Here is a 40,670-nt window from a genome sequence, read left to right on the forward strand (position 1 = left end):
GAGAAAGCTGCCTAATAAGCCTAAATGGATTGCGGTAAGTACTGACGCTATCATATTGCCATGAATAAATTTGCAGTCTTGTTGTTGGCTATTTGCCCACCAGCCAATGGCCATTGAGACAAAGCCAATAAGCTGAAAGTAAAATAGGGGCTCGGCAATAAACTGAAAATCAAATGCGGAAAAATCTAACACAGGCAAGCACAATCCAAGAAAATTAAGGATGCGTATTGTCGTTTTTTTCAGCAATAACACAATGGCTAAAATCGCATAATAGCCTCGCTCATGTGATTAGATATAAAACTGTGAACTGGAGAGTGTTTTTTGAACAGCTAGAGTTGACTAAGTTGTATTTTTGTTGAGCTTAAGATCGATTAATGTACTGTTTGGGTTTGATATTAGTTATCCATTTTACGCTAATTTAAAGCCACAACTAAACCTGAACCAAGTCAGAATAAAAACCAGCACACGCAAATCAATTTATCACCAATTTAGCCACAGTGGATTTGCGGAATATCTTGCCAACAGCTGGTGTATTGCGGGGTTAATAGCTCACGGCGCATATGCCATTTACCTCCAATACCTTGGGCGGCGACAAATATTGCATCATTACCGTAGCGTTGATTTAACTTATCAAAAACCTGCATCAAGGCAGGATCTTTTACTGGGGCAAACAAGTCTGTTTGCAAATGTTTGACCGGTGATAAATCTAACAATCCAATCCCGATTTTATAGTAGCGAGTATTGGGGTTATAAAGCTTACGGGCAATTTCTGCTGCGTAACTGATGATTTCACGGTTGTCATTAGTTGGATATGCACAGCGGTAATGATATTTAAAGCCATTAGGCTGTTCATCATAAGGGGAGTTACTGGCAAAGATCAGTATGGTGCTAGCCACAGAGCCTTGCTTTCTGGCTTTGGCTGCCGCGATACCAGCATGCTTACTGAGCGCCTGTAATAATGAGTCTATATCGCTAATACGTTCACCGACACTACGAGTTGAAAAGATCTGCTGTTTATCTGCTCTGGCGCTATCCCAGCCTTTACAAGCCTCGCCATTGAGCTCTCTGACTGTACGCTCGATTTCAATACTAAATTGGCTACGAGCAATGCCTGGTTGTAATTTAGCCAGATCCAGTGCGGTGGTGATCCCCATGGCATGTAATTTGTTACCGATCCGCGAACCGATCCCCCACACATCGGTGACTTTCATTGTCGCTAAAATGGCATTTCTTTGCTCAATGGATTGGATATAACATACCCCGTTATAGCCCTGGAGCTTTTTAGCGGCATGATTGGCCACTTTGGCAAGGGTTAAGGTGGCAGCAATACCGACACACACAGGTAAACGGGTTTCTTTCCATACCGCGCGGCGGATCATAGCAGCATGGCTTAATAAACACGGGATCGCAGGGTAACAATGTTTAAATGACAGAAATGACTCATCAATAGAGTAAATATGTTGCTCAGGTGCAAAGCGGCCAATCACTTCCATCATAGAGTGAGACAAAGAGGCATAAAGCTCATAATTGGAGGAAAGCGCAATCACGCCTGCTTTTTCACAAAAATCGCGCACTTCAAAGTAAGGACCAAATTTACCCACTCCTAATGCTTTTGCCTGGCGGTTAGCCGCCACAATGCAACCATCGTTATTGGACAGCACCACGATAGGACGGCCACGCCACTCTGGGCGAAACACTTGCTCGGCGCTGCAATAAAAAGAGTTGGCATCAACGAGTGCATACATAATTTAACTGTCCGTTAGTCGTTAGTTTAATCAGCTAACATTAGTTATTAACTAATATAGGGCTTTGGCGATGACAACGGATTGAACGGATCACCACGCCTTCAACACTGAAGTTGTCATACTCTTGTATCGTGACACTCTGGTGAAGATCATTTGCCGATAATAATAATCGCCGCTTGATATCAATGAGCTTACAGACAAAGTTGCCGTTATAGTTTGCCACTATCACATCATGGTTTTCGACACTGACATGGCGATCCACAATGAGAATATCCTTATCAAAAATGCCGATTTTCTCCATAGAGTCGCCGCTAGCTTGGCCAATAAAAGTGGCACTGGGATGTTCAATCAATAGCTCATCTAAACTTAATGGCAGTTGCCGATATTCAGCAGCAGGACTTTCAAAACCAGTAATACCGGCACAAGCAAAAATAGGAATAACCTTCATAACAATCGACACCCAACAGTACTGTGTGTTTATACAGTATTATAGCTGTCCCCGTAAAATTGGCAATAAATTCCGTAAGGTTGTCGAATAAGCGTGCGAATTGTTGGTTATTTAATCTGTTATGGGGCATTGAGGGAATGCTTTGCTGAGTGAGCTGAACTAAACAGCATTGCTAAGTACTAAATTATGAGCAAGGTAAGCGTGAGTGTTTAAGATTGAGTGGCGACTATTATCGAGCTGCTGTCGAACCATTAGCCGAAAATAACCTAATAAGCATTCTTTAAGGAAAAACGTTAAAAGTTAATTGTTTGTTCAGCTTACGTTTAGCTTACGTAGGTAAAATAGAGGCAAGTTTAAAGCTTATTATCAGTATCAGAATTCAGTATCAGAATTCAGTATCAGAATTTTATAAAGCGCTAATACTGACGATGAGTTCAAGTGCAAAGTGCTTAATCAGCCAGAAATCAGTTGTTCATCAACGGGAGTAAACATAATGAAAAAAGTATTTATCATTTCAATGTTAGCAATATTATCTTTTGGCGCGATCGCTAGCCCATCGACTCAAAAGCCCGTTGTCATTCAAATTCAGGATTCATTCACGCAAATCAATAGTGCTTTAAGCTGCTCAATTGTATATGCCCACACTCCGATGACTTCACAGGCCGATTATTATAAAGGAGTAGTCTACGAACGCTATTCAGATCTTGTTGAACAACTCGTGTTATCAGGCCAGTCAGAAGAGGGCGCAAGACAAACAGCGATTGAAAAAATTGTCATGCAAACACAAACCATTGAACAACAAATCAATGATACTAAAAGCGGTGGAAAAACAGAGTTAAAACAACTGCTGCAACAAACGGCTAAAAAGAATGATTGTGTCCACTACGCAAATAATTAAGATGTACGGTCACAATTAAGATGTACGGGCATAGTTAATATTCATAAAGCGATTAATATTTACCACGAATAAAGCAGACATTTTACCGTGGCAAGAACTTCTAGTTCTGAACAGAGTAGTGGTCTGCTAAACTGCCTTTGTCATTTCTAATCAATTAAAATTTTTTATGCAAAGTAAGCCACTTCGTCAAGCCAAAACAATCGAGAATGTTTTCAACAGTGCCTATTGGCACCTTGGTCAGCAAGATTTTACTATCAATGAAATTCGCACCAAGCTTGAGCGTAAAACCGATAACCAGCAATGGATTGACACTGTTCTCGCTAGACTCATTGAAAGTGGCTATTTGAAAAATGATTTTGATTTTGCCGTTCGCTATTGCGAACTGGCCTTTAGTCATGAGACGGCTAAAGGCGCTATCAAACGTAAATTACAATTAAGAGGCGTATCAGTTGCTGAAATTGATACCGCAATTGAACAAGTCATGCATGAGCAAAATGTCGATTCATTTGAGATGGCGACAGCGCGATTGCAAAACAAATTTGAACACTTTCATGGCACTAATAAAGAAAAAGTTTATTCACAGATGACCACCAAAGGGTTTTCTCGCGCTGAAATTGATTACGCACTATCACAACACCCTCAAGTTGACACCCTGCGCAGTAAATTAGCCATAAAAGCAGACAAGGCTGACCTGAAGTCTGAAATTATCAAGTTGTATAATAAAGGCAAAGGCAAAACGCTGATCTTGCAAGAATTAAAACAGCGGCTTCTTGATGTCAGTGATTTCGAAGAGCTGATATACCAACTAAGCCTAACAGAAGAGTTAGACTTTTATCTCAGTTGTAAAAGTCAGCTGGCTAAAAAGCGTTATGACTTATCCGACTATAAAGAAAAGTCCAAAGCCTATGCTTACTTATCTCGAAAAGGCTTTGATAGTGATGAAATAAAAGAGGCCATGACTTTAGATGATGATGCATAGCTTCTGTCTATTTAAACTATTTGGAGTTTTAAAGCTACTTACTAGCTTGTCGTTGTGCTAATTCAATCTGTTGCCAAATACTCTCTGCTGCAGAGGAAAGGCTAGCATAACTTTTTATATCCCCCTTTCTTTGTGCCTGCATGGCTTGTTCTTGCGTTAAATCATATTGCTTGCGTAAGTTTTTAATGGGATCTCGTTTGAATATGCCAAACATAGGTGAATCCTGTTAGAAAGAAGATGCATAGTTATACGCCTCAACGAGGAAATAGTTTATAAAAGTGCAATTTTAATGGTCGTAAGTTTATATATTGGCTGTTAAATTAAATTGCTGTTGGTCATGCTTGCTAACAGTGTTTGAGCCCCTAGGTTCGCTTTTTATTCGGCACATCAAAAAGTCGTGAAAAAAATTCAACCTAAGAATCATTGCAGTAAAGAGATTTTTTAATAAGTTTACGTTTTTAAGTTGTTAAGGTTAAATTTTTTGATATGAATATAATGAGTAAATTAAAACAAGAATGGTTTTTAGTCGCTATGGTTGCAGCGATTGCATTGGCTATGGTGTCAGCTGATGTGGGCAAGTCTGGCGGGATATTACAGCTTGATCAAGTAACGGCTATTGGTATTGCCATGGTGTTTTTTTTACATGGGCTTAACCTGTCACCTAAGGCAATAAAAGCGGGCGTTACTAACTGGCGACTACACCTTTATATTCAATCGGCCACTTTTATTGCTTACCCGATCCTGTGGCTACTTTTTGGGGATTCACTTTTAGCCTTTATGCCTGCAGCGCTAGCGTTTGGTTTTTGCTATTTATTCGTATTGCCAAGTACCATATCTTCTTCAGTAGCAATGACAAGCGTAGCCAAAGGCAACATACCTGCGGCAATTTTCAATGCATCGCTTTCAAGTATTATAGGCGTTTTTATAACGCCATTATTTATTCAGCTGTTTATGAATCTCGATGGCGCTGAATTAAACCTGATGGATTCGGTGTTTTCTATCGCCAAACTATTATTAATTCCAATGATTGTTGGCCAGCTTTTAAGGCCGTTATTACTGCGCTTTATAGAGAAACATAAATCCGTGATAAACAAAGTAGACAAAATCGTCATCATCTTGATTGTTTACAATGCCTTTTGTGATTCGGTTATTAATGGTATTTGGAGTGAATTTTCAGCTTGGTTACTGCTGTATTGTATTGCCATTTGTACCCTAGTGCTGTTGTTGATGGTGCATGGGATCCAATGGGGCGCTAAGCGATGTCAATTTAATAAGGAAGATGAAATCGCCGCGGTGTTTTGCGGCACTAAAAAAACCTTGGCAGCTGGAGTACCGATGGCGCAGGTTATTTTTGGATCTGATCCCGCATTGGGAATGATTTTGTTACCCATCATGCTGTATCACCCAATACAGATTTTTTATTGTGCACTGTTAGCTAATCGCTATGCAAAGCGATTAGCAAAATAATGTAACTGATTAAATTCAATGCATAAGGATGGGTAATGACAATTTTAAAACTAATTAGCTGCACTGTAGATGATGATAATGTTGCCGCTTTTACAGCAAGCCAATGTGCTTGGCAGCAATTAGAAAATTGTAGCGGATTTTTAGCACAAGCGGGTGGCTGGCGCGCTGATTTAAATAAACTACCTTTGCAAAATTATGCTGCACCGTTGCATGATAAAAACATAAATACCGCCGTGGTTTTCGGGTTTTGGCAGTCAGTTGAAGATGTTACTGCCTTCATGCAAACTACGCACGATCAAATATTTACCACTAATCATCAGGGTAAAACCTACCAAACCTGCCAGGTTAAGTATTTTGAAATGTTGCCAACATCGTCAAACTTAGTTGTGGCTCACCTCAACTCAGAGATTATCAGCATTAGTCATTATGTGGCTGATTTAGCGCAAATGGCGCAACTGCAGCAACTTTACTTTGACAACTACTCATCAAAGGGGTTGATTGATTGCCAGCTTTTAAGGCTTAGTTGCTCACTTAAGTCACAAGCTAGTGCCCAAGAAGATACAAACGTAGAAGCAAAAGTTGAGTTCATGCTGGTTTGCTGGTGGAGCAATCAACAAAAAGTTGTTTTAATGCAAAATAAAATCCAGCCAAAGCAAGAACAACAAGGGCAGTTAACAGCGTTATCTGAACAGGTTATTAAGCTAGAGGCGAAATGGAATGTGCAAGCAAGAGCTATTGAAATAGCTAAGGATATAGCAGACTGATATTCAACAGCCTGCCTAATTTTAATAAAAAGTCACCGGTAAATAAAAAGTCTATTTGTATTCAATAATACGAGCGATATAGCTAAATTTACCAGAGTCATTGCGATAGTTTCGGTACAAATCAACTGAGAATGCCTTTGGTTTATCTTGATCAATTTTTACGGCAATTTTATCACTTAACTTATCTATATTAGATTCATTATAAACATAGAATTTGTTCACTTTTTCAAGCCCAAGCTGTTTAGCTTTGTGGCTTGTGGTATAAATTTCGCTATAAACGTCTTTGACAAATCCTTGATAGGTAACGCGTTCAAAATTAGCATTTTTATCAACAGTGATAAGAATATCAGTTTGCTCATCTAATGTTATTAACTGCTCCATTGCTGAGTCTAATTTATGATGGGCTGCTTCGTTCAATGTCTCTGCAGAAACACCTGCAGATAGTGAAATAAGTAATGCTGCAACCAATGTCTTTTTCATTCTATTACCCTAAATTTTTAATTCGTAAAATATGTTTAAAATCACCTAAAATTAGGCCGATAACTACTGTTTTAAGTTTTTACGATGATTTGTTTAAATACATCATAATCAATCATTAACGCTGTGCTGAATGCCATATGAAGGATTGAATCCTACATATATAGGCTGTGTTTAATGAGCTGGTTGATATTTAGACCATAGGAATTAAACGTTAATGATGTTGGAGCTGAAATAACCATGAATGTTGACTTAATTTTAAAGCTTTGAAAGCAAGCATGATGAAGCTAAGGTTTTACTATTTAACCTATAAAAACAATGCTATCGTGTCAAAATGAGGTGATATTAGATATTGGAGTAGTAGTTAAATGGATTCAAAAATTAAGCTCGTTGCTTTTAGCGTGTTGTGTTTGAACCTTGGCGGTTGTGATCTCATCGACGGTATTTTACATCCCGGAGACGATGATGAAGACTCAAAAATAGATAAAAACTTTAGCAGTAATGCTCAACAACTAGGTTTATCAGAGACCACGGTTAAACGTTTATGTAATGCTACCGACAACATAAGCATTCATTGTGTCAGCAATTACAATGACGAAAGTGCCCTTGAACTAAGAGTAGAATACACGTTTAATGATGTGTTATTAAAAAATAGTTATGCCAAAAGTACCAATGCTAGCCGAGTAATTTTTCATTTGCCTGCTGATGGTGCGATAGCAAAAATCGAGTTTGAAAATAGTCGAATTTATGATTTTGATAGTGGTTATAGCTACACATGGTCTGAGCCTGAAGATTATAAAATCGCAAACTTAGCAGACTCAAGTGAAGATTCAGTACTTGCCTTAGACAATGCCACAAGTATAGAAGAAGTTTCAGATTCAGAGCTATCGATTTTGTCTAATGCCGCATTCTCTAATGATGAGTATTCACTAACGGAAGCACAAGATATCGTAATCAAATCTAAAACGATGTTGTTTCCAACTTTAAATGTTGATGTAACGAGCACAGGTATTGTAGAACCTATAGATGCTTCTTTTGCCATGTTTACCGCTGGCCACACTGCAATTTTATCAAGTTACTCTTCTGCGTTATCGACCGCAATTGAACAAAGCTGGAATTAAACGAGTTATTTGAAGCGATTATTGGCAATTGTATTAGGACCTTATGCGTTTAGATAAATTTGTATTAAGAAGTACTGCACTGACTAAAACTCAGGTGATAACCGCAATTGAAGCAGGGCAAGTTTGTGTCAATCATGGGGTTATCAAGGATGTAAAACACCAAGTCCATGAGAATAACCTCATACAGTTAAATAGTCAGACGTTAACTCCAAGGCCATTTCGATATCTACTTTTGCATAAATCGGCAGACAAGATTTGTTCAAATGTCGATGGACATTATCCTTCATTGTTTAACGATATTGATATCGATAATAAAGACGAATTACATATTGTTGGCAGGCTTGATGCAGATACAACGGGCTTAGTGCTCATTACTGATGATGGCAGATGGTCTTTTAATATTACTCGCCCTGAAATGAGCTGCGCGAAACTATACCGGGTACATTTAGCTAAATCGCTATCAACTCAAGCGATTAAACAGTTAGAGCAGGGGATTTTACTGGACGGTGAAACCAAACCGACATTGCCAGCTAAAATCACAACAGTAAACGAAAGCCAGGTGCTACTAAGTATTACTGAAGGTCGCTACCATCAAGTTAAACGTATGTTTTTTGCTGTGGGCAATAAAGTAACCCAGCTTCATCGTGAGCAAATAGGTGAGATAAAATTAAATACTTCCAGTAATCAATGGCGTTACCTTACTGAAGCTGAGGTCAATTCGTTCAATAGCTGATGGATGTTTCATCACCTTGGCTTGTCAATGATAAAACATCACTAAATTGAGTCTTTAAATGACAATTGCGATAGTGAATAACACTTCGTTAAGCTATTATCCGCTGTATATTTAGGTTTAACACTCTATGCTTTACCAAAACGTAAAACATAACCTCAAAAGCCACTTCAAACTTGCCATTACTTATAAGCTGTAAATTATGACTATTGATATCACGACCATTGTTGATCCAGAAATCACCTGTTCAAGTTGCCAAGCATGCTGCTGCAAACTTGAAGTGATGATTATTTCTGACACCGGTGTACCAGAGCAATACATCAGTGAAGACAGCTGGGGTAGCCAAACCATGAAACGATTAGATGATGGATGGTGCGCTGCAGTAGATAGAGAAACGTTAATGTGTACTATTTATGAAAATAGACCGTGGATTTGCCGTGAGTTTGAAATGGGGTCTTATGAGTGTGAACAAGAAAGAACCCATATTGTTAAGCTAGACAAATAACTTAATTATAGCTTACGAGGCGGCCACAGCCTCAATGAGTGGGGTTGATTATATAAAAAGACAATACTTTTCAATGAGTAACCCGAAGTTCTTCTATATTTCTAACTTGCCTTAAAAATGATATAACCCTTAACAACAATCACAGATTTTATTGTTACAGCTGCTAGATTTTTACAAGTGTTAAAGTCAGTTCTTAAAATAAACCTCTATCAATCAGGTGCTCATTAAAAGCTAACAAAAGCTTTAATTATGCTTAAAAGCTGCTAAATTTAATTATACCCACAATAAACTAAGGGGTTTATTATGTCATCTGTAAAAACACATGGATTGAGTATTGGTATAGAACGGGTTAACGACGATGTGTACTTATCATTAAAGGCGACTGGCACTTTAACTCATAACGACTATTTAGTCATAACGCCATTACTCGATGCGGCGTTAGCTGAGGTAAAACACCCGAAAGTAAACGTGTTTATTGATGGAACTGAACTTGATGGCTGGGAACTTCGAGCAGCCTGGGATGATTTAAAACTTGGCCTGCAACATAATAATGAATTTAAAAAAGTGGCTATTTGGGGTAATAAAAATTGGCAAAATTATAGTGCTAAAGTTGCAGCTTGGTTTTTGAGTGGTGAGGTACAGTTTTTTGAAGAAAAAGCAAAGGCGTTAGCATGGTTAGAAAAATAAATGTTTAATAACATGCAGTTATTAATAATGATTATTTAAAATTCGTTAATTAATTTAAAGAATACTCGGGTATGTTTGCTGCCTGTAAAATACAAAAAATACAAAAAATACAAAAAATATAGAAATTAGTTTATCTACCTGTTTTGTTTAAGTGGTCTATACTCATAGTAAGAAATGGACATTCGATGGGTGGGATCTGAGTGAAAAAGCACATTAACTCAATTTTAGTAGTAGATGACCAGCCAATAGTTAGACGAATTTTCACAAGAAGTCTAGAACAACTAGGGACTTATGAAATTATCGAGGCGGCTGATGGATTAGAAGCATTTAATTTAATCAAACAAAAACATTTTGATTTGATATTTTGTGACTTAAATATGCCCGTAAAAGACGGATTATATTTACTTCAACGACTCATAGAAATTCAATATACCAGTGCTATTGTATTATTCAGCGGAGAAGGTGAAACTTTACTTAATTCTGCTAAAGTATTAGCCACTTATTATCATCTTAATATTCTTGGTGTAGTTCGTAAACCCATCACCGCAACAATGCTGAGTGAGTTTTTGGTTAAAGCCACTAATGCTGATAGCATGCCTCAAACACAAGTCATAGCAACCCTCACATCTAAACAATTAGAGTATCACTTAAATAAAGGTAATGTTCGCGCTTACTTACAACCACAATATAATCTTGACACCATGCAAATTTGTGGCTTTGAAGCATTAGCTAGAATAGTTGATGGTGATAAAGTGATTTCGCCTTCTCAATTTATACATGCAGCAGAAGAAAATAAATTTATTCTAAGTATTACCAAAGCTGTTGTTGAAGATGCCATAAAAAACTTTGCTAAATTGGATGTAAAATATCGTTCGTTGAGTTTATCAATTAACATCTCAGGTAAAGTGCTTGATGAAGAGGACTTACCTTTTTGGTTAGAAGAAGTAACCAGTAAAAATAAAATATCTTGCAATTCGATTACTTGCGAGCTAACTGAAACTGCAATCCCTTCAAACCCATCAGTGATGATTGTAGCTTTACTGAGATTACGCATGATGAAATTTAAACTATCAATCGATGACTTTGGTACAGGCTTTGCCTCACTAGAACAATTACATATGTTACCTTTTCATGAACTGAAAATAGACAGATGCTTTGTTGAAAATATTGTTACAAATACTAAGTCTCAAGCTTTGTTTACACGAAGTATTTTACTTGCCAATGATCTTAAAATGACAGCGATTGCAGAAGGTGTTGAATCAAAAGAAACTGTAGATGTAATTAAGAAACTGGGGTGCAATATTGCTCAAGGATTCTATTTCTGTAAACCTTTTCCAGCCAATAAAATAATAACGGTTATTAATAAGGAGGGGCTTGATTACGGGGTAAAATTTCAAAGGGAATTAACATGTGAACGGACTTAAAAGGGTTGGTTCCATTTTTATAATATATGGGGTTTTGTTACTTGCTGCTATTGTTGTTTTAGCTGGCCATATGATAACACTCACTTTTTTCGCTACATGTTGGCTGCTAATCCTTTATCTACATTTAAGTAAATTGAATAAGCATGAGCTAGCTATTATCGAAACTCCAACTACCCATTGTAGGAAAGAAGTCATTCCTGAAAAACTGAATAACGACCTAATAGAGAAAATATTTTATGTTTTTAATAAAAATGTTTTATCACAATTAAGTAAAGACGGTTATATTCTAATAGACAAAGACGGTGTTATTTTGAATGTTAGTGAACGAGTGGAAAGGATTTTGGTCTGTTGTAAAGACGACATAATAACAAGCCATTTATCACTATTTTTGTTTTTTACGGAACCTACTCATCAAAAATCAACTGACACTATGATTGAGCGGATTAAAAAATTAGTGAGTAAACCTGAAAAGTTATATTTTTTAAATAAAGTTGGATTATATATCCCTATAGAAATTTCAATTAGTAAACTACCACATGAAAATGAAACATTGTACCTCGCACTAATAAGAGATATCACCGCGGAACAAGAACAATTACAACGCGAAATAGATTTGTATGTAAAACTATTTAATAAAGAAATGATTTACAAATCAGCTTTTAATCAAGCTGCAATTGGTATCGCAAGAGTAAATGTTGATTCATACATTGTTGAAGTTAACCCAATGCTATGCAAAATTTTTGGTTACAGCGAGAAAGAGTTTTGTAAGTTATCAATAAAAGACTTGACTGTTGATACTGATATAGAAAAATCAGAGATGCTAATTAGGCAACTGCTTCGTAAAGAAATTTATTTTTTTAACCTAGATAAACAGTATGTTAGGAAAGATAAAAGTGAGTTTTGGGCTAACATATCAGTATCATTAGTGTGTGATAATGTCACAAACCAACCTATTTATATGATCGCTGTAATTGAAGATATATCAGATAGAAAAAATATAGAAACAGCGCTAATAAATATAAGTAAAGAAAGAGAAGAGCTATTAGCCGGACTCACTATCGCATCAGAGGCAGGAGGTGTAAATAATTGGTCGTTAGATTTAGTTACGAATAAATTAAAGTGGGATGAAGGTACGCGACTGCTATATGGGATCAATTTAGACCAACAGCTTGTTTACCAAGATTGGCTTAATGCTGTTCACCCAGAAGACGTTGAAGAAATTAAACATCATATCTTAGCTGCTATTCATAACATCTGCTCTTTTAAAATTGAGTTTAGAGTTTTTAACCTTGAAACCAATGAGTTAGTTTGGGTTCGGTGCGCGGCGAATGTATCTTGTAATAAAAATAATAAACCCACAATGATGTTTGGCATCAATATTGATATTACCCATGAAAAATTAATTCAAATCGAGTTAGAAAAAGAAACCCAAGCGGCAAAACATGCTAACGAAGCCAAATCTAGATTTCTAGCAACTATGAGTCATGAGATCAGAACACCAATGAATGGTGTAATCGGTATGATTGATTTACTCAGACAAACTCACTTAGATACAGAACAAAAGCGTATGACGGCAACCATAAAGGATTCTTCGTTTTCGTTATTAGATATTATTAATGACATTTTAGATTTTTCAAAAATTGAATCGGGACAAATTGAACTAGAACTGACATCAGTAAGCATTCTTTCTTTAATAGAAAGAGCTGTAGATGCACTCTGTATCAATGCAAATAATAAAAATATACAGCTATATATTTGTCCTGATTTAAAAATCCCAGATAAAGTTAAAATTGATGCCGTACGCTTCAGACAGATAATTCTTAACTTGGTAGGCAATGCGATAAAATTTTCAAGCTTAGAAAGAAAAGGTGTTGTGATTATAAAAACAAGATTTGATTGGATTAGTGTTACTTTGGTTGTTGATGTCATAGATAACGGTATTGGGATCTCAGAGTTACAACAAAAAAAATTATTTACACCTTTTATTCAAGCTGACACATCGACTACAAGAAAATTTGGTGGCACAGGTTTAGGGTTAAGTATTTGTAAATCATTTAGTGAATTAATGAGTGGTGAAATTAAATTAACAAGTCAATTAGGAAAGGGCAGTTGTTTTAGACTGTCAATCCCTATAACTAAAAATAAAAATACGAAATATGAATTTGAACATTTAGATTTTAGTGAATACCGTTTTTATATTATTCATGAATCAAAAGAACTTTCGAAGTGTTGTCAGGACATTATAGCCCAATTAAACCCTTTACATGTCAGCCAAGTTGGAATTGATAAGCTAGAGAATTTGTGCGCCATAAAAGATGAACAAGTTGTAGTGATTACATCTGCAGTCGATAAAACTAATATTTTAGAATCAACAAGCTTAAAAACAATAATTTTAAATCCACATCAGATAAAAAATAATGGCTACATTGATCCACTGACCTATGTCGTCAAGTGTGAGCCGTTAAAACCCAGCGACTTAATCCATGGTTTAGCTATTTTATGTGAACTTGAAAGCCCAACACTAGATCTAAACAAAGAAATAGAGAAAAACCATAGGGAAGAGGTAGCGCTTAAAGTAGATAAAAAGCGAAATCGTAATCTGATTTTACTCGCAGAAGATGAGCCAACGAATAGATTAGTATTAAGTAATCAATTGGAAAGTCTAGGATATGAACATGAAATAGCAGTAGATGGAAATGCAGCATATAAATTATGGATAACAGGCAGGTTCAACTTAATACTTACTGATTGTCATATGCCTAATATGGATGGATTTGCGCTAACAAAAAAAATCCGTAAAGAAGAAAGTCGCAAAGGGCTAAGCCCAACGACGATTATTGCAGTAACTGCCAATGGGCTTGTCGGTGAATTTGAAAATTGTATTAGGGCAGGGATGAATGATTATATTGCTAAGCCTGTTGAATTAAAAATGCTCAAAATTGCCCTAAGTAAATATATGAGTCGGGACAAAAACACACAAGCTATAGGGGAGGTTGTAGATTGTACTGAGCGCCATAAGGCTAATGATAGTATTGATTTTAAGCACTTAATTAAAATTATCGGTACCAATGATAAAACAATAACTGACGAAATTTTATTAATGTATTGGAATAGTGTTACCCAAGACACTAAAAAATTGATTGAAGCAGTAGAGGAAGGGCAATCTGATTTGATAAGAACCAGAGCGCACGCATTGAAAGGGATATCGTTTTCGACAGGTGCTGCTGTTATTGGGGAAACGTTTAAATGGATTGAGCAAAACGCATCAAAAATTGACGATATCAAACAAAAACTGCATACAATTGAGAGTGAAACACTAAGAATAAAGGACTTATTAGTTAAACGTGGAATTTTACAAATCAAAGATTCGTAAGCAAATAATGGGATTGTAGTAGTAAAATATTGATTTTAATGCCGATAAATAACGTTATCGGCATCATGATAATGCTAGAATAAGTACATGTTTTAATTAGATATAAAATATATGGATTACACTCTACCACCAGTATTACCGCTTTTTGACTCTGCTGACTTCTTACTTGAAGGTAATAGTGTCGTTAATCAATACATCACTCAAATTTCTCTTGATAATGTAACTGATGCCGGTTTAATTATTGAACATTGCTCTGATTGGTTATATGAGCAACGGCATAGTGAAAATAACTATAAAGCCTACCGAAGTGAATTAACCACATTTCTACATTGGTGTTTTGATGTGGCTGTAATATCGCCAATAATGGTAACTAGAAAAGATATCGCCAGGTATATTGCATACTGCGAAACACCACCCAACGAATTTATTGGTTATTTTAATGTGCCACAATTTAAGCTAGAAAAAAGCATAAATGAAAGAATACCAAATCCACAATGGCGGCCATTTGTAGGTAAAAAAATACTTGGAAAACCACAACCATATAGTTTGAGTGATAACGCACTAAAAACCAAAATAGCAATAGTATCATCTATGTATAGCTATTTAATTAGTGAAGAATACACAGAGAAAAATCCTGCACAATTATGGCTCAAATACAGTCGTTTTGCTGTTAAGAAAAAATACATAAAAGATGACGATGATAATCATCATGCTTTTACTGAACTACAATGGTCATACGTGGTTTCTACAGTTTCTGAGTTAGCAATATCGCAGCCAGAAAAACATCAACGTAGCTTGTTTTTAATTAATTTACTCTATAGTTGCTATCTTAGAATTTCTGAAATCAGCGCTAGAGCTGGATACTCGCCATTAATGAGTCAATTTAAAAAGAATCCGCATACTGGTATTTGGTATTTTTATGTACCATTTTCTAAAAGTGGCAAAGCAAGAAATATTGCTATTTCGAAATCACTACTAACAGGTCTTAAATCCTATAGAGAATATCTAGGCCTGTCAGCATTACCAAGTGCCAATGAAACGCATCCGATTTTTGTTAGACATAAAGCCGCTGGTCATGGTCGAGATTCTGGAATGCTAAATGCTAACCTAGGGATAAGACAAATTCGTGAAGAAATTAATACCTTAATAAATCTCGCAGCAGATAAAGCGTTTGAAGATGGTTTTGATTATGACAGTCAACTCATGAGGAAACTAACCGCACACAATATTCGTCATACCGGTATAACTCATGACATCAATTTAAACCAAAGACCATTATCACATGTTCAAGCTGATGCAGGCCATGAAAGTATTGATACCACGTCACAATATTTACATACTAGCCAGGCAGAACGTGATCAAAGTGCACAAAATAAACCATTTAATCATTTAGCTAATTAATGTCATCAAATATGCATATTTAACAGGCAACGCTATGTGAAATCTGAAGATATAATCAAGGTAATAGGCTCAGAATTTAAAATAAGGTCATATTTAAAAGCTATGTTAGTTGTCTAATGTAGCTTTAAAAGCATATAAAAATACCCACACACAACTGCGCACAATGTATATTATGTTAAATAGCTTATGCCTTTAAGGATTCGAAAGTTCGTATGTGTGAGCCCTGCCACTTAGATCGAGATTTTACGGCGCAATGAGATTTTTATTTGCCCTTGTGATGTCTGCGACTTAGATCGGGATCTTACGGCGCCATGAGATTTTTCATACCCTTATACCAATAACTATGCGCTACTTGGGATAACTACAGTTAAATTGAGTCCAGTTTGTAGAGTTTACTCTGTATGCTTTAGTTGCAGATTAATGCTTTGATTTACTCCGTAGGTATACATAATTATTATTCTGACATTCTCATTGGTGTAATTTGTAAACTCGAATACCTATACTTAATAATTATCGCTTACTCTAAATTGATGAAAAATATGAGATTATCATTAATTGGTTAACATTAGCCAAGCTAATCAAATGAATAAACGCTCGTTAATTAGGCGTCGCTACGTGAAATCTGAGCCTATGGCTATGGCTAAGGCTAAGGCAATGGGCCTATATAATTTAAACTGAGATGCATAAATTTACCGTTAATGACTTAACACTACTGATTTTCTATAGTTAGTTTCCAGGTACAGCAAAACTGTTAATTACACTAAACAGATAATTTGTTAGCTAATTTTTCAAGTTAAATCAATTGTATGCATTACTAATGTGAAAGTCTAAAAGAACTACAATTTTTACTTTGAAATTAATGTTTAAAATTATCAAACCAAATGCATTACACAAGAATTTAGCCTCAATAATTAATGGGTAATATTACAATTTTTTGTGTGGGTCTTAGCTATGAATTATTCAATCCGTTCTCGCTGTATAACACTGAAATTATTTGATTTTTATTGCTATATGGGGTCTTATAGGCTTTGTTAATAGTGATAATAAACACTAAAAATTATTTATTTTTGTTTAATAAATGGATAGAAAATGCACTGAGTAAAGTGGTATCCGTCAATAGACTACAAGTGGATAGAAGAACCTTAAACCTTGAAATCATTTAATGCCGATAACGTTTTAAATGCTATTAAAAACTTTAATCTATTGATTTAGTTATTTATTTAAGTCATAAAAGATAGTCTTTAATATTTAAAATATTTTCTAGGAATAGTATTAAAATGCAGTCATTTGGAATCCATTTACTAACCAACTACTTCGCAGTGTGATGCGAATTAATCGTAGAAATAATGTGTTCTAACTATAAACAAGCTCATTGAAAGGTGGTTTACCCATTGCTAAAAACGATTATATTTATGAGTTTTATTTGTAATATCGACGTTTATTGCTCATCATATTTTATAGTATCAATACTTTTTATCGGTCTAACTCCCCTCACCATTTCAGATTATAATTAGCAAAGTGCCCTAGTCCATACAACTGAATAAAAGAAAAAATATGTCCCATTTAAATTTTGTATGGCTCTTTTAGAGCAAGAAGTTGCTAGTCCCCTAACCCATTCCTGGACAGAAATGAGCTAGAGTTAAGGCTCTGAAAATGAGTGGTGTGATTAGAAAATGTATAGTGTTCGGTCATGCAGTAGCCCCTCCATCTAATAAGCGAACCATGTGCTGGCGGGCGATTTACTCAACAAATGGCATGACATCTTTGGTAAACCTTAATTCAGAGGCTTGTTAGATTTTTTAGCTACTACGAATCTGACATTCCCTTGTTTCTCGTGAGTATTAGAACCAAGATTTGATAATAATTCATCACAAAAATCAGGGTATTCCTCGCCAAGAAAGTGGCTTAATTTATTCATTCTATTGAGCCTTGCTGACCAGCCCTCGATAATTTCCGATGCCGCAGCTCCAGAAAAATTCAATTCAGGATCAGTTACATCATTATCGAAATATACAATCTCAAAGCCAGCATCCTTCAACAGACCTTGCATTTTGGAACCAAAGTCAAAATCATATAAACCAGACCTATATGACTCTAATTCAAAACTTTTTACTCTAGCGTAATACTTGCTATCTCTAGCAAGGTTGCCTGAGATAAAGCAGGATACATCCAATAATGCAATCCAGCCTACATCGCTCATTACAGAGTTTAAAACTTTTAAGTAATCTAATGGGTTACTAAGATAAGATAAAGAAAAGCTCCCCCAAATACCGCTAATATCACCAAAGGATAAATAATCAGCACTCTGAAAGTCGCTAAGAACAAAGTCTTCGTTACAAGTCCTCCTAGAATCACAGAACTCAATAAATTCCTTATTAATGTCTATGCCTATAACATTGTTTACTCGGAGCGAAAAGACACGAGATACATCACCTACGGAGCAGCCAAGGTCAACTACAGTGTCACTTTGACTTAACGGTATAAACCTAAGGTAATTCTCCCAACTTCTCAATTTCTGTTGTTTTTCATATTCAGCAAAAAGGGGCAATTGATACTCCGCATAATTTTATCAAAGCTATTTATTAATAAGCACCCTATCAAAACAATGCTGAAATAACGAGCATGTCTTAACGAAAGTAATCAGTGAGTGCCATTAATGGATTAGTAAAAATAGGCCATCTGGCTTGTTATTTATCAGAGCTGCTTAGCGAGTGCAACTAACTTTGGGGCAACTATGTCTTTGAATGTCGGGGTGGGAACCCTAAGGAATAGGGCTCCTTTCAACTAACAATCAATGCTTTCAGAAAGTAACAGTGCATCTTCTAATTCAACACCAAGATAGCGGATCGTGTTATCTACCTTTGTATGCCCGAGTAAAAGCTGCACTGCTCTGATATTCTTAGTTTTTGCATAGACTAATGTCGCTTTGGTTCGCCTCATTGAGTGCGTACCATACAAATTTGAGTCTAATCCAAGATTTGACGCCCATTTTCTGACAAGGCATCGATAGTATGAATAGCTAATAGGTTGCTGCTTTCGTCTTTGGCTTGGGAAAAGAAAATCGTTAGGATTTAGCGAAGCAATCAACATCCATTTCATTAGACTTTGTTGAGTTCTTGTCGTTATTTCAAATTGGACTTCAATGTCTGTTTTTCGCTGAATATGCTTAACACGGTTAAATATTCTATCTTGCGAAGATACATCGCAAACTCTGAGTGGCAGCAAGTCACTAGATCTAAGTTTACTATCAATAGCTAAATTAAGTAGCGCAAGTTGCATCAAACTATTTTCAATCTCTAGTCTGGTTCTGATACGCCATATCTCTTCAAGCCGAAAAGGCTTTTTGACGCCACTACGTTTCGCTTTACTAAAACACATCATGATGACCTCCTTTTATTTTGGTCATCACGATTGTAGTTAGAAAGAAATGGACATTTCCGAGTTACTAATTAATGTAATCTTGAAAAATTTACGATAAGTTTTCTATTCTAAGAGTGCGTTCAACTGCAAATCAGTGGCCAGATTCACTATGCCACTACACACTCCTTAAAGAAATACATGTTTTATGTAACACATTTTATGTATTAGCTTAAAACCTCATTAATGTAATGACTTAACAGAATGTAGTGGCCAATGAAAAATGGCCACGATTTTAGAAACTATTTAGCTTATTTATGGACAAAAGCGAGATAGGGTTATTGTACTAGTCGATAGCAATACGTATTAGATCTTGTAGTGGGAGTGAAGGAGTCTAACTGATGCCTTCACTCTATTGACCATATTATGAGTTACCCGCAGTGGTTAACCTTTTAGCTTGTGACCAAGTTAACTATGCCACTTCATACATTATTGTCCAGCATGCGTAGCTACCTTACCAAACGTTTCAAGTTCTAAGAATTTTGATTTAAATAAATGTTCAGGTAATTTCTGTTTCAGTAAAGCATGAAAATTATCATCATGGGTAGAAATGATGATTTGCTTACCTAAATTTGTACTAATACTCCTTAATAAATCTATAACACCAAGCACATTGATACTATCCATCGACTGAACTGGATCATCGATAAATATGCAGTCAACTGGCTTTCCTGCATTTGTGGTATTGAGTGCTTTGGCCAAGAAAATACTTAAACTTAAAACATTAATTTGTGCAGAACTAAAACTTAACATCGGTGAAACTGCATTATTTCCATCTTCATCAGTGATGTACACTTGGAGTTTTGGTTTTCCATCTTCAGGAAAGCTACAGTTAAAATCGATTCGTTTAAAGTCTGGATGTGGATCAATTTTTCTATAAATAGTATTAATCAAATCGGCATGAAAATATTGATTAACTTGCGCTTCAAGAGCTTCATTTATTCCTCTTAAATCAGTTAAAAATGCCTTTTTAATTCCCTCACATTTACCGATTTCTAATTCTAATTTTTGTTGTTCTTTAGTTGATTTAACAACGTTAATATATTTTAATACTTGCTCAGCTAGTGTTGTTAATGATGTAAACCTTGATATTAGATCTGTATCTTTCTGTTTTAATTGGTCTAAATACGAAATTCTACCATCAAATTTTCGCTTTAAATCTATCCAGTTACTATCCACCAATAAACGCTCTTCTCCAAGCTGTTGTACGGCAGTATAAAATTCACGAATAGATTCATTTAATCGCACCAACTCATCGTTTAATTCAGATATTTTTAAAATGAGCGCTTCTATTTTACTGATGGGATGTTCAAAAAAACTTGCAGTGTATTGTGCCGTTAGTGTATTTATAGCATCATTATTTTCCTTAACTTCCTGCTCTTTCCCATTAAATAAATCCTCTGCTTTTTTGAAGTGATAAGCAATAATTTCATTTAATTTTTGCTCATTAAGTTTGAGCTCTATTATTTCATGAGACACTTCCAGCTCAGTTAACAACAATAAATCATTAGTTAAAAGAGCGTCTGTATTTTCTGATTCACTAACTAGCACACTCAAGTCGAGTTTAAGCTTCTGAGCGTCTTCATTCAACTGTCGATATTCTACTTTCGTTTCAGCAATCTGTGTTGCAAGTGAAGTGCCATTAACTTTAATTTTTGCTATCTCATCATTGATATATGCTTGAAAAAGTTCAGGTGCTTTATGGTACGTTAACTCCTTCAACCTCTCAACTTCAACTTTCTCTTTTTCAATCTGTTCAAGAATTTGATCTGTTGATTTCTGTTTTTCTAATGATTCTTGTAAATTTTCTCTCAAAAAAATTAATCGAGCTTCTTGTGCTACCAAGAAATCTTCTTTTAATTTTTTTAGCTTATTAACTTCTTCCTTTAGGAGGGACTGGCAGTTTTCAACCTCTTTTAAAAGCCTCTGCTGAGAATCACTTAAACTTGAATTTGAATTAATTGCATCGGCAAGAACTGTAAATGATTCATGCTCATGCTGACACAAAGGGCAATGCTTTTCTTGGCTCTGGTTTATTAATTGAGACCCGATTTTGATAAGGTTTGCAATCGAATCTTTTTGTAGATTTACAGCGTCCAGTGACTGATTAAGATCTCTTAGCTGTGTATTTAAACTTTCTTGTTTAATGATTGTTGCTGAATAATCCTTAGCTATTTTTATCAATACGTCATTTTTAAATTTGCTAGCTATCATCAGGTCAAGTTCTTCAACTTTAAAGTGCTTTACTGCGACCCCTTCTGATTTGAGATGAGCTATATCACTTTCCAAATCATCAATATTTTTTGATATCAACTCTACATTATTATGTCGGTTAATATTATCTTCGATTCGACTGATCTCAGAAAAATGTTTTACAGCTTCATTTCTTTGTATTTCAAGCTGTTCTATTTTTTTCTGCAAGATCCTTTCTTGAATTTCTAGTTCTCTCTGTTTAGAGTCACTAACCTTAATTTTTTGTTCTTTTCCTGTTACTTTTCTTCTAAGTTCCGTTAGTTTCCCTGTATATTCATGCTTTAATTGCGCTTGTTTAATAAAGTCGGGAAGACGTTTATTAAATACTTGCAGCTTTTCAAAAAACTCTCGTTGGGTACCAAATTGCTCTGTTAGTAGATATTTTTTTTCATTTAACAACTGCCACTGTTCAATATCACTTTTTTGTTTCGATAACTTTGATATTTCACTCTTTGAGTCTTTAATTTCATTATGTTTTTTATCAAATATATGAAACGAATCGACTAACTTTTCTAATTGAGACTTTTCAATTTGAATACCCTCAATTTTTTGATTCGCTTTTTCTTGAAGTTGTTCAACTTTTAATTTTAATTTAGCATTTAACTCGTCATCAAAAGAGTTATCGAATACAGAAAAATCCCCTCCTTGCTCATTCAATTCAGCAGCAAGTTCATTAATGTTGGTTAAACAACTTACATCTATAGTCGTTCCTTCTCCTAATTCAAGGGACAAGTTTTTCTTTTTAATCTCATCAACTTTATTCTGAATATTATATAATCGGCTATTTAATTCCTTTAATACGAACTGAATCTGTTTCCGATTTTTTTCAAGGGTGTCATCTCCTGCTAATTGTTGCGCCATGAACTGCTCGTAACGAGTTTCAGGTTTTAACTCTCTTAAGAAGCCATCAATGGCCTCCTGTGAAAGCATAACTGAGCGGAAATAACGCTCTTCAGGATTTGTTTTTTTATCATCAAATGTATAATCCTTACTTCCCTTACGCGCAAGGGGAACACTTCTTTTTATGGGGTCTTTATCGGTAGTAGTAATTTGAACACTAGACTCAATCTCATCAGGTGCATTTTTTGTTCTTAAAATATGCTGTTTTTGCCCGCTCTGATTTAATTCTTTTGCATCACTATTATTAACATTCGCTAAACTCGGATCTCTGATAAAACGAGTAATGTTATTGGTCATACAAAAATCAATTGCATCATAAAAAGATGTTTTACCAAAACCGTTTGGAGCGTATATGGAGACTAGGTCAGCTGGTTCATCTGTTTTTACTGTAAAATCAAAAGTACCATCTTGCTTATATAAATAACTTTTAAAAGCCTGTATTTCTACACGTTTAAATTTCATGATTATCAACCTCTAAAATTACCTTATCCAACCAAGTATTACGTCTTTTTTTGTCATTATTTATGCGACCTAAAGGAAGATTAGTATTCAACAGACTCTGCGTGATGGGTGAGTAGTTAGGTTCACTTTGCACAACTTGATTTGAAACGGGGGAAACGTCAATATCGTCACCGAGAATATGGTCATTGAGTAACTTGGCAACATGGTCTTTTTTTACACACTTTATCTGATTATCAAATATAATTTTACGCACAAAAAAAGTGTCATTTTCAATAGTGTATTTAAGAGGGTTAGAAATCTTTTGAGGAGATAACAATATGAAATATATATTCCAGCTTGAGAAGTCATTCAGTGTAGGAAGGTATTCTGCACCAATAAGGTTGTTAATTCGCTCCCAGAGGCATTCAATAGTTTCTTCATTATCAATACAACAAGAAATTACTGAAAAAAATGAGCATTCATTAACTTTTGCTTTATGTAAATTGAACTCTAGCTCAGGAAAACTATCTTTTAAGAAGTTAATATCATCCCCTAAGTCTAAAAAAAATTCAGTCTTCATTTTCAAGTTCCTTGATAGTTAAATAGGGGGCATACTCATTGTTCAATAGAGTTAACAATTTACCTTCTGTCTCATCGTCACACTCTGCTGAGTTGGTATGTTCTTCATAAACAGTCTCTTTTGCTTCAATACATTCAGCGTGTAATGTAGTCAAATCGATAACACTATTAATTTTAGAAATTTTCCTATTAATTTCGCGTCTTACATTAATTATACTTCCACTATTTGTGTCAGCTCGTCCAATATTAATTTTGTCACTAATCTTTTTGATAAAGTCATTGGTGAATTTAGGAGAGTGTGATTTTGAATGAGTTTGAGTAATAATAATGCTATTTTCATTAAGTTCTTCTAAATCTGTAAACAATATATCTTTTATATACTCTCGCCAAACACCAGATCCACCTATATACATTAGTCGTTTAGATTTCATCATCTCTCTAACATATGCTAAATCCACGGTTTCAGGTTTGTCTATTAAAATGGATATAGTTAATAATTCTAAAAAAGCCTTCCATAGGCCAATGCATCGCAATTCGTGCATCGGCCTATTATGAACATGAAATGATTGTTCTAGATTTTGTAATATTTCATAAGGAAAAAGGCTTACTTTAATCTGTTCTGTTACCAATGCTCTTAGCACATCTTGAAGTAAGTTTAACCCATCATCATCAGCCCAGCTTCTTTGAACATCAAAAGTAAAATTATCTAAATGTTCAAAACTCGATAAGTGCAAAGGTAAAAGTGGGGCTAATGTTTTACCTAAATACAGTTTTTGAGGATTATCTACGAGCTTCTCATATTCACTAATCGGTATTACTGAAATATTACCATGATACTCATTGTCTATATTGCCATCCATTTTGGTTTCAATGCCACAAAGTAAAACTGGATCATTGTTATTACCTAAGGTAAATATACCGCCACCAGAAAAACCGACAACATTACTATGGGTGATAACTGCTTTAGGAGTTAGGATAACCCTGTTTTGGTCTGTACTATAAAACTCATACTTATTTGCCGAATACTCACTAACATCTCCCTCCCTTCTGTCTTCAGGGTACCCACATAAAAACACTTCATCATTATCATCCAAAGGTGTGCAATTAATCATTAATTCAAGCGTGAGATCTGGATCAACAATAAAAATAGCCATATCTTCGGTATCATGAAAAATAATATCTAGTACTGTTATTGGCTTTCCATCGTAAGTAATTATTACATGGGGATCTATATCATCACTGTTTAAGTCATTACTGTTGACTTTTAAGCAGTGCTTAGCGGTTAACACATAGGCATAGTCAGGTGACATTGGCTGTATTAAAACACCACTGCCGTTATTAACCTTTACAGAATGTTTTTGACGTATTAAGTCAGCTTCTTGACTCATATTTGTATAGTACCCTCACATGATGATGTGCTATATGTGGCTTCTTTTCGTTCTTCCTCTGTAAAAATTCTGTTTATTAGATCTGGATAATTAAACATTAGGTTTGCCGTAGGGAAACGATTGATAATACGAGCAAGCACTAATTTATTCGGTAATCTATGATGCTTACCATTAGCAGAGATAATGAAATTTTCGCATTCAATAAACTGTAATAATTCGTTGTTGGTATTCGCTTTGCTTCCATGGTGAGATACTTTTACGTAATCTATTTTCAAAGGATTATCTTTTGAATAGCCTAAAGACTCTAAGCTTTCAATCACGACTGATGGATGTGCATCGCCAAGAAATAAAATAGATTTATCATGGCACTCGAAAATAAACGCTAATGAACTGCCATTGTGAATTGATTTATCCTCTTCAAAATCATCATCCGCCAACAACTGTTCGATTGAGTTCTGATAATCGTTGTTTTGTCCCGATGTATTGGCATTTGGAGTTTCTTTTACCCATTTAACCAAAAGTTTTTCTAGTTTAGCTAATGAGGGGGAAAGAATTTTAAATTTACTACCAAACCAATCTATTTCATCACCCGTTTTAATTAAGTCGTGTGACCAAATTTTCTTATCGATTAAGTACTCTTCAAGCTTGATCCCTTGCCCTATACTCGTATTATTGCCTGAACTATTTTTTAACTTTACTGTATTTGAATCATCTAGAGGTTTATCAAAATGATTAAAAATCAATTTCCCGGAGTTAAACCACACTTCTTTAGTTAAATCTGTCAGGTAACCGCTTTTATTAAAGCCAGCTAAAAGCCCCCCAATATGGTCATCGTCAACATGAGTTAATACCAGTAAATCAATTTTTTGATTTTTTGACTTAATATTATTCAAGAAAAGCTTAAGGGGTCTTGGGGTGTGTTGCACTTCAAATGCTTGTGCAGGCCCACCATCAATTAGTATGTTTTTGATTTCCCCTTCAAATTCATAACTAATGGCAATTGAATCACCATGTTCAGCTTGTAATATATTTAATTCAATTGCCATTGTTTCACCTTAACAATCCTAATACTTGGTTATATGCAAACCAACCTCCCCCCAAGGTCTACCACATGAACGTTTTTCACTCAAAAAACTGTTTAATAAACACTCGCGACCTACTGCGAATGCTAAGCTGAAAACAAATATTGATGAGTGCAATTGAATGTATTTTTATTATTAAGGTTAATTATTGAACATTCATAAGCTCGCACGGCCTCCCCCTAAACCAATGAATCATATCTTATTATTTATTGATTTGCTGTGATATTTGTCATCAAGTAACCTATCTGTAAATATCCAATCATAAGCTTTTGTATGAAAAACGAAGGTAAGCATTATTAAATAGAGCCTTGGTTCTAAGTAACTTTGGGGCATAAACGTGTTTACCCCCTAACCCGTTTTTGAACAGAAGTCACTTAGAGTATTGAGTCTAGTTAACCTGTTTTGAATTAGAAAAAGTACCTTAGTTTGTTTGAAAAACAACTTAATTTACTACGACCCTTTTGATGAGCCAGAATCATCGTTTATAATGTTCATTTTGATACGGACTGTTTGATATATGTATAAAATCTATTTTTGCGACCATTTTTTAGTACCACCACAGTCACTACCATAAACTAAAAATTCCTAAAAAAAATATTGCATTGTAATATATGGGAAAAAAATAATTACTTTAAACTTGGATGTTAGTAATGAAGCATAATAATTGGCAAACACTCTTTGAAGGCCGAGAAGAAAATTTAAATTGGCTTAAACGCGTATGGAGTAAAGCCCGCTCTGGCGAGCCACAATTGGCAATGATCTTAGGCGAAACAGGTTTAGGTAAAACACGCTTAGTACAGGAGTTTTTCTCTTCTTTATCAAAAGAAGAGTTTGCCAACAATAACAATTACTGGCCTGATTCATTAGATGTAGACCGAAATCTATCTTTAAATCCTCTTCCAGAAGACATAAACACTAAACAAGATATTCCTTGGTTGTGGTGGGGTATGCGTTTTGCTATTCCCACACATCGGAACAACACAATTGCTCAAAGTCCTTTTGAGGCAGAAGATGTTTCCTTGATGGTTCATGCATTTCCAATATTGCGCATGCATCAGTATAAAGCGACTAAATTTGAAGCAGCTAAGATATTTTCAACAATCGTTGCAGACATCGCAAGCATAGGGGTTTATGGCTCTGCCTTAAGCATTCTAGATATGTTTAAACTTAAATCTCAAGAAAAAGAAAATTCGAGGTTATCTTTTAGTGAAGCTAATGTAAAACGTGTAGAAACCCTAGTCGAGAATACACTTGCCCGATTAGAAATGTTTTTAAATCCCAAGAGTGATGATTGTCCCACGGTTCCTGTTATTTTAGTATTGGACGACGCCCAATGGATAGATCCCATTACAGTCAACGCACTTAGAATAATATTTGAGCAAGCAACAGCAGAGCAATGGCCCTTAATGGTGATAGGAACACATTGGGAAAAGGAATGGCAGGAGTATCCAGATAATTTGGACAATTCAATCCATACCTCAAATTTAAAACAGGTTTACAATGTATTTAATGATCATAATCCTCGCCTAGTAAATACTTTATGGTTAAAAAAACTAGAATCTAACAAGTTAAGACTAATTCCAGAACGAGCACTCCCCGGAATTGATAAGATACAAATAGAGCAACTTGTAACAGAAGCTGATGGTAATCCAAGATCAATGGAAGAAATGGTCCTGCTTCTGTTGAATAGACCAACAGATTATTTTTTAAATGGTGATAGTAACCAACCACTAAATAGAAAAGGTAAAAGTCGATTAGCAAAATTACAGCATACATCGATTTATCAAAAAATTATCGAACGATACAGTGAGCTAAATACTGAGTTACAAGATTTTCTCAGCTCTGGAGCTTTGTTCGGCCCTGAGTTTATTAGACCGCTTGTTGTAGATTTATTGATTCATAGCCCTATTGATGATTATCTAAGTTTTGAAAATATCAATAAACTTGCTGATGAAGCACAGGACATACATGCCCTCGTACAAAATTTAGAAGTTAATTGTGACGTATTTCAACAAAAAATTTACCACAATGTTGCCAAAGATTACCTTAAAATTGGGGACGAGGAGTGTTATGAAGCTCGTTTTTCTTCAATAAGCAATATATTGAATAAATGGGTAACATCTGAAAAACACAAATCACTAAACACAAATGAGCAAATAATATTATTTAAATTAGTGATCAATCATGCGTGTAATAATCCCGATTCAATTTTATCCCCTAAAAATATTGCCTATGCTTTTGATTCATTAATTGAGGCCTTTGATAACAGAAGCCAAGAAGGTGAAGTAGCAAAATGGTGGAGTGTAATTCTTACCAATCATGGTAACCACTGGTATTTAGAATTCCTTGAAAAGTTAGAGTTTGCACCTGATCACATTGAAACAGCGATCAATTTTGATATCAATTTATTAAAAGGTTTTTTGATTTTATTACCCCAAATTGACAACATGATGTTTAATCCTAAATGCCCTGATTCATTAAGTAGGAAAGCTAACTGGCTTATCAATGCAGGGGGGGTTTACACAGATCCCGACTTGGCAAAGCAGCATTACTTAAACGCAATAGAAATTTACCGGAATATAATAGACGTATTTGGATCTTCGTATGAACGATTGTGGTATCTGTCTCAAAGCTTAATGATTATGGCTGGCCTTATACAACAGAAGATTAGGTGGACATATAGTACAGAAAAATTGACTTTGACTCAGCAAAAAAAATTGCTTGAGCAAGAAGTCCAAGACAAAGAATTTATGAACCTTCTCCAAGAAGCATTACATATTACAAGAGAAATAATCAAACAATTTGGAACATCACCGAGCAGGTTCAACATGCTATCCCAAAGAATCATTGAATTCGCGCATGGGCTTAAACGTTTGGAAGAAAATACAGAAACAATTGCGAAATATTATCAAGAAAGTTTGGCTATCTGCCGAGAAAACATCAATAACTTTGGAGCTACTCCAGAAAGTTTAGCTAGTTTATCTCATAGTCTAATGAGTTTAAGTAATTATAACTGTGATACAGAAACAGCCGGAATATACCTTAAAGAGTGCTTACATGTTGACCAATCTATCATCAACGATTTTGGTTCATCTTATGAACGTTTAGTTGGTGTAAGTGATAGTTTATTTCGAGTGGGCAAAAACAATATAGATTGTGATGAGGTTGCGGTAGGTTTACAACAATTAGCTGAATCTATACAAATAATACGCGATATTATTATTGAATTCGGTGAAACACCTTCTTTATTATTTATGTTGTCGTTTAAGTTAAATAATCTCGCTGACTTAACTCTTAAGTTCGGAAAAGAAGTGGACCCTGTTAGGAATAATCTCCAAGAAATAATAACTATCGAACGGAGCATAATAAATAAATATGGAATTACACCTTTACGTTTGGCTAACTTGGGAGACAGCATTATCAAATTAGCTAGGTTTTGCGGAGATATAGACAATAATATGGTGGCTTTACAAGCTCATTGTCAGGAAGCATTGAAGGTTGAGAAAAGCCTTACTAGTTTAAATTCTAGTTATTTTAATACATACGCCATTAATCTTGCCAAAGATATCGAGGATTGCTTAGGTGTTGAAATTACCCAAGACCGATTTATTTATGCAAAGACAGATAATACAAAGTGAGCATAGTGATAACCATTGAAGCCGGATTATGCATAACCGATTAAGGCAGGTTCAAAATTGCCCTTAATCGGTCATTATTCATGTAATTCTGGAAAAGTTTACATTTCAAACTTTTAAATTTAGGTCTACTTATGTTTAGCTGCGGAAGATTTGTTGCTGATACCAAAAGCTTCCGCTTTGTGCACAAAGTGATCATTAACCATTAAATGACAAATACAAAGCCACCCATTATTTTGAAGTTTGGACTTCCCACACTTTGGTAGTGGAAAAGATAGCATAAAATAATCGAAACTCATTATGGGGCAGAAACGATTTACAAAGTTCTGAAAGCTTCCATATTTCTGATAACCTAAGATATGGCAAGGTGCGAGTATCACCTACAGGCTAGAGGCCAGTTTAACAATCCACTGTAGTCGTCCATTCTTCTCTCACACTGCTATAAGTTGTTTTGTTTGTTTACTACAACAACCCCAATAGCTATACGAGTTCCATCAATACACTTACCTGTTCCTTCTACATGGGCACACTAGCCTAGATTATTCGTTAGTATTCTTTTAACTTCAAATCTAGCAAATAGCACCAGTCAATTCACATCATATTGCCAGTTATAGCCTGATAAACCCAAGCATTAAAGGTTTAAATAGGACAGATTTCAGCTGAAATTCACCCAACCAAGCATAATCTTTTTTTTGTTTAAGAATATTGACGTGCTGAAATAGTGGTTAATGGTGCGACGGTTACAAACTGTAACAATATTTGATGTTGAACATAAAATCTTGCGTGACCTTCGTCACGTTTTTCGTTCTATGTTGATATTGCATGAAATTATTTTAGAAAAGCAGGATGGCAAAATGCATTTTTCGAAAAATTTAAGTTTTTTATGGCAGTAGATATAAAAATATGGGAATCGGCCCTAGAAGAACTTAAAAAAGCCCCTATTAAGGTAATAACATTTAGCAAAATCTGAGTTTGCCAACTTGCAATATGGTAAGACGCAACCTTTAATTATTAATCATAGAAACATTTTTTTCCAATTATGCGAGTCGTAATATATGGAAACACTGTTCGGAGGTAAGAATGACAAATAAAACCAAGCCTAGAATGCACAGCGCAAGGCATGTGTTTCGCTTTTCGTCAAAAAAGAACAATGGAGTCAATGTGCTTGAGTCATATCTTGAACTGACTTATGCGCTCATGTTTTCTTGCGATCCAAACATTAAATCATTTGGAAGCCAAACCGAATCTATGCACTGTGATTATAACGGTAAGCGATGTCGTTACACGCCTGACTTCCTGGTGAGCTATATCGATGGCACGTTTGAATTTATTGAAGTTCACCCAACAGAATTTATAACTGAAGAATTTCGGCAGCGTCTTGACCACTTTAACGAATATAGCGTCGCAGAATCCGGTATACCTATTGTACTAAAAACAGATGAGGGCTTGCATAGGATGTTACGCGTGAACTACCAATTAATTGCCTCTGAATGCGATATATTTTTAAACGATAATATTTCAATCCCAGACTTACCCTTGTCTATTACATTATCAGGCTTAATTGACCACGTTTCTACGTTTAATAACCGCCCTATTGCCCAGGCTTATACAATTGTTGGTCAAGGCCATTATGAATTTGATATGACTAAGTTACTTAGCGCTGACACTCAGTTGAGTAAAAACTAGTGATATATTCAGGTTATCAAGATGGCTCGCGTGTACATACGAGTGATGGTTTAGTCACCGTACAAATCATTAACCAAAATCATTGCCTGCTCTTTGACGAAGACCATAACCCAATTTTAAAGACTCATGAGCAAATTGTAGATGCTCTGAAAAGTGGGATTTATGTCATTGATATACCTGTTGTGCCAAAAGCCATTTTAACTGACTATCAAATCAATGATAGAGACACACGGTTAATGTATGTTAAATCACTCCAAAAGGTTGTTAATGAACATAACGTCAGGCCGACAACGTCGAAGGCATATAAACTAATGATTGAGCAAGTCGAGCTAGATTACCCTACTACTCGCGCTTTTGAAAAACACCCTGCTAAATCCAGTATTTGCCGTTATTGGAAAACCTGGGTCAAGGGTCGATTTCAGGATAATGCGCTTGCCTGTGCACGTCGAAATGCCCCGACCCGTATCAATCCAGCTTCTGAAGCTGTTTTAAGTGAATTTGTAGCAAAGACCTGGCTAGATAGTTATTCAAAACTGAGGAGTGCTCACTATAGGGCTTACTGCATGAGAGTAAATGAGGTCGCTAAAGCTAACAAGGCTGTCATCGCCGTTAGTGAGCGCTCTTTTTATCGACGTATCGGGGAATTAAACAATATTGAAGACGAGTTACTCCGCAGCGGAATAGGCAGTGCTCGTCGCAATCAGTTGCTACTCACAATGCAGAAAGCAATAAGAACAGACTTCGTGATGCAACGAGTTGAGATGGATAGAATAGATTTGAATTTGTGTCTAATTGATGATGTAACGGGTGAAGTTACCAAAAAGGTTTCTGTGTACTTCGCCATCGACTGCTATAGTCGTGCCATCGTTGGCGTAGTCGTTGACCTCGGTTTAGCAGAGAACAAAGAAAGTGTTGTTAAACTTTTTCAACAAATTTATATGCAAGATGAAAACCTGCCATTTTGCGCTAAACCTTCTACCGTTATCATGGATAATGGACCAGGTTTTAATAATGCAGCTGTTCAACAACTCTGTGAGCAATTGGATATTGATGCCGTCTACGCACCTCCTAATCAGCCGTCTAAAAAACCATTTGTGGAGTCGTTTAACAATGTATTTCGCCAACAATTTTGCAGCGGTTTGGCTATATTTGTTGACGATAAATTAACAGTTGGGATACCAGGATACGCAGGGGTTACAAAAAATAAAAGTGAACCAAATACTATAACAAGTCTCTCTAAAGCCGCAGAGCTATCGGTACGAGATTTTTTATTTTCACTAAATACCTTCTTGTGTGAATACAGTAATAAAAACCATGGCACTACTAAAATATCACCTCATGAGGCGTGGTTTAAGTCTTTAGATGCTGTACCGCGCTCACATTATGATTATGAAGCTGTCTTGAACAAATTTCATGTTTTACAGGAGAAGGAAGAGCAAAAGCTATATAGCAATGGCACCGTTAAGCTCAATAAGCAGATTTTTTTCAGTTACGAATTAAAGCAACTCTATATTAAAACCAAATCATTAAGTCGTGAGGCCAAGGTCGTGGTGACTTTGAATCCGTTCGATGCACGTTATGTCACTGTTCATTACTTTGATGACAGAAACCAAGATTCCTATCGCATAGTTGCCGAAAATAATGCAATTGAAGATATGTCTAAGCCTATATCATTCAAAGCGTTGAATGGTGAGACTGAAGATAGCTTCGACATTTATCGGGATACAAAGCATACGATCACAGGAGAATACCGCGTAAATATTGAAAAGTTATACCCTCAAACAACACGTCGAAAAAGACGAGGAAAAGAAACATCAAGTTTTGAGGAAAATAATAAACAAAACATCAGCGCACAAGCACGCATCGAACAATCAAATTTGATTGATTCAAAGTCAAATGAACACTTAAAGGCCAATATGCGCTTTAATACTTCTGAGTCTGACATTGGCGAGTCATTTGTGGATGACCTTATAAAAGTTGACATGACAGATAAGAAACGACGATGGTAGTACAAGATAAAAATGATTTAAAACATAAGATTGAGACTTTCCCATTTCCTCAAGCAATGGCCGTTCATCCTTCGTTATTGCTTGCATGGGAGCGTATTTGTGAGGTGCACCAAATGTACTCACTCCCATCTCGCAATAAAGGGCAGCTTATTTTTGGATTGTCTGGTGAGGGCAAGACATTTTTAGTTAATAATTATCAGCAACATTTCCCTCCGATTGTGACAACAGAAAAGAAATTAATACCCGTCTTCTATTGTAGGTTTAAAGAAGCGAAAAAATCGATTGACGATATTTTACGTTTTTTAATTAGCGCATTAGGGGTTAGTCCACCCAAAGGCCGAACTAGAGCAGGTGAACTTAGTGCACAATTTTATAAGCTCATCGACGAACTTGGTGTACAACTCATCATTTTGGATGAAATTCAACAAGTCTTACCTGAAAAAGATAGTGTTACAGCATTAAATACCCTTAAGTATTTTTGCGGATTACTGGATGAACTCCCCCCCTCTATTGTTTTCATAGGGAGTGAGCGTGCAAGTCGACTATTAACTTTTGGACAAACAGATAAGACGGTAGATGAAAATGAACAATTAAGTCGTAGAATGTTTCGCTCTATTCAGATTGGTCGCTTAGCACCTTGTTCAGATGAGTGGCTAACGAGTATTAATTGGTTTGTGCAAAAAATAGGACTTGAGCCTTTGACTTATTCAGATGGTGATTTGTTAGACAGGATTTATATCGCTTATGGACACGGACGCAGTATGAGTACATTAGATGATTTGTTTCTAAGAGCCCCATTTCACCAAAAAACAAAGACTGAATTAACATGTTTTTTATTTAAAAACTTCGAGAAACATTGTCACAAGGATGAAAACCCATTTAGTACCGAACATTTTAGTACTGAGAAAGTTAAAAAAGAAATCAATAGGTTCATATTGTAATGACGTCTTTTAGTCCAATACGTTTAGCTATAACGCCATCACAATATGACGATGAATCTTCAATCGGTTTTGCACTGCGTATCGCACAAGTTAATGGGTTTCAGTATCTATCAAGAATGCTATCAGTTACTCAAATAAATAAGTTGGTGCGCGGTAAAGGGCTACAGCTGACTGATAGTTTGGGTATCAAAGGTATGTATTATGACAATCAAGCTGTTGTACGCACACCGCTTTTTCAACAATCTTGGCAAATAAATTCCAAAGTGTGCTTAACTTGTATTCGTGAACTTGGCTATATCAAAGCAGAAGTACAACAACCATTTATAGCATGCTGCTCAGTACATCATTGCACATTTATTGATAAATGCAGCCAATGCAATCAACAACTAAAATGGGATATAAATTTATTAAAAGGTATCTGCACTGCAGATAGTTGCTGCGTTAAATTGTCGGATTCCCCCATTGATGAGCCGTATTTATCACAGTTAAACCAATTAACATCACCGCAGATTGCAGATTGTTTACTCATTTCAACCTTGTTGAGCACGCCAAACAAAACGATAATTGAGCCCTCAAAATTTTGCTCTACCCTTAATTACTATCAACAACTAGGTTCCGGATATAAACTATTGACTGATAAGGATAAATTCACTACCTGGCTTACGTCATTTTTTGAACAGCAATCTATCTATTTACCTTCAAACTTCCTATATGCGCAACTGTGGTTATTAGTTGAAAACCTTAATTCGGCCTGGCCAATCGATAACGTTGTTGAACATTTAACGTCTATTAACTTTAAACGAATTCAAAAACCTATAAATCCACTGATTGTTTCAATGCCAGCAGCGACTGCCTTGTTAGAAACAACACCTCAATCTTTGAAAAAGTTCAGTTCAATGGGACTTATCAAAAAACAGAATAATTCTAGACTCACCATTAACTCCAGAATTGATGTGTCTCCAATCATACAATTGTTAAGTCAGCATACGGTTGAGTCAGATATGAATTCATTAAACTCAATGCGAGATATTTGCTTAAAACACACCATAGAACAAATTGATATCATGCAGGCCTTGTTAGAAGGTGATATCACGTTAGGATATAAACCATCCAATACCTTACCCGATTCAATATATTGTAGAAAAAATGAATTGATAAAAGTAGGTGAAAAGGTCTTATTATCAAAACAAAGTAGTGAAATTACCCTAATACAAGCTTCTCATATTACTGGTTTTTCACTTGATGAACTAATTACGTTCAGAAAGAAAGGACTATTGAAACAACCAGTTGCATATAGTAGTTATTGTTTTATGTCAGATGCCATGAACTTAAAAAATAAAAGACATAATAACAAAAAAACTGACAAACATACTTTGTTAGTCTCACCTCTCCTAATCTAACTCAAAACCCGAGATAACGGTCAAGTCACACAGTACCTGGTTGCAATTTTTACCTTCTTCAAAATACCCCCCTTTATTATCTACTTAATGGTATCGCTGTGATGTTAATCATAGTGACCCATAGGCTTTCAAAAAAGCTGTTGTTTTATAAAGTATTAAGGTATTGTCAAATATTGATTATGCCTGACAACAGAACATGTCACTCCAGTTTAATGCTAAATTTTTATAACCAAATGAAATCATGCAAATTTATTTTTGGAAATGGATCTCAATAGATGTGGCAGAAATTAATTTTTAACTCAAATTGAGTGTCATGGAAAAATTTTAGTTCTTCCATAAGTCATTGAAATATATGACAGGAAAAAGCCTGATATTCTCAAGTTAAATGGCAGGTGTCATGTGATCAGGAACCTTTAACTTGAGATTTCAGGTCTATATGAGAATTTGTTCTTTATTATCCTTCTCTATTAAGTAATGTGACTTATACAGTTAAATTGTGTTTTCACGGCAGTATGAGATTTTCCTTTGCCCATGTATCAATAACTATGTGCTATATAGGATAACTGCCGTTTGAACTGAAACCAGTATGTCGCGTCAATTAGTATGTCTGTTATTTGAACTGTACGGATTATGAACTTCACAGGGTGATCCATTCACTTCATACTAAGCCAATCTTCTTCAGGCCTTATATTGACAAGGTTGCGAGCGCAGTGAGTGCCAGTATAGCTTGTCCTTGATGATATAAGAGCCTGATGAAATAATAGCTTATGGGTGTATTCAAATTAAAGCCAAGTTTGCTTTCTAGTTGTCGTCTTATAAACCAGATTGTAAGCTTTTAACTCTAGTTCCATTTATTGATTCACTACACCTAAACATACACTCGTTCTTTAGAAACATGTTTTCAAGTGTATTTTGTAAACTCTATCACCATGACCCATTTTTATGTGAATTACACAAGGTATTGAATGATACGATAAAATTTATAGTGCTTAACCTTTTAATGAAAGTATTATGATTTTCAAACGACCTCTAATGATTAAATGCTCGCTTATTGGGCGTCGCTACGTGAAATCTGAGACTTTGTCTAAGGCGTTGACCTATAGAATTAAAGCTGGGACGTATAAATTGTCCTGGAACAGCTTAAAAATTTATGAAGTTCAAAAATCAGTTTGTTCGTTTTTACCGTGATTAAGATTACATGTATTATCAATGTGCCAATTCGGAAACACTTCAAGTTTTACTTCTATAAATTTATCGAAGGCCTCATCAAAGCAATGCATTGCCAGTAGAGTTAATAATGATTTGGTGATATTGAATGAATCTACATTGAGAAATTCCTATTGCGAGTTTGATGTTTTGTTCAGTTAATTATATACAAGGACATGGAAGCTTAAATTTGCAGTAATTTGAGTTGTCATAATTTAAAATGAATAGTCAAAAGAACAGATAAGTCCCCTAATCCATTTTGTTTATACTGGGTCCATTCCTGCGCATAAACTGGCCACTGCCTCAGTGGTTGTCTAACGTGTTCCAGGACAATAACACTGTACGAAGTTCTGAAAGCTTCCATATTTCAGATAACCTCAGCTATAACAAAGCACAAGTTTCACCTACAAACTAGTGCCTAGTTAAAGTAATCTACTACAGTTGTCAGTCTCAAAGTCACATCCAAATTTAGTTTTTAATTAATTAACAAGACCCTTTTTTACAAAAGTTATTTCTATAAAAGTATTAGCCTCCTTAAACGTTTTAGAGCTCTGAATAGATCTATTCAATTTTCTCTTATCACTGCCATAACAGGAAATAACATAAATACTATTAGTTACTTGCATAGTTTTGGTTTTTTTAAAGGGTGGATTACAATAGCAATAAATGAAGACTCGGGTATTAATTCAGCTTTTTTAGCAACTGCAGTTATTACACTTTTACGACAAATTTTTTTATCATTTTAAACTCAACTTAGATTTAAGATGATGGCTATACTGGTAACAACAGAAAGTTGAGCTAACTCAAAAAGGCTACATAGTAGCCTTATAATAGAACTCAGTTAACTGTAGTGGTATAGATAATTTGCCACTCAATTGAAGGTTATATTTGGTTTTTGAGGGTATATACAAACGGCTAAGCTTCGGGATATCCATTTCAATTACGTTTTGGGGTAGAAACGACTCAGTCGCCCTAACCCACTTTTGGACATTTTCGTGTTAGGACTTTGGGTAATCATGGCATTTCAGATTACCCAAAGTATGGATAAGCTCTAAACCTGTGGCCAATTTCAATTGGCCACTACACACCGTGTTTGCGCCGCTCGAAAACACCACTAAAACTCAAGCCATACGACCTTGCCCTTGTTGCCGACAACCGATGATATTTATGGGGGTGCATAGGAATAAGCATGCACGACTGACAAGCTTTCTTAGACAAAAACCAACCACACCTAACGCCACTGTTTAAGCGGAAGGATTAAAAATTAACACTTAAGATGCGGAACAAGAAAAGTATCAGGAGGTGCTAAGGCATTGATATTTTAGGTAAAGAAATTAGCTGACGATGCTAAGGGATCTATGCGGCTAGTAAAAAATGTAACTGCTCTGCACACATCGAAAAAGCGTAAGATCTTACGCCGATATTTACACTATAAAGGTATCACTCGGGCTTGTTCAACACTTGGGATAAGGACGCGGCTACGCGCGGCCTATCCTTATCTGTTATGCGTAAACTAAAAGCTAGCATATGCTTTCATGACACTCTGCCCCAATACATTTGCAGTTGCAAGATACAAAAACTGTTTGGGTTGAGTGCTTAAAAATTCACTCATAAGCCATTGCTCTTTATCTGAGAATATTTTATCGAACATATATGGGTGATAACGGGTTATTGACCCCAGATAAAACATAAACATATATATTATCGATTCTTGACTGTACCTTTCGTCTGCGCACTTAGACAAGTACATTGTGTAACCATTATTACCTATAAAATACCATATCCCCTTATCTCTAATTTTCTTAGATAATTTAGCATAATCAGATCTACCAGGAGTGTATGAGGTCATTTGATGTAGCTCTTCATAGAAGACCCCATCCTCGTCTTGAATGATGTTATAACCAATCGCTATTAATTCAATAACTTCTTGAGGGCTACATGCTAATTTAGCTCTGAAGATTAGCTGTTTGCTATCTTTCAATAATTCAGAGGATTCTATACGAACAAAAGTTTCTTTCTGATTATAAATCTCGCTATAAGCACGGTGAACGCCTACACAATGATTCAGTAATTCTTTTGTATTCAGTTTAATATCGGCGGTATTTGTATTTGGATCAAAAAGAGAAACGAGCTCGTGAGCAACTTGGACTATTTGGTGTTTTTGCTTTTGTTTAGTAACTTCAGAATTAAGAAATTTATTATTGTGTTTTTCAGACATGCCGTGCATATACATCTTATTCTCACCGAATGAACCTCTCAAATTGATCATGATTTTTGCTAAATTAAGAAATGAGTAATAATAAAGCAAGGGTTGGCTTTTAATTGGACTTGATTCTGCTGATAAATAAAAATGCTTTGCTTGCTCAAGCAAAGAACGAAGAAACTCCTCTCCTTTTTTATCACTAGAGCCTTTTTTAATTACATAATCCCAAAATGCCCAAATATCAGATATTACCAACTTTTCATTTTTGCCTAGATTAACAACAGAGCTAGGCTGACTGAATAATGGGAAACCATATTTTTGTTCTATTTTTTTTCTAGCCACGAACACCTACTCTATGATTTAAATTATTACGCATAACGCCCACATTAATGGGCAAAAAATAGTTGGTTAAAATAAGCGACGCAGGAGCAAAACCAACTGTTTTTTGTCCTGTTGAATTGCTTGTTATACGTTTGCTTTACTTGCAGACCTGTAGCCAAATAAATAAAGTAGTCCAGCTACAAGCCAAACTATACCAACAAAAAGCACTACATCTGTTACTTTGTCTGGTTTTCGTAACCACAATTGTATTGGTAGCAAACCACGGATTATGCAAAGAGTAGCAATAGTGTATATACCTAACTTTAATAATGGGAGTTTGCGAATTATATGCGCTGCTGACAACGCATAGCAGCCAGGAATAATGAAAAGAATTGCGGCAAAAAAAGCACCTATAGGCGCAACGATTGTTCCTTGCTGTGCTGACTCTACAATGAATTTGGGAGCCATTTGAGCCGAATAACATTCAGGGCCAAAGAATACACAGGAAAAGTGTGCGAGTGCAGTGCTAAAAGCAATTATCGCGGCTAAAAATAAAAGAGTTATTCCATACTTTGATTTCACGCTGAACTCCCTTCAAACGTATAACGCCTGCATTTGCGGCTTGGGTGAACTGTCACCTTTTTTTGCCGCGCAGCGCGAAAAAGGTGACAGTTTGCCCAAGTCCGACAAGATGCACTGGTTATGAGTTTTTAATGCTTTTTTGTATGCCAAAATGCAGTACCAAAAGTTGTGTAGTCCATTGCACGACTAGTAAGTGCGTAAAGCTCTTTGTCTTCTCGATCAAAAACTTTACCGAAGCCATTATCCATAAACTCTACCCATGACAAATTACTTGAATAAGAATTAAAAAGGTGTCGCAACTTTCTTTTTCTTGTCCACGGGAACCAACTCGGATTTTGATAAATCACTTCGTGAAGCAAACCTTCATAGACAGTTAGCAATGTATCGCCTGTGCCAACTTCCAGAGTATATACGACAGCCCCTTTTACTTTTTCATGGGGCGCTTCCGTAAACTCATAACTTTCCAATATTTGCGGATCAAATTTTGACCCTAATTCAAATATAGGCAACATATAAAACCCTTTTGACTCATAACGATTTAGTTCACGAGCCGAAGGTCTCGTGTAACGGCTTGTTCTTTACTTTCGGAGAGAGAGGGTTATCGCTAC

30 protein-coding genes and 1 pseudogene (1 of these 31 only partly in view) are annotated in these 40,670 nt (G+C 35.6%); 17 read left to right on the top strand and 14 right to left on the bottom strand.

The features are described from left to right. The 3 genes from Q4591_RS12670 to Q4591_RS12680 form a co-directional block, all read right to left on the bottom strand. Positions 1-192: the start of a YgjV family protein gene (locus tag Q4591_RS12670; protein WP_241901023.1), read on the bottom strand. It extends 465 nt beyond the left edge of the window; 192 of the gene's 657 nt are visible here — the first part of the coding sequence; it begins with the start codon at positions 190-192; its stop codon lies beyond the left edge, outside the window. A 296-nt stretch (positions 193-488) separates the two neighbouring features. Continuing rightward, positions 489-1,745 carry a Y-family DNA polymerase gene (locus Q4591_RS12675; RefSeq protein WP_303461288.1) on the bottom strand — a complete coding sequence of 419 codons (1,257 nt, stop codon included), beginning with the start codon at positions 1,743-1,745 and terminating at the stop codon, positions 489-491. A 40-nt stretch (positions 1,746-1,785) separates the two neighbouring features. Next, positions 1,786-2,193, bottom strand: coding sequence for a LexA family transcriptional regulator (locus tag Q4591_RS12680; RefSeq protein WP_102476820.1), 408 nt, complete (start codon positions 2,191-2,193; stop codon positions 1,786-1,788). A 493-nt stretch (positions 2,194-2,686) separates the two neighbouring features. Here Q4591_RS12680 and Q4591_RS12685 point away from each other — a divergent pair, with 493 nt between their 5' ends. Then, on the top strand, positions 2,687-3,091 hold the full coding sequence (locus tag Q4591_RS12685) for a hypothetical protein (protein ID WP_303461290.1): 405 nt from the start codon (positions 2,687-2,689) through the stop codon (positions 3,089-3,091). A 166-nt stretch (positions 3,092-3,257) separates the two neighbouring features. Next, positions 3,258-4,070: a RecX family transcriptional regulator gene (locus Q4591_RS12690; RefSeq protein WP_303461292.1), complete on the top strand. Its 813-nt coding sequence runs from the start codon at positions 3,258-3,260 to the stop codon at positions 4,068-4,070. Positions 4,071-4,104: 34 nt separating this feature from the next. Here Q4591_RS12690 and Q4591_RS12695 read toward each other — a convergent pair whose 3' ends face one another. Continuing rightward, entirely contained in the window at positions 4,105-4,284 is a 180-nt protein-coding gene (locus tag Q4591_RS12695) for a DUF6435 family protein (RefSeq protein ID WP_102476817.1), read from the bottom strand. A 281-nt stretch (positions 4,285-4,565) separates the two neighbouring features. Between Q4591_RS12695 and Q4591_RS12700 the strand changes: the two genes are divergently transcribed. Further along, positions 4,566-5,537 (top strand): bile acid:sodium symporter family protein, encoded by a 972-nt coding sequence (locus tag Q4591_RS12700; RefSeq protein ID WP_303461294.1) that lies wholly within the window; start codon positions 4,566-4,568, stop codon positions 5,535-5,537. Positions 5,538-5,572: 35 nt separating this feature from the next. Continuing rightward, the gene (locus Q4591_RS12705; protein ID WP_303461296.1) at positions 5,573-6,301 is read left to right on the top strand and encodes a DUF4937 domain-containing protein; all 729 of its coding nucleotides are present in this window, start codon (positions 5,573-5,575) and stop codon (positions 6,299-6,301) included. A gap of 51 nt (positions 6,302-6,352) precedes the next feature. Here Q4591_RS12705 and Q4591_RS12710 read toward each other — a convergent pair whose 3' ends face one another. Next, positions 6,353-6,781, bottom strand: coding sequence for a hypothetical protein (locus Q4591_RS12710; RefSeq protein ID WP_102438617.1), 429 nt, complete (start codon positions 6,779-6,781; stop codon positions 6,353-6,355). Between the two features lie 365 nt (positions 6,782-7,146). Here Q4591_RS12710 and Q4591_RS12715 point away from each other — a divergent pair, with 365 nt between their 5' ends. From Q4591_RS12715 to Q4591_RS12745, 7 genes are all read left to right on the top strand, one after another. Then, on the top strand, positions 7,147-7,899 hold the full coding sequence (locus Q4591_RS12715) for a hypothetical protein (protein ID WP_102438619.1): 753 nt from the start codon (positions 7,147-7,149) through the stop codon (positions 7,897-7,899). Positions 7,900-7,942: 43 nt separating this feature from the next. Next, on the top strand, positions 7,943-8,632 hold the full coding sequence (locus Q4591_RS12720) for a pseudouridine synthase (RefSeq protein WP_102438621.1): 690 nt from the start codon (positions 7,943-7,945) through the stop codon (positions 8,630-8,632). 199 nt (positions 8,633-8,831) lie between these two features. Beyond that, complete coding sequence (locus tag Q4591_RS12725) at positions 8,832-9,134, top strand: YkgJ family cysteine cluster protein (protein ID WP_102438623.1); 303 nt, start codon at positions 8,832-8,834, stop codon at positions 9,132-9,134. A gap of 303 nt (positions 9,135-9,437) precedes the next feature. After that, positions 9,438-9,821: an STAS/SEC14 domain-containing protein gene (locus Q4591_RS12730; RefSeq protein ID WP_303461298.1), complete on the top strand. Its 384-nt coding sequence runs from the start codon at positions 9,438-9,440 to the stop codon at positions 9,819-9,821. A gap of 200 nt (positions 9,822-10,021) precedes the next feature. Beyond that, a complete protein-coding gene (locus Q4591_RS12735) occupies positions 10,022-11,245 on the top strand; it encodes an EAL domain-containing protein (RefSeq protein WP_303446176.1) in 1,224 nt (407 codons plus the stop codon). Further along, on the top strand, positions 11,232-14,618 hold the full coding sequence (locus tag Q4591_RS12740) for a PAS domain S-box protein (protein ID WP_303461300.1): 3,387 nt from the start codon (positions 11,232-11,234) through the stop codon (positions 14,616-14,618). The genes Q4591_RS12735 and Q4591_RS12740 overlap by 14 nt, the downstream gene beginning before the upstream one ends. A 111-nt stretch (positions 14,619-14,729) precedes the next feature. After that, positions 14,730-16,019, top strand: a complete 1,290-nt coding sequence (locus Q4591_RS12745) for a site-specific integrase (protein ID WP_303461303.1) — start codon at positions 14,730-14,732, stop codon at positions 16,017-16,019. Positions 16,020-17,793: 1,774 nt separating this feature from the next. Here Q4591_RS12745 and Q4591_RS12750 read toward each other — a convergent pair. From Q4591_RS12750 to Q4591_RS12775, 6 genes are all read right to left on the bottom strand, one after another. After that, positions 17,794-18,567 carry a bifunctional 2-polyprenyl-6-hydroxyphenol methylase/3-demethylubiquinol 3-O-methyltransferase UbiG gene (locus Q4591_RS12750; protein ID WP_303461305.1) on the bottom strand — a complete coding sequence of 258 codons (774 nt, stop codon included), beginning with the start codon at positions 18,565-18,567 and terminating at the stop codon, positions 17,794-17,796. Between the two features lie 236 nt (positions 18,568-18,803). Then, complete coding sequence (locus Q4591_RS12755; RefSeq protein ID WP_368501206.1) at positions 18,804-19,397, bottom strand: tyrosine-type recombinase/integrase; 594 nt, start codon at positions 19,395-19,397, stop codon at positions 18,804-18,806. A 468-nt stretch (positions 19,398-19,865) separates the two neighbouring features. Then, positions 19,866-23,051 (bottom strand): AAA family ATPase, encoded by a 3,186-nt coding sequence (locus Q4591_RS12760; protein ID WP_303461312.1) that lies wholly within the window; start codon positions 23,049-23,051, stop codon positions 19,866-19,868. After that, the gene (locus Q4591_RS12765) at positions 23,041-23,610 is read right to left on the bottom strand and encodes an ABC-three component system middle component 1 (protein WP_303461314.1); all 570 of its coding nucleotides are present in this window, start codon (positions 23,608-23,610) and stop codon (positions 23,041-23,043) included. Before Q4591_RS12765 ends, Q4591_RS12760 begins: the two co-directional genes overlap by 11 nt. Further along, positions 23,600-24,997 carry an ABC-three component system protein gene (locus tag Q4591_RS12770; RefSeq protein ID WP_303461317.1) on the bottom strand — a complete coding sequence of 466 codons (1,398 nt, stop codon included), beginning with the start codon at positions 24,995-24,997 and terminating at the stop codon, positions 23,600-23,602. Before Q4591_RS12770 ends, Q4591_RS12765 begins: the two co-directional genes overlap by 11 nt. Further along, positions 24,994-26,043: a ComEC/Rec2 family competence protein gene (locus Q4591_RS12775; protein ID WP_303461318.1), complete on the bottom strand. Its 1,050-nt coding sequence runs from the start codon at positions 26,041-26,043 to the stop codon at positions 24,994-24,996. The genes Q4591_RS12770 and Q4591_RS12775 overlap by 4 nt, the downstream gene beginning before the upstream one ends. A 686-nt stretch (positions 26,044-26,729) precedes the next feature. Between Q4591_RS12775 and Q4591_RS12780 the strand changes: the two genes are divergently transcribed. From Q4591_RS12780 to Q4591_RS12805, 6 genes and pseudogenes are all read left to right on the top strand, one after another. Continuing rightward, complete coding sequence (locus Q4591_RS12780; protein WP_303461320.1) at positions 26,730-29,717, top strand: AAA family ATPase; 2,988 nt, start codon at positions 26,730-26,732, stop codon at positions 29,715-29,717. Between the two features lie 1,077 nt (positions 29,718-30,794). Next, positions 30,795-31,400 carry a TnsA endonuclease N-terminal domain-containing protein gene (locus tag Q4591_RS12785; protein ID WP_303461322.1) on the top strand — a complete coding sequence of 202 codons (606 nt, stop codon included), beginning with the start codon at positions 30,795-30,797 and terminating at the stop codon, positions 31,398-31,400. Further along, positions 31,400-33,409: a transposase family protein gene (locus tag Q4591_RS12790; RefSeq protein WP_303461325.1), complete on the top strand. Its 2,010-nt coding sequence runs from the start codon at positions 31,400-31,402 to the stop codon at positions 33,407-33,409. The genes Q4591_RS12785 and Q4591_RS12790 overlap by 1 nt, the downstream gene beginning before the upstream one ends. Next, positions 33,403-34,350 carry a TniB family NTP-binding protein gene (locus Q4591_RS12795; protein ID WP_303461327.1) on the top strand — a complete coding sequence of 316 codons (948 nt, stop codon included), beginning with the start codon at positions 33,403-33,405 and terminating at the stop codon, positions 34,348-34,350. The genes Q4591_RS12790 and Q4591_RS12795 overlap by 7 nt, the downstream gene beginning before the upstream one ends. Then, entirely contained in the window at positions 34,350-35,750 is a 1,401-nt protein-coding gene (locus tag Q4591_RS12800; protein WP_303461330.1) for a hypothetical protein, read from the top strand. The genes Q4591_RS12795 and Q4591_RS12800 overlap by 1 nt, the downstream gene beginning before the upstream one ends. Before the next feature lie 2,295 nt (positions 35,751-38,045). Continuing rightward, positions 38,046-38,204: pseudogene (locus Q4591_RS12805) on the top strand (IS91 family transposase); the annotation flags it as partial. A gap of 265 nt (positions 38,205-38,469) precedes the next feature. On the opposite strand, the gene Q4591_RS12810 reads toward Q4591_RS12805, so the two are convergent. From Q4591_RS12810 to Q4591_RS12820, 3 genes are all read right to left on the bottom strand, one after another. Beyond that, a complete protein-coding gene (locus tag Q4591_RS12810) occupies positions 38,470-39,501 on the bottom strand; it encodes a YaaC family protein (RefSeq protein WP_303461332.1) in 1,032 nt (343 codons plus the stop codon). A 123-nt stretch (positions 39,502-39,624) separates the two neighbouring features. Beyond that, positions 39,625-40,062 carry a hypothetical protein gene (locus Q4591_RS12815; RefSeq protein ID WP_303461334.1) on the bottom strand — a complete coding sequence of 146 codons (438 nt, stop codon included), beginning with the start codon at positions 40,060-40,062 and terminating at the stop codon, positions 39,625-39,627. A gap of 128 nt (positions 40,063-40,190) precedes the next feature. Next, complete coding sequence (locus tag Q4591_RS12820; RefSeq protein WP_102440639.1) at positions 40,191-40,574, bottom strand: hypothetical protein; 384 nt, start codon at positions 40,572-40,574, stop codon at positions 40,191-40,193. Positions 40,575-40,670: the final 96 nt, after the last annotated feature.

The sequence above is a fragment of the Shewanella sp. 3_MG-2023 genome, from assembly GCF_030548765.1.
In the GTDB taxonomy this organism is placed as follows: Bacteria; Pseudomonadota; Gammaproteobacteria; order Enterobacterales; family Shewanellaceae; genus Shewanella.

What these genes read in the sequence shown, in the direction of transcription:
- Q4591_RS12720 (WP_102438621.1), top strand. Translation starts at nt 7,943, where the DNA reads ATGCGTTTAGATAAATTTGTATTAAGAAGTACTGCACTGACTAAAACT.
- Q4591_RS12760 (WP_303461312.1), bottom strand. Translation starts at nt 23,051, where the DNA reads ATGAAATTTAAACGTGTAGAAATACAGGCTTTTAAAAGTTATTTATAT.
- Q4591_RS12770 (WP_303461317.1), bottom strand. Translation starts at nt 24,997, where the DNA reads ATGAGTCAAGAAGCTGACTTAATACGTCAAAAACATTCTGTAAAGGTT.
- Q4591_RS12695 (WP_102476817.1), bottom strand. Translation starts at nt 4,284, where the DNA reads ATGTTTGGCATATTCAAACGAGATCCCATTAAAAACTTACGCAAGCAA.
- Q4591_RS12795 (WP_303461327.1), top strand. Translation starts at nt 33,403, where the DNA reads ATGGTAGTACAAGATAAAAATGATTTAAAACATAAGATTGAGACTTTC.
- Q4591_RS12800 (WP_303461330.1), top strand. Translation starts at nt 34,350, where the DNA reads ATGACGTCTTTTAGTCCAATACGTTTAGCTATAACGCCATCACAATAT.
- Q4591_RS12685 (WP_303461290.1), top strand. Translation starts at nt 2,687, where the DNA reads ATGAAAAAAGTATTTATCATTTCAATGTTAGCAATATTATCTTTTGGC.
- Q4591_RS12710 (WP_102438617.1), bottom strand. Translation starts at nt 6,781, where the DNA reads ATGAAAAAGACATTGGTTGCAGCATTACTTATTTCACTATCTGCAGGT.
- Q4591_RS12700 (WP_303461294.1), top strand. Translation starts at nt 4,566, where the DNA reads ATGAGTAAATTAAAACAAGAATGGTTTTTAGTCGCTATGGTTGCAGCG.
- Q4591_RS12765 (WP_303461314.1), bottom strand. Translation starts at nt 23,610, where the DNA reads ATGAAGACTGAATTTTTTTTAGACTTAGGGGATGATATTAACTTCTTA.
- Q4591_RS12690 (WP_303461292.1), top strand. Translation starts at nt 3,258, where the DNA reads ATGCAAAGTAAGCCACTTCGTCAAGCCAAAACAATCGAGAATGTTTTC.
- Q4591_RS12680 (WP_102476820.1), bottom strand. Translation starts at nt 2,193, where the DNA reads ATGAAGGTTATTCCTATTTTTGCTTGTGCCGGTATTACTGGTTTTGAA.
- Q4591_RS12755 (WP_368501206.1), bottom strand. Translation starts at nt 19,397, where the DNA reads ATGTGTTTTAGTAAAGCGAAACGTAGTGGCGTCAAAAAGCCTTTTCGG.
- Q4591_RS12820 (WP_102440639.1), bottom strand. Translation starts at nt 40,574, where the DNA reads ATGTTGCCTATATTTGAATTAGGGTCAAAATTTGATCCGCAAATATTG.
- Q4591_RS12785 (WP_303461322.1), top strand. Translation starts at nt 30,795, where the DNA reads ATGACAAATAAAACCAAGCCTAGAATGCACAGCGCAAGGCATGTGTTT.
- Q4591_RS12745 (WP_303461303.1), top strand. Translation starts at nt 14,730, where the DNA reads ATGGATTACACTCTACCACCAGTATTACCGCTTTTTGACTCTGCTGAC.
- Q4591_RS12705 (WP_303461296.1), top strand. Translation starts at nt 5,573, where the DNA reads ATGACAATTTTAAAACTAATTAGCTGCACTGTAGATGATGATAATGTT.
- Q4591_RS12780 (WP_303461320.1), top strand. Translation starts at nt 26,730, where the DNA reads ATGAAGCATAATAATTGGCAAACACTCTTTGAAGGCCGAGAAGAAAAT.
- Q4591_RS12715 (WP_102438619.1), top strand. Translation starts at nt 7,147, where the DNA reads ATGGATTCAAAAATTAAGCTCGTTGCTTTTAGCGTGTTGTGTTTGAAC.
- Q4591_RS12725 (WP_102438623.1), top strand. Translation starts at nt 8,832, where the DNA reads ATGACTATTGATATCACGACCATTGTTGATCCAGAAATCACCTGTTCA.
- Q4591_RS12675 (WP_303461288.1), bottom strand. Translation starts at nt 1,745, where the DNA reads ATGTATGCACTCGTTGATGCCAACTCTTTTTATTGCAGCGCCGAGCAA.
- Q4591_RS12775 (WP_303461318.1), bottom strand. Translation starts at nt 26,043, where the DNA reads ATGGCAATTGAATTAAATATATTACAAGCTGAACATGGTGATTCAATT.
- Q4591_RS12730 (WP_303461298.1), top strand. Translation starts at nt 9,438, where the DNA reads ATGTCATCTGTAAAAACACATGGATTGAGTATTGGTATAGAACGGGTT.